Annotated in this window: 54 protein-coding genes and 1 pseudogene (1 of these 55 only partly in view); 29 read left to right on the plus strand and 26 right to left on the minus strand. The window is 72.4% G+C overall.

The features are described from left to right. Positions 1–124 precede the first annotated feature (124 nt). The 5 genes from G3I77_RS18015 to G3I77_RS18035 all read right to left on the minus strand — a co-directional run bounded on the left by G3I77_RS18015 (position 125) and on the right by G3I77_RS18035 (position 8421). Positions 125–1993 carry an SWIM zinc finger family protein gene (locus G3I77_RS18015; protein WP_374385817.1) on the minus strand — a complete coding sequence of 623 codons (1869 nt, stop codon included), beginning with the start codon at positions 1991–1993 and terminating at the stop codon, positions 125–127. 935 nt (positions 1994–2928) lie between these two features. Continuing rightward, positions 2929–5760, minus strand: coding sequence for a DEAD/DEAH box helicase (locus G3I77_RS18020; protein WP_248504989.1), 2832 nt, complete (start codon positions 5758–5760; stop codon positions 2929–2931). A gap of 88 nt (positions 5761–5848) precedes the next feature. Then, a complete protein-coding gene (locus G3I77_RS18025) occupies positions 5849–6430 on the minus strand; it encodes a sugar kinase (RefSeq protein WP_248504992.1) in 582 nt (193 codons plus the stop codon). Further along, positions 6427–7575: an ROK family glucokinase gene (locus G3I77_RS18030; protein WP_248504994.1), complete on the minus strand. Its 1149-nt coding sequence runs from the start codon at positions 7573–7575 to the stop codon at positions 6427–6429. The genes G3I77_RS18025 and G3I77_RS18030 overlap by 4 nt, the downstream gene beginning before the upstream one ends. Before the next feature lie 108 nt (positions 7576–7683). After that, positions 7684–8421: a GntR family transcriptional regulator gene (locus G3I77_RS18035; RefSeq protein ID WP_248505579.1), complete on the minus strand. Its 738-nt coding sequence runs from the start codon at positions 8419–8421 to the stop codon at positions 7684–7686. Between the two features lie 128 nt (positions 8422–8549). Between G3I77_RS18035 and G3I77_RS18040 the strand changes: the two genes are divergently transcribed. Next, positions 8550–9572 (plus strand): Gfo/Idh/MocA family oxidoreductase, encoded by a 1023-nt coding sequence (locus tag G3I77_RS18040; RefSeq protein WP_248504996.1) that lies wholly within the window; start codon positions 8550–8552, stop codon positions 9570–9572. 16 nt (positions 9573–9588) lie between these two features. Here the strand turns inward: G3I77_RS18040 and G3I77_RS18045 are convergent, their stop codons facing one another. Together G3I77_RS18045 and G3I77_RS18050 are read right to left on the minus strand one after the other, a co-directional pair. Continuing rightward, the gene (locus G3I77_RS18045; protein ID WP_248504998.1) at positions 9589–10266 is read right to left on the minus strand and encodes a response regulator transcription factor; all 678 of its coding nucleotides are present in this window, start codon (positions 10264–10266) and stop codon (positions 9589–9591) included. 103 nt (positions 10267–10369) lie between these two features. After that, the gene (locus G3I77_RS18050) at positions 10370–11644 is read right to left on the minus strand and encodes a sensor histidine kinase (protein WP_374385585.1); all 1275 of its coding nucleotides are present in this window, start codon (positions 11642–11644) and stop codon (positions 10370–10372) included. A 177-nt stretch (positions 11645–11821) separates the two neighbouring features. Here G3I77_RS18050 and G3I77_RS18055 point away from each other — a divergent pair, with 177 nt between their 5' ends. Next, positions 11822–12022, plus strand: a complete 201-nt coding sequence (locus G3I77_RS18055; protein ID WP_248505000.1) for a hypothetical protein — start codon at positions 11822–11824, stop codon at positions 12020–12022. A 33-nt stretch (positions 12023–12055) separates the two neighbouring features. On the opposite strand, the gene G3I77_RS18060 is transcribed toward G3I77_RS18055, so the two are convergent. Together G3I77_RS18060 and G3I77_RS18065 are read right to left on the minus strand one after the other, a co-directional pair. Further along, positions 12056–12451 carry a ribonuclease gene (locus tag G3I77_RS18060; RefSeq protein WP_248505003.1) on the minus strand — a complete coding sequence of 132 codons (396 nt, stop codon included), beginning with the start codon at positions 12449–12451 and terminating at the stop codon, positions 12056–12058. Positions 12452–12558: 107 nt separating this feature from the next. Further along, a complete protein-coding gene (locus G3I77_RS18065) occupies positions 12559–13185 on the minus strand; it encodes a dihydrofolate reductase family protein (protein ID WP_248505005.1) in 627 nt (208 codons plus the stop codon). Positions 13186–13387: 202 nt separating this feature from the next. Here G3I77_RS18065 and G3I77_RS18070 point away from each other — a divergent pair, with 202 nt between their 5' ends. After that, positions 13388–14131, plus strand: coding sequence for a 3-oxoacyl-ACP reductase family protein (locus G3I77_RS18070; RefSeq protein ID WP_248505007.1), 744 nt, complete (start codon positions 13388–13390; stop codon positions 14129–14131). 52 nt (positions 14132–14183) lie between these two features. Here G3I77_RS18070 and alc read toward each other — a convergent pair whose 3' ends face one another. Together alc and allB are read right to left on the minus strand one after the other, a co-directional pair. Beyond that, on the minus strand, positions 14184–15299 hold the full coding sequence (gene alc, locus G3I77_RS18075; protein WP_248505009.1) for an allantoicase: 1116 nt from the start codon (positions 15297–15299) through the stop codon (positions 14184–14186). Positions 15300–15336: 37 nt separating this feature from the next. Next, entirely contained in the window at positions 15337–16677 is a 1341-nt protein-coding gene (gene allB, locus G3I77_RS18080; protein ID WP_248505010.1) for an allantoinase AllB, read from the minus strand. A gap of 237 nt (positions 16678–16914) precedes the next feature. Here allB and G3I77_RS18085 point away from each other — a divergent pair, with 237 nt between their 5' ends. Further along, a complete protein-coding gene (locus G3I77_RS18085) occupies positions 16915–17712 on the plus strand; it encodes an IclR family transcriptional regulator (protein ID WP_248505012.1) in 798 nt (265 codons plus the stop codon). Between the two features lie 82 nt (positions 17713–17794). On the opposite strand, the gene G3I77_RS18090 is transcribed toward G3I77_RS18085, so the two are convergent. Next, positions 17795–18121 carry a DUF5955 family protein gene (locus G3I77_RS18090; protein ID WP_248505014.1) on the minus strand — a complete coding sequence of 109 codons (327 nt, stop codon included), beginning with the start codon at positions 18119–18121 and terminating at the stop codon, positions 17795–17797. 243 nt (positions 18122–18364) lie between these two features. Here G3I77_RS18090 and G3I77_RS18095 point away from each other — a divergent pair, with 243 nt between their 5' ends. Together G3I77_RS18095 and aceB are read left to right on the plus strand one after the other, a co-directional pair. Beyond that, a complete protein-coding gene (locus G3I77_RS18095; protein WP_248505016.1) occupies positions 18365–18979 on the plus strand; it encodes an NTP transferase domain-containing protein in 615 nt (204 codons plus the stop codon). 220 nt (positions 18980–19199) lie between these two features. Further along, on the plus strand, positions 19200–20825 hold the full coding sequence (gene aceB, locus G3I77_RS18100) for a malate synthase A (RefSeq protein WP_248505018.1): 1626 nt from the start codon (positions 19200–19202) through the stop codon (positions 20823–20825). A gap of 16 nt (positions 20826–20841) precedes the next feature. On the opposite strand, the gene G3I77_RS18105 is transcribed toward aceB, so the two are convergent. Together G3I77_RS18105 and G3I77_RS18110 are read right to left on the minus strand one after the other, a co-directional pair. Then, on the minus strand, positions 20842–21111 hold the full coding sequence (locus G3I77_RS18105; protein WP_190197490.1) for a SelT/SelW/SelH family protein: 270 nt from the start codon (positions 21109–21111) through the stop codon (positions 20842–20844). Further along, positions 21108–22022: a HipA family kinase gene (locus tag G3I77_RS18110; RefSeq protein WP_248505020.1), complete on the minus strand. Its 915-nt coding sequence runs from the start codon at positions 22020–22022 to the stop codon at positions 21108–21110. The genes G3I77_RS18105 and G3I77_RS18110 overlap by 4 nt, the downstream gene beginning before the upstream one ends. A gap of 301 nt (positions 22023–22323) precedes the next feature. Between G3I77_RS18110 and G3I77_RS18115 the strand changes: the two are divergent. The 3 genes and pseudogenes from G3I77_RS18115 to G3I77_RS18125 all read left to right on the plus strand — a co-directional run. Next, positions 22324–22482, plus strand: a pseudogene (locus tag G3I77_RS18115) (iron chelate uptake ABC transporter family permease subunit); the annotation flags it as partial. Positions 22483–22562: 80 nt separating this feature from the next. Beyond that, positions 22563–24062, plus strand: coding sequence for an APC family permease (locus tag G3I77_RS18120; protein WP_248505022.1), 1500 nt, complete (start codon positions 22563–22565; stop codon positions 24060–24062). A 2-nt stretch (positions 24063–24064) separates the two neighbouring features. Beyond that, positions 24065–24481 (plus strand): universal stress protein, encoded by a 417-nt coding sequence (locus tag G3I77_RS18125; protein WP_248505024.1) that lies wholly within the window; start codon positions 24065–24067, stop codon positions 24479–24481. On the opposite strand, the gene G3I77_RS18130 is transcribed toward G3I77_RS18125, so the two are convergent. Both G3I77_RS18130 and G3I77_RS18135 read right to left on the minus strand, forming a co-directional pair. Next, positions 24476–24847 carry a (2Fe-2S) ferredoxin domain-containing protein gene (locus G3I77_RS18130; RefSeq protein WP_248505026.1) on the minus strand — a complete coding sequence of 124 codons (372 nt, stop codon included), beginning with the start codon at positions 24845–24847 and terminating at the stop codon, positions 24476–24478. The genes G3I77_RS18125 and G3I77_RS18130 overlap by 6 nt on opposite strands. Positions 24848–24910: 63 nt before the next feature. Next, the gene (locus G3I77_RS18135) at positions 24911–26446 is read right to left on the minus strand and encodes an IucA/IucC family protein (RefSeq protein ID WP_248505028.1); all 1536 of its coding nucleotides are present in this window, start codon (positions 26444–26446) and stop codon (positions 24911–24913) included. Positions 26447–26547: 101 nt separating this feature from the next. On the opposite strand from G3I77_RS18135, the gene G3I77_RS18140 reads away from it, so the two are divergent. Genes G3I77_RS18140 through G3I77_RS18150 form a run of 3 tightly spaced genes read left to right on the plus strand, consistent with a single transcriptional unit; the run spans position 26548 to position 30152 of the window. After that, complete coding sequence (locus tag G3I77_RS18140; protein WP_248505030.1) at positions 26548–28041, plus strand: IucA/IucC family siderophore biosynthesis protein; 1494 nt, start codon at positions 26548–26550, stop codon at positions 28039–28041. Positions 28042–28086: 45 nt separating this feature from the next. Further along, positions 28087–29361, plus strand: a complete 1275-nt coding sequence (locus tag G3I77_RS18145; RefSeq protein ID WP_248505031.1) for a VWA domain-containing protein — start codon at positions 28087–28089, stop codon at positions 29359–29361. After that, a complete protein-coding gene (locus tag G3I77_RS18150; RefSeq protein WP_248505033.1) occupies positions 29361–30152 on the plus strand; it encodes a hypothetical protein in 792 nt (263 codons plus the stop codon). The genes G3I77_RS18145 and G3I77_RS18150 overlap by 1 nt, the downstream gene beginning before the upstream one ends. 57 nt (positions 30153–30209) lie before the next feature. Here the strand turns inward: G3I77_RS18150 and G3I77_RS18155 are convergent, their stop codons facing one another. Continuing rightward, on the minus strand, positions 30210–30866 hold the full coding sequence (locus G3I77_RS18155) for a helix-turn-helix domain-containing protein (RefSeq protein WP_248505035.1): 657 nt from the start codon (positions 30864–30866) through the stop codon (positions 30210–30212). 86 nt (positions 30867–30952) lie between these two features. On the opposite strand from G3I77_RS18155, the gene G3I77_RS18160 reads away from it, so the two are divergent. Continuing rightward, positions 30953–32161: a pyridoxal phosphate-dependent aminotransferase gene (locus G3I77_RS18160; RefSeq protein ID WP_248505037.1), complete on the plus strand. Its 1209-nt coding sequence runs from the start codon at positions 30953–30955 to the stop codon at positions 32159–32161. Between the two features lie 75 nt (positions 32162–32236). On the opposite strand, the gene G3I77_RS18165 is transcribed toward G3I77_RS18160, so the two are convergent. Further along, the gene (locus G3I77_RS18165; RefSeq protein WP_248505039.1) at positions 32237–32713 is read right to left on the minus strand and encodes an ATP-binding protein; all 477 of its coding nucleotides are present in this window, start codon (positions 32711–32713) and stop codon (positions 32237–32239) included. 196 nt (positions 32714–32909) lie between these two features. On the opposite strand from G3I77_RS18165, the gene G3I77_RS18170 reads away from it, so the two are divergent. Both G3I77_RS18170 and G3I77_RS18175 read left to right on the plus strand, forming a co-directional pair. Further along, complete coding sequence (locus G3I77_RS18170; protein WP_248505583.1) at positions 32910–33734, plus strand: helix-turn-helix transcriptional regulator; 825 nt, start codon at positions 32910–32912, stop codon at positions 33732–33734. Beyond that, complete coding sequence (locus G3I77_RS18175; RefSeq protein WP_374385603.1) at positions 33731–33937, plus strand: DUF397 domain-containing protein; 207 nt, start codon at positions 33731–33733, stop codon at positions 33935–33937. The genes G3I77_RS18170 and G3I77_RS18175 overlap by 4 nt, the downstream gene beginning before the upstream one ends. A 248-nt stretch (positions 33938–34185) precedes the next feature. On the opposite strand, the gene G3I77_RS18180 is transcribed toward G3I77_RS18175, so the two are convergent. Next, entirely contained in the window at positions 34186–35070 is an 885-nt protein-coding gene (locus tag G3I77_RS18180) for a winged helix-turn-helix transcriptional regulator (RefSeq protein WP_248505041.1), read from the minus strand. Between the two features lie 130 nt (positions 35071–35200). On the opposite strand from G3I77_RS18180, the gene G3I77_RS18185 reads away from it, so the two are divergent. The 3 genes from G3I77_RS18185 to G3I77_RS18195 all read left to right on the plus strand — a co-directional run bounded on the left by G3I77_RS18185 (position 35201) and on the right by G3I77_RS18195 (position 37798). Next, a complete protein-coding gene (locus G3I77_RS18185; protein WP_248505043.1) occupies positions 35201–36457 on the plus strand; it encodes an MFS transporter in 1257 nt (418 codons plus the stop codon). 230 nt (positions 36458–36687) lie between these two features. Next, complete coding sequence (locus G3I77_RS18190) at positions 36688–37317, plus strand: hypothetical protein (RefSeq protein WP_248505045.1); 630 nt, start codon at positions 36688–36690, stop codon at positions 37315–37317. 58 nt (positions 37318–37375) lie between these two features. Further along, the gene (locus G3I77_RS18195; RefSeq protein ID WP_248505046.1) at positions 37376–37798 is read left to right on the plus strand and encodes an acyl-CoA thioesterase; all 423 of its coding nucleotides are present in this window, start codon (positions 37376–37378) and stop codon (positions 37796–37798) included. A 154-nt stretch (positions 37799–37952) separates the two neighbouring features. On the opposite strand, the gene G3I77_RS18200 is transcribed toward G3I77_RS18195, so the two are convergent. The 7 genes from G3I77_RS18200 to G3I77_RS18230 all read right to left on the minus strand — a co-directional run bounded on the left by G3I77_RS18200 (position 37953) and on the right by G3I77_RS18230 (position 43671). After that, complete coding sequence (locus G3I77_RS18200) at positions 37953–39341, minus strand: nucleobase:cation symporter-2 family protein (protein ID WP_248505048.1); 1389 nt, start codon at positions 39339–39341, stop codon at positions 37953–37955. Positions 39342–39560: 219 nt separating this feature from the next. Beyond that, the gene (locus G3I77_RS18205) at positions 39561–40940 is read right to left on the minus strand and encodes an 8-oxoguanine deaminase (RefSeq protein ID WP_248505050.1); all 1380 of its coding nucleotides are present in this window, start codon (positions 40938–40940) and stop codon (positions 39561–39563) included. Positions 40941–41059: 119 nt separating this feature from the next. After that, a complete protein-coding gene (pucL, locus tag G3I77_RS18210) occupies positions 41060–41992 on the minus strand; it encodes a factor-independent urate hydroxylase (protein WP_248505052.1) in 933 nt (310 codons plus the stop codon). Positions 41993–41998: 6 nt separating this feature from the next. Then, a complete protein-coding gene (gene uraH, locus G3I77_RS18215; protein ID WP_248505054.1) occupies positions 41999–42403 on the minus strand; it encodes a hydroxyisourate hydrolase in 405 nt (134 codons plus the stop codon). Positions 42404–42410: 7 nt separating this feature from the next. Continuing rightward, entirely contained in the window at positions 42411–42920 is a 510-nt protein-coding gene (uraD, locus tag G3I77_RS18220) for a 2-oxo-4-hydroxy-4-carboxy-5-ureidoimidazoline decarboxylase (protein ID WP_248505056.1), read from the minus strand. 134 nt (positions 42921–43054) lie between these two features. After that, positions 43055–43423 carry a helix-turn-helix domain-containing protein gene (locus G3I77_RS18225; protein ID WP_248505058.1) on the minus strand — a complete coding sequence of 123 codons (369 nt, stop codon included), beginning with the start codon at positions 43421–43423 and terminating at the stop codon, positions 43055–43057. Further along, the gene (locus tag G3I77_RS18230) at positions 43420–43671 is read right to left on the minus strand and encodes a thiamine-binding protein (RefSeq protein WP_248505061.1); all 252 of its coding nucleotides are present in this window, start codon (positions 43669–43671) and stop codon (positions 43420–43422) included. The genes G3I77_RS18225 and G3I77_RS18230 overlap by 4 nt, the downstream gene beginning before the upstream one ends. A 261-nt stretch (positions 43672–43932) precedes the next feature. Here G3I77_RS18230 and G3I77_RS18235 point away from each other — a divergent pair, with 261 nt between their 5' ends. From G3I77_RS18235 to G3I77_RS18285, 11 genes are all read left to right on the plus strand, one after another. Next, entirely contained in the window at positions 43933–44946 is a 1014-nt protein-coding gene (locus G3I77_RS18235) for a lytic transglycosylase domain-containing protein (RefSeq protein WP_248505587.1), read from the plus strand. 67 nt (positions 44947–45013) lie between these two features. After that, positions 45014–46123 (plus strand): sigma-70 family RNA polymerase sigma factor, encoded by a 1110-nt coding sequence (locus G3I77_RS18240; RefSeq protein ID WP_248505063.1) that lies wholly within the window; start codon positions 45014–45016, stop codon positions 46121–46123. Between the two features lie 147 nt (positions 46124–46270). Continuing rightward, entirely contained in the window at positions 46271–47218 is a 948-nt protein-coding gene (locus G3I77_RS18245) for an ABC transporter ATP-binding protein (protein ID WP_248505065.1), read from the plus strand. Then, a complete protein-coding gene (locus G3I77_RS18250; RefSeq protein WP_031134180.1) occupies positions 47215–47985 on the plus strand; it encodes an ABC transporter permease in 771 nt (256 codons plus the stop codon). Before G3I77_RS18245 ends, G3I77_RS18250 begins: the two co-directional genes overlap by 4 nt. 3 nt (positions 47986–47988) lie before the next feature. Next, entirely contained in the window at positions 47989–48804 is an 816-nt protein-coding gene (locus G3I77_RS18255; protein ID WP_031107739.1) for an ABC transporter permease, read from the plus strand. A gap of 14 nt (positions 48805–48818) precedes the next feature. Further along, entirely contained in the window at positions 48819–50069 is a 1251-nt protein-coding gene (locus G3I77_RS18260) for an MCE family protein (RefSeq protein WP_248505589.1), read from the plus strand. Beyond that, positions 50066–51103, plus strand: a complete 1038-nt coding sequence (locus tag G3I77_RS18265) for an MCE family protein (protein WP_248505067.1) — start codon at positions 50066–50068, stop codon at positions 51101–51103. The genes G3I77_RS18260 and G3I77_RS18265 overlap by 4 nt, the downstream gene beginning before the upstream one ends. Next, positions 51100–52194, plus strand: coding sequence for an MCE family protein (locus tag G3I77_RS18270; protein WP_248505069.1), 1095 nt, complete (start codon positions 51100–51102; stop codon positions 52192–52194). The genes G3I77_RS18265 and G3I77_RS18270 overlap by 4 nt, the downstream gene beginning before the upstream one ends. Continuing rightward, positions 52191–53321, plus strand: a complete 1131-nt coding sequence (locus tag G3I77_RS18275) for an MCE family protein (RefSeq protein ID WP_248505072.1) — start codon at positions 52191–52193, stop codon at positions 53319–53321. The genes G3I77_RS18270 and G3I77_RS18275 overlap by 4 nt, the downstream gene beginning before the upstream one ends. Continuing rightward, positions 53318–54613 carry an MCE family protein gene (locus tag G3I77_RS18280; protein ID WP_248505074.1) on the plus strand — a complete coding sequence of 432 codons (1296 nt, stop codon included), beginning with the start codon at positions 53318–53320 and terminating at the stop codon, positions 54611–54613. The genes G3I77_RS18275 and G3I77_RS18280 overlap by 4 nt, the downstream gene beginning before the upstream one ends. Next, positions 54610–55683, plus strand: the 5' portion of a protein-coding gene (locus tag G3I77_RS18285; RefSeq protein ID WP_248505076.1) for an MlaD family protein. The gene runs 204 nt beyond the window's last position; 1074 of the gene's 1278 nt are visible here — the first part of the coding sequence; its start codon is at positions 54610–54612; its stop codon lies off the right edge, out of view. The genes G3I77_RS18280 and G3I77_RS18285 overlap by 4 nt, the downstream gene beginning before the upstream one ends.

The raw sequence follows: 55683 nt of genomic DNA on the forward strand, positions 1-55683 counted from the left end.
AGGACCGGGACGGCCTGCCGGCTCGAAGAACAAGCACAGGGCCAGGCACCACGACGTTGGCAAGACAGCCAAACGCGCTGAATCGATCAAGGAGCACCGAGCTCAGCGAGGATAAACGCCAAGCTCAGAGGTCGATCGGCAGGCCTAGGCCGGTGAGGGCGCCGACCGGGTCCAGGTCGGGGGTGCCTCTCGGCCACCAGTCGTCGTGGCCCGGCTCGGACTCGTAGGCGTACCAGAGGCCGTCGCGGCCGAGGCGGAGCTGGATGTGGCCCTGCGGGTGGGTGAGGTGGTTGCGCCAGGGGCGGAAGGCCGGCAGGTCGGCGGCGAGCAGGAGGGGGCGGGCCCGGTCGAACCGCCCGGCAGGCGGGTCCCACGGCTCCTCCAGTACGGCGAGGCCCTCCAGCCCGCCCTGACGCCAGGCGGCGACCGCTCGGGCCAGCTCGGACGGAGTGCGGCCCGCCGCGGAGGCGAGCGACGAATAGAGCGCCCGGGTGCCGGCGGTGAGTCCCACCCCGGGGCGGGCGGCGGCCAGGCGGACCGCGTCCTGCCAGAAGGTCAGCCGGCCGACCGGGTCACGGCCAGTGCTGAGCAGGGCGTGGGCGCGAGTGGCGGCGTCGGTGGCCAGCTGGTCCAACGCGAAAGGGTCCGGGCCCCCGGGGGCCGCCGGGTAGGCCGGGGGCTGCTCGGGGTGCACGGGCGGAGGCAGGGGCGCGGGGAGGGGCGGGAGGGCGGCGCGGGCTGCGAGCACCTCCGTGGCCCGCACTCCGGGCAGGGGGGCCGGGCCTCTGTCCTGCGCGGCGCGCGCCGCGCGGGTGGCACTCAGCCGGGACAGCGCGTCGAGCAGTTCCCGCTCGCCCCGGCCGCGCAGGAGGAGCAGGACGAAGGGATCGGCGTCGAGCAGCCGGGCGGTCTGGTAGCAGAGGGCGGCCGCGTGCTTGCAGGGGTGACCGCGGTCGGGGCAGCTGCACCGGGGCTCCAGGTCACCGGGGCCGGGCAGCAGCGGCACACCGCACTCCGCGAGAGACTGGGGCATCTCCTTGTCGAGCAGCGCCGCGATGTGCCCGGGGCGGTCGGCGGCCGCGTCCAGGAACCGGTCCCAGTCGGTGTCGTCGAGCGTGCGCAGGCGTACCTGGACGCGGTACGGGCGGGGGCGGCTGCCCTGGACGTAGGCCAGCACCAGTCCGGGTGTCACGGTGATGGCGTCGACATGACCCTGCCCCGCGTATCCCCGCCCGCGCTCCAGCCGCTGCACATCCAGCGCGCCCTGCTCCAGCGCGCCGACCCACGCGTTTCCCCACCAGCTCCCGGCGAAGCGGTCGCCGTCCCGGGGCGGGAAGGGCGGGAAGGTGCGGCGGAGTTCGTGGTCGCGGGCGGGGGCGGCCATGGAGCGGGGGGACCGTGGCGTGGGGGACGCAGAGGGCGTGGACGTGGGCGGGGTGGGGGTCGGGGTCGGGGGCCGCGCGGGGTCGTTGGCCGCGGAGCTCGGCGGTGCGGGGTGGCGGGGCCGGGCGTAGGCGGGAGCCGGGGTCGGGGCGGGCGTCGCCGGGGCGTCGGTGTGCGGGGCGGGGTCCGGGTCCCGGGGGGCCTGGTCGTCGGTGTGTGCGGCAGGGGCCGGGGACCGAGGTGCCAGGTCGTCGGTGTGTGCGGCAGGGGCCGGGGACCGAGGTGCCAGGTCGTCGGTGTGTGCGGCAGGGGCCGGGGACCGAGGTGCCAGGTCGTCGGTGTGTGCGGCAGGGGCCGGGGACCGGCGGGCCGGGGCGCTGGTCCCGGTCGGGTCGCCCGAGGACTCGGACCGGGTTCCCGGGCTTCCCGCGCCTCCCTCCGGCGTCTCCGGGCCCGGGCTCGGGCTCGGGCCCGGTGCGGCCGGGCCGTGCCCGCTGTCCGGCGTCTGCGGGCGTCGGTCGGCGGGACCGTGCAGCAGGTCGGTCATGCGAGCGGACCGGCCCCCCTGCCCGGTCGTTCGCTCAGGGCCGTCCGAGGTCGTGTCCGGCATTTCCGGCATCCGGAAAGCGTCGGACAGCAACTGCCGTACGTCACTCACGCCCCTGCCGGGAGCGTCTGCGCTCGCCCGTCGCGCGGCCGCCGCTCTGTCGTCCACGGCCCTCTGCCGAGCCCTGCGCCTGCGGCGGGCGCCTTCCCGCTCGGTCTCCTCCCGGGCCCGCCGCGCGTCGTCCCGAGCCGCGCGCAGTGCCTCGCGCGCGACGTCCGCCGCGCGCGGCTCGGTACCCGCCTGGGCGGTGGACCGGGCGGAGGCCGCACCGGCCGGGGTGGCCCCCGCCGGGCTCGTCTGCGGGTACGGGTCGCCGGATGCCTGCGGTTCCGGCGTCGCAACCGCCGGAGCGTTATCAGTGGTGCCGGCGTCGTGGTGCGCACGAGCGGCCTCGGGGGCACCCATGTCCTCCTGCCCACCGGCGAGGTCGCGAGCGCCGGCGAGCTCCGGCGATCGGGCAATCTCCGGCGCACCGGCGACCCCGGGACCATCAGCAGCCTCCGGCGCGCCAGCGCCCTCGGCGGCATCAGCGCCCTCCCGCCCACCAGCGGCCCCGGAGGCGTCGGCCTCCCCCCGCCCGGCAGCGCCCTCGGCGGCACTGGCAACCTCCGGCCCACCGGCGACCTCGGAGGCCCTGGCGCCCTCCGGCGCACCGGCGACCTCGGCGTCACCCTCGGCCTCCGGCCCACCAGCACCCCCGCCCCCTTCAACCTCGCCCACCGGGCCCCCGGCCCCCCTGCCGCTCCCCCGCTGCTCGGACACCGCCCTCCGCAGTGCCTCGCGGGCCGCGTCGGCCGGCCTGGGTGCCTCCTGGTCGGCCGCTCCCTCAGTCGGGGACGGCTCCGGCCGGGCGCTCGAGGGCGGGGCGGGGTGGTCCTGGGCCGCCCGCTCCCGGGCCTCCCGGAGGGCCCGGCGGGCCTCGTCGGCCGGGCTGGGTGTCATGACGACCTCCTCAGGGACACCAGGTCGGACAGCTCCCGGTCCGTCAGTTCCGTGAGGGAGGACTCGCCGGAGCCGAGGATCGCGTCGGCCAGGGCGCGCTTGGCCTGGAGCATCTCGGCGATGCGGTCCTCGATGGTGCCCTCGGTGATGAGGCGGTGGACCTGCACCGGCTGGGTCTGGCCGATGCGGTAGGCGCGGTCGGTGGCCTGCTCCTCGACGGCCGGGTTCCACCAGCGGTCGAAGTGCACGACGTGCCCCGCCCGGGTGAGGTTCAGGCCGGTGCCGGCCGCCTTGAGCGACAGCACCAGCACCGGCGTCGAACCGGCCTGGAAGCGGTCCACCATGCGCTCCCGCTCGGGGACCGGCGTGCCACCGTGCAGGAGGTCGACCGGGACCGCTCGGGTGGCCAGGTGGGAGGTGATCAGGCGGGCCATCCCGACGTACTGGGTGAACACGAGGGCGGACCCGTCCTCGGCCAGCAGGGTGTCCAGCAGCTCGTCCAGCAGGGCGAGTTTGCCGGAACGGGCGGCGAGCCGGTCGCCCGCGGCCCGGGCGCGCTCCTCCTTGAGGAACAGCGCGGGGTGGTTGCAGATCTGCTTCAGCGAGGTGAGGAGCTTCAGTACCAGGCCCCGGCGGGGCATGCCCTCGGCCGTCTCGATGGCGAGCATCGACTCGCGGACCACCGCCTCGTACAGCGCGGCCTGTTCGCGGGTGAGCGGGACGGGGTGGTCGGTCTCCGTCTTGGGCGGCAGCTCGGGCACGATGCCCGGGTCGGACTTCTTGCGGCGCAGCAGGAAGGGCCGGACCAGGCGGGCCAGGCGCTCCACCGCCTCCTCGTCCTCGCCGTTCTCCACGGCTCGCGCGTGCCGGGCGCGGAAGGACTTCAGCGGGCCGAGGAGGCCCGGGGTGGTCCAGTCGAGCAGGGCCCACAGCTCCGAGAGGTTGTTCTCGACGGGTGTGCCGGTGAGGGCCACGCGCGCGGGGGCCGGGATGGTGCGCAGCGCCTTGGCGGTGGCCGAGTAGGGGTTCTTGACGTGCTGCGCCTCGTCGGCGACGACCATGCCCCAGGTGCGCTCGGCCAGGGTGGGGGCCGCCGAGCGCATGGTGCCGTACGTGGTGAGGACGAATCCGCCGTCCAGGCCGTCGAGGGTGCGGTCCGGGCCGTGGAAGCGGCGGACGGGGACGCCGGGGGCGAAGCGGGTGATCTCCCGCTGCCAGTTGCCCAGCAGGGAGGCCGGGCAGACGACCAGGGTCGGTTCGCGGCGGGCCCGCTTCAGGTGCAGGGCGATGAGGGTGACGGTCTTGCCGAGGCCCATGTCGTCGGCGAGGCAGCCGCCGAGGCCGAGGGTGGTCATCAGGTCGAGCCAGGCCAGGCCGCGGAGCTGGTAGTCCCGGAGGGTGGCCTGAAGGTCCGGGGGCGGTTCGGCCGGGCGGATCCCCGCGGTCAGGCGGTCGCGCAGGGCGGCGAGCGCGCCGACGGGAACGGCCTCGACCGTCTCGCCGTCCACGTCGGCCGTGCCGGTGAGGGCGACGGACAGCGCGTCGACCGGGTCGAGCAGGCCCAGGTCCCGTTTGCGGGCCTTGCGGACGAGCGCCGGGTCGACCAGCACCCACTGGTCGCGCAGCCGGACGACGGGGCGGTGGGCCTCGGCGAGGGCGTCCATCTCGGTGTCGGTGAGCGGGTCGCCGCCGAGCGCCAGCTGCCAGCGGAACTGGAGGAGGTCCTCGCTCTCGAAGAAGCCGGTGCCGTCGGTCGCCGAGCCGGGGGCCGGACGGACCACCGCCGCGGCGGACAGGTCCTGCGCGAGGTCCCGCGGCCAGTGGACGGCGACCCCGGCCGCGGCGAGCCGGGTCGCCGCGACCCCGAGCAGGTCGCTCAGCTCGTCCTCGGTCAGGGCCAGCACGTCGGGCACGTCCTGGTCGGCGAGCCGGTCGAGCGGGGGCCAGACGCGGGCCGCGCGGCGGACGGCGAGGGCGGCGTCCACGCGCGCGCGGGGACCGAACGCGTCGTCGGCCCCGCCCGCCCACAGGGCCGCCGCGTCGGCCACGAGGGTGGGGTCGGCGAGGCTGTGCACCTGGACGATCGCGGCGCCGGCGCTGCGGGCACCGCCGTCGGAGGTGTCGTCGAAGAGGTCGTACGCCGACAGGTCGAGGCGGAGCGAGATCCGCACGCCGGCGTCCATGCCGGCGGCGACCTCGGCGGCCCAGTCGTGGGCGGTGGGCAGGTGCTGGGCCTCGCGGGCCGCGAAGGGACGGCCGGAGGTGTGGGGCGCGGCCGGGGTGCGGGGCAGGGTGTCGGCGACCGCGTCGAGGAAGGCGCGCAGCAGCGCCTCCGGTTCGGGCAGCCGGATGGGGCCGGGGCCGGGCAGCGGCACGGCGTGGCCCTCGTAGGGCAGGGCGGCGGCCACCGCGCGCAGGTGCGCGATGTCGTCCGGGTCGAGGGGGCCGGCCCGCCAGGCGTCGTGGCCCGTGGCGGTGAGGCCGGGCAGCAGCCGGCCGCGGGCGGCCAGCCGCAGGGCGTGCAGGGCGGCGGCGCCCCAGCAGGCGGTGGCGGGGTGGGCCGCGGGGTCGTGCCGGGCGCGCACGAGGAGCGGCAGGGCCGCGTCGAGCGGGAGGGTCAGCGCGGGGGTGGTGCGCCGCCGGGCTCCGGCGCCGTGCCGTCGTACGACGGTCAGCTCGGTGTCCTCGGCGGGCAGGGGCTCGCCCTCGGGGTCCCAGAAGGCGATGCGCCCCTCGCGCGGGAGGGGCGCGGGCAGGAAGAGGGCCGGGAGCCGGACCGGGACCGTCGCGTCCCCCGCCCGCTCGGCCACCGGAGCCGTCTCTCCCATACGTCCTGCCACCTCCCGCCCCGCGTGTCGGATCAGTTGTCTCCGACTCTACGGGCGGGGTCCGACAATCGGCCCCGGGGCGGGCCCCCTAGGGCACGGTCCGGGACACGACGTACACCCAGGGGTACGCCGGGTTGGACAGGTCGACGACCACGTCGTGCGTGGGGGCCGGCTTCTTCTGCCGGTGGACGAAGCCGTACCAGGCGTCGCCCTCGGGGAACTTCCAGCCGGTGACCTTGCGGGCACGGGCGCTGATGGTGATCTCGCCCTCGTTCAGGTCCTCGCGGGTCACGCCCAGGCCCGTCAGGTAGGCGTCCAGGCCGGCCGCGTTGGTTTCGAACTGCGTGTAGAGGCGGCTGGTCTTCCAGTTGTTGGTCTCGTAGTACGCGACGTGCCAGGCCGGGTGCGGGACGGGCACCTGGTAGATCCTGCGCTGGAGTTTGGAGGGCCAGCCCTCGGTCAGGCCGGTCGCCGAGTACTTCGCCTCCTTGTCCTTGCCGCTGTCGCGGCTCTGGTTCGCGGAGATCACGAGGTAGCCGGCCGGGATGCCGACCAGCAGCACGATGATCAGCAGGGTGAGGGCCCTGCGGCGGATCATGTGGCGGCGGTCCTCGACCGGGCGGTCCGGCTCGTCGGGCCAGGGTCCCTGGTGGGGCAGGGAGGTGGTCACGGCGTCTCCTGGGTACTGCGGAGCGACTGCGTGTACCGCTCGTAGCGCTCGTAGCGCTCCACGCGGCGGCGCTTGGCGCGGCGGAAGCGGCGGGCGACCAGCCGGGCGAGGTCGGCGGCGCCGACCATGCCGGCCTCGGGGCCGAGCTGGGCCCGGACGATGCGGGCCTCGGGGCGGTAGCCGCGGCCGGTGAGGTGCCGTTTGAAGGCGTCCCGGGCCGGGCCGATCAGCAGGTCGTCGGCGGCCGAGACGCCGCCGCCGATCACGAAGCAGGAGGGGTCGAGGGCGGCGGCGAGGTTGGCGATGCCGACGCCGAGCCACTGGCCGATGTCCTGGAGCAGCTCGATGCACATGGCGTCGCCGTCGCGGGCCAGCTCGGTGATCATCGGGCCGGTGATGTCGCCGATGTTGCCCTTGACGTGCTCGATGATCCCGTACGCGACGGGCGAGTCGGCGGCGGCCAGCTCGCGGGCCTCGCGGACCAGGGCGTTGCCGGAGCTGTACTGCTCCCAGCAGCCGCGGTTGCCGCACGGGCAGCGGTGGCCACCGGGCACGACCTGCATATGGCCGAACTCGCCGGCGACGCCGTACTTGCCGCGCTTGACCTGGCCGTCCTCCAGGATCGCGCCGCCGATGCCGGTGCCGAGGGTGATCATGACGAGGTGGTCCTCGCCGCGGCCGGCGCCGAAGCGCCACTCGGCCCAGGCGGCGGTGTTGGCGTCGTTGTCCACGAGGACGGGGACGGAGAGCCGGCCCGAGAGGCGGTCGCGGAGCGGTTCGTTGCGCCAGGACAGGTGGGGGGCGAACAGCACGCGGTTGCGGTCGGCGTCCACCCAGCCGGCCGCACCGATACCGACGGCGTGCACGTCGTGCCGGTCGGAGAGGTCGAGGACCAGCTCGGCGATGGTGTCCTCGACGACCTTGGGGCTCTTGGACTTGTCCGGGGTCTCCGTGCGGAGCATCTCCAGGATGTTGCCGTCGGCGTCGACGACACCCGCCATCACCTTCGTACCGCCGATGTCGATGCCGACCGTGGGCACGCGGGGGGCCGTCAGGTGTGAGCGGCGCTCCCGGGTGCCGACGGTGCGGAGCACGGTGGCACGGCGGGAGCCGATGGGGGCGGTGAAGTCGCGGTAGGTGCTCATCGCCGCCGATTCTGCCTCACGGGGAGGCAGGGTGCGGAGCAGCGGGGTGGTGCGGATCATCGTCGAGTGCGGGCCGGTGGGGGCTGGTCGCGCGGTTCCCCGCGCCCCTCAAGAACGCACCAGCAACTGGAATTCGAAGCTGTAGCGCGTCGGGCGGTAGGTGTGGGTGCCGAATTCCACTGCCCGGCCCGTGTCGTCGAACGTGACGCGTTGCATCGTCAGCAGTGGCGCGCCCGTCTCCTCCGCCAGCCGGTCCGCCTCCTCCTTCGTGGCGGCGCGGGCACCGATCGACTGGCGGGCGCTGTGCAACGTGATGCCGGCCGCTCGCATCAGGCGGTAGAGGCCGGTCGTCTCCAGCTGGTCCGTGTCGAGGTCGATGAGGCCGGGGGGCAGGAAGTTGCAGAGGTAGGCCATGGGCTCGCCGTGGGCGAGGCGCAGGCGTTCGACGCGGTGGACGTCGCTGTCCTCGGCGACGCCGAGTGCGGCGGCGACCTCGGCGGAGGCGGGGACGAGCTTGTTGACGAGGACCTTGGTGGCCGGGCGCTGGCCCGCCGACTCCAGGTCGTCGTAGAGGCTGCTGAGCTCCAGCGGGCGTTTGACCTGGCTGTGTACGACCTGGGTGCCCACGCCGCGGCGGCGTACGAGGAGGCCCTTGTCGACGAGCGACTGGATCGCCTGGCGGACGGTCGGCCGGGACAGGCCGAGCCGGGCGGCGAGCTCGATCTCGTTGCCCAGCAGGCTGCCGGGGGTCAGCGTGCCGTGCTCGATCGCGGCCTCCAGCTGCTGGGACAGCTGGAAGTACAACGGCACGGGAGAGCTGCGGTCCACACTCAGCTCGAGCTGCACGGTCGGGTCCACTTCTGGTTTCGGCACGGGCCGAGCGTAGCTCTGTGCGTTGTTGACGGGAAGTCGTGTAGTCAGATTGTCCGGACATACAGATTGACAGCGGCGGGCTGTGCACGCACTTTATTTCCATGCGCATCGGCGTCATCGGTACGGGCCGCATCGGCACCATCCACGCGAACACCCTCAGTCGGCATCGCGACGTCGGCTCCCTGATCCTCACGGACGCGGACGCCGCCAGGGCCCAGGAACTGGCGCACCGGCTGGGTGAGACGGCCGCGCCCGGCGTGGAGGAGATCTTCCGCTGGGGGGTCGACGCCGTGGTGATCACGACGGCGACGTCGGCTCACGCCGAACTGATCGGTCGGGCAGCACGCTCGGGTCTGCCGGTGTTCTGCGAGAAGCCCATCGCGCTGGATCTGCCGGGGACCCTGAGCGCGATCTCCGAGGTCGAGACGGCCGGGACGGTTCTCCAGATGGGCTTCCAGCGTCGCTTCGACGCGGGCTACACGGGTGCGCGCGAGGCCGTGCGGTCCGGCCGGCTGGGGCGGCTGCACACCGTGCGGGCGCTGACCAGCGACCAGGCGCCGCCGGACGCCGCGTGGCTGCCGCTGTCCGGCGGGCTGTACCGGGACACGCTGATCCACGACTTCGACGTGCTGCGCTGGGTCACCGACCGGGAGGTGGCGGACGTCTACGCCGCCGGGTCCGACGCCGGCCCCCGGATGTTCCGCGAGGCGGGCGACGTCGACACCGCCGCCGCGCTCCTCACCCTGGAGGACGGCACGCTCGCCACCCTGACCGCGACCCGGATGAACGGGGCCGGCTACGACGTGCGCATGGAACTCGCCGGGGAGCGCGACCAGATCGTGGTCGGCCTGGACGACCGTACGCCGATCGCGTCCACCGAGCCGACCGGACCGCCGGCCGCGGACAAGCCCTGGACGGGCTTCCTGGAGCGGTTCGGACCCGCCTACGAGGCGGAGCTGAACGCGTTCGTCGAGGTCGTCCGGGGCGAGCGGGCCAACCCCTGCGACGGGCGCGAGGCGCTGCAGGCGCTGCGGGTCGCCGAGGCGTGCGAGCTGTCGCGGCGGGAGCGCAGGCCGGTGCATCTCGCGGAGATCCCCGGTGGTGCCTCGCCCGCGTTCGCGTGACGGCGGGCCCCGGCGGTCAGTGCTCTTCCTGTTCCTCCTCCAGGAGCCCCGCGTCGTAGGCGAGCAGTGCGATCTGCACCCGGTTGTTGAGGTCGAGTTTGGCCAGGATGCGCGAGACGTGCGTCTTCACGGTGGCGACGCTCATGAAGAGGCCGGTGGCGATCTCGGCGTTGGCCAGTCCCCGGCCGACCGCGACGGCGACCTCGCGTTCGCGGTCGTTGAGGACGGCCATGCGGTCCCGAGCGCGGGTGCGGCGCGTGTCGGCGGGGGTGCCGGCGGCGTGCCGCATGAGCTGACGGGTGACCGTGGGAGACAGGACCGGGTCGCCGGCCGCGACCCGGCGCACCGCGGCGAGGATCTCGGCGGGCGGGGTGTCCTTGAGGACGAACCCGGCGGCGCCCACCCGCAGCGCGCGCAGCACCTGCTCGTCGGCGTGGAAGGTGGTGAGCACCACCACCTGCGGGGCGTCCTTGCGGGCGCGCAGCCGCTCCGTGGCCGTGAGGCCGTCCACCGTCGGCATCCGGATGTCCATGAGCACGACGTCCGGGCGGGTGCGGTCGACGAGGGTCTCCACCTCGGCGCCGTCGGCGGCCTCGCCGACGATCTCGATGTCGTCGGCGCCGCCCATCATGAGGGACAGCCCGGCCCGCACCAGCGGGTCGTCGTCGACGAGGAGCAGTCTGATCGCAGTCATGGGCCTTACGTAATCACGGCCGGGCCGGGCTGCGGGCCCGGACGGGCGACGGTGCGCCAACGCCCGTTCCCGGGCACGGGGTTGACGGCCGGACGGCAGGTGCTCACCCCCACGGCAGCCACGCCCGCACCTCGAACCCGCCCCCCGGGGTGTGCCCGTGCTCCAGCCGGCCGCCCGCGAGGGTCGCCCGCTCCGTCAGGCCGATCAGGCCCTGCCCGGAGCCGGGTACGTGCGGCACCTCGCCCTCGGGCGGCGGGTTGTGCACGCGGACGGTGAGGCCGGTGCCGGGTGCACCGGTGACGGTCACCGTGACCTCCGCGCCCGGGGCGTGCTTGCGCGCGTTGGTCAGGCCCTCCTGGGCGATCCGGTAGGCGGTGCGGCCGACGATGGACGGGACGGCGCCGGGATCCTCGACGCGCTGGTCGAGGGAGACCTTCATGCCGGCCTCGCGGGACTCGGTGACCAGCGTGTCCAGCGCCGGGAGCGTCGGCTGCGGCCGGCCCGTGTCGTCGGGCTCGCCCGCCCGCAGCACGCCGATGATCTCCCGCAGGTCCTGGAGCGCCTCGTGCGCGCTCTCCCGGATCACGCCCGCCGCCCTTCCCGTCTGAGCCGGGGGCGCGTCGGGCCGGAACTCCAGGGCGCCCGCGTGCACGCTCAGCAGCGTCAGCCGGTGGGCGAGCACGTCGTGCATCTCCCGTGCGATGGACTCCCGGGCGAGCCGCTGCGCCTGCTCGGCCCGCAGCCGCGCCTCGGTCTCGGCGCGCCGGGCGCGGTCCCTGAGGCTCACCATGAGCTGCCGCTTGGCCCGTACGAACATGCCCCAGCCGACGATCGCCCCGGTGAGCACCACGACGAAGAGGACGCTCACCAGGTAGGGGATCTCCGCGTCGGGGCGCACCCAGTAATACAGGGGCACCAGCGCCACGTTGATGCCGCCCACCCAGGCCACGTACCGGAAGGGCCGGTGCACGGCCAGGGTGAACAGGGCGATGAGGCCCGCGCCGCCCGCGGTGTCCGAGACGAAGGCGACGGCGGTCATCGCCACGGCCAGCCCCAGCGGCCAGCGACGGCGCAGCCAGACCGCCGCGCAGGCCAGCGCGCCGGTCACCTGGTCGACGACGGCAAGTGCGGGCGGCACATGGGGGTTGTCGACGAGCGCGTCGATGGCCAGGGCGCCCAACGTCACGGCCAGCAGGAAGCAGGAGAAGTCGACGACCCAGTCGCGGGCGGTGCGCCGGGGCCGCCGCCCCGCCCGTACGGCGTCGGGGTCGAGTTCGTGCAGGAGGGCGGACGGAAAGAACCATCTGCGCCCGGTGAACAGCGCGGGCGTCTCTCCCACCGCCACCCGGGCGGCCTGCCCCACGTCGTCACCAGTCACGAGCGCCAAATCTACGCAGCCGAGGGCCGTCCCACCCGCCCTCGGGCGGGATCGTCGACCAAAGTCGCCACGTCGCAGACTTTCGATGCGCCCGGGGCGCCGGAGCGGGGACTTCCGTCCCCGGGTGCCCGTCCCGCGGCCGATGTGCGTGGGGGGCCGCGGGACGAGGCTGCCGGCATGAAGCAGGTACTGGAGATTGTCGGCCTCCTCGCCCTGGTCCAGGGCGTGGCGGGCCTGGTGCACGAGTTCACCGACTGGAACTGGGGCCTGGTGCAGCGCCTGGGGTTCCTCGACGGCTACGAGATCTACGCGAGCGTCGCGCTGCTCGTGCTGGGCGTGGCCCTGTTCGCGGCGGCCGGGAGCCGGAAGTCCGTCTGAGCAACGGACTTCCGGCCCGCGGTGCCGGCAGGCTCAGCAGCCGTGGTCGACCAGGTCGAACGACTCGTAGTGGTCGGCCGTGTAGTAGTCCTCCTGGTTCTGCTCACCGGTGACGATGCGCCGGGCACCGCGGGTGGAGGAGCCCGGGGTGATGACCGTGTACTCGTGGTAGTAGCCGGACGACTTGCCGGGCAGGATGCCTTCCCGGTTCTGGAAGACGGTGCCGTCCTGGTCGTACGGGTAGGGGCCGCCCTGCTCGATCAGGTCGAGCGTGTCGTGGGCCTGGGACGGCAGGTCGCTGTAGCAGATGTCGCCGACGGCGGTGGGGGCCGCGTCGGCCGTGGTCGCGGAGACGGTTCCGCCGACGAGGAGGGCGGACAGAAGGGCGGCTGCTGCGCCGAGCCGCGAGGCGCGTGGGGGGAAATTCATGACGCTCATGATGACGCGCGTAGATACTGGCATGTCAATGACAAGCTCGGAGAATTTACTGTGAAGCCCCCTGAGTTCGCGGGAAGTCAACCCGCCCTCCGGCGCCCTTACGCGTCCTCGGGCAGTCCGAACTCGCCGTACTCCGGGCGGCCCTTCAGGTCGTACGTCTGGATGGAGACGCCCGCACCGGTGACGCTCCCGCCGGCGTGCTCGAACGCGGTCGGTACGGCGCCCTCCCGGAACAGCCGGAACCCGGAGCCGAGCACGACCGGGAAGGTCAGCAGATGCAGGGTGTCGACGAGGTCGAGCGCCAGCAGGGACCCGATGAGTGCACCGCTGCCGTGCACCTGGACCTCGCCGTCGGTGCGCTCCTTCACGGCGGTGACCTCCTCGGCGAGGTCGCCGGAGAGCACCGTGGTGCCCGCCCAGCCGGGGTCCGTGAGGGTCGAGGAAGGCACGTACTTCGGCAGGGAGTTGAGCCTGGAGGCGACCGGGTCGCCGGGGTCGGTCACCTTGGGCCAGTAGGTGGCGAAGATGTCGTACGTACGGCGGCCGAGCAGAAAGGCGCCCGGGCGGGTGAAGACCTCGCCGATGAACCGGCCGAAGTCCTCGTCGGCGTACGGGAAGCTCCAGCCGCCGTGGGTGAAGCCCCCGCGGGTGTCCTCCTGCGGCCCGCCGGGGGCCTGGTAGACGCCGTCGAGGGTGACGAAGAGGGTGGAGACGAGCTTGCCCATGGCGGGTGCCTGCTTCCTGGTGCGGGGTCTGATGCCATCACTTCAGACCCCGCCGGCCCCCGCAACTCATCGCGGGCCCGTACGGCGCCCCGGCCGGCCGTCATCCCGCGTAGGTCAGGCCGGGGAACCCCGCTCCGGCCGGAGGCACCTCGACGTCCGTTCGCCGCCAGCTTGGGCGCCGTGCGGCCGCTGGGATGGACCCATGACTTCTCAAGGAACTCTGGACGGCAAGGTGGCTCTCGTGACCGGCGGGAGCCGCGGCATCGGAGCGGCGACGGCGGTGCGGCTGGCGCGGGAGGGCGCGGACGTGGCGGTCGGCTATGTGAAGAGCAAGGAGGCAGCGGAGGACGTCGTGCGGGCCGTGGAGGCGTTGGGGCGCCGGACGGTGGCGCTGCGCGCGGACACGGGCGACGCCACGGAGGCGGCCGAGGTGGTGGACGCGACGGCGGAGGCGCTGGGCGGGCTCGACATCCTGGTCAACAACGCCGGCGTGGGGGTGCTCGGGCCGCTGGACACCCTGTCGCCGGCGGACGTGGACCGGGTGCTCGACGTCAACGTACGGGGTGTCTTCCTGGCCTCTCAGGCGGCCGCCGCGCGGATGCCCGAGGGCGGGCGGATCATCACGATCGGCAGCTGCATGGCCCAGCGGGTGCCGGGGCCCGGCGGCACGCTCTACGCGATGAGCAAGGCGGCCCTGGCCGGTCTGACGAAGGCGCTGGCCCGGGAGCTGGGCGGGCGCGGGATCACGGCGAACCTGGTGCTTCCCGGCCCGATCGACACGGACATGAACCCGGCGGACGGGCCGTACGCGGCCGGCCAGGCGGCGATGACGGCGCTGGGGCGGTTCGGCACGGCGGACGAGGTGGCGTCGATCGTCGCCTGTCTGGCGGGGGCGACGTACGTGACCGGGGCGGAGTTCTCGGTGGACGGCGGCCACGCGGCGTGAGGCCCGTGGGGCGCACCGGTGCTGTCCGGCCGGTGCGCCCCACGGGCCGGGTTCAGCCGCCCAGCTCCTGGTGGCGTGCGGCCAGCATGCTCGTGCCCTCCTGGGTCAGGGAGCCGAACAGGCGCAGGCGGGAGATGCCCCCGTCGGGGAAGATGTCCACGCGCGCGTGCGTGCCGACGGCCGGCGCCGGGAGGACGAAGCGGTGGTTGGTGTCGGGCTGGAGGCGGGTGCGGGGCAGGATCTCCTGCCAGTCGCCGTCCTCGCCGTCCTTGACCGAGACCGACGCCCAGCCGGCGCTGTTGCCCTTGAGGTAGGCGGTGTCGATCTCCAGGGCGCGGATCTGGGCCTGGGCGGCCAGCCGGTAGCGGATCCAGTCGTGGCCCCGGTCGCGGCGGCGGCGGGTCTCCCAGCCGTCGTCCATCTTGCGGGAGCGGCCCGGCTGGATGGTGTTGGAGGCGGGCGAGTAGAAGAGGTTGGAGGCGTCCTCGGCCCGGCCGCCGTTCTCCAGGGCGACGACGTCGAAGGTGCCCAGCGCCTCCAGCCACGCGGGGTCGGGGACGACCTCGCCGTGGACGCGCAGGCGGGCGATGCCGCCGTCGGGGTGCTGGTTGACCCGCAGGTGCGTGAAGCACTGCTCGACGGCGACGGCGAAGCCGTTAGCCGCGTGGCCGCCGACCGCGGTGCGCGGCACGAGGGTCGTCCACTTCACGTCGTCCCCGAGGAGCTCCTCCGGCGACGGGGAGCCCGGTACGCGGGTCCCCTCGACGGACACGGCCTGCGGGTAGTTGCCGCGGAAGTGGGCGGTGTCGACGACGATCCCGCGGATCACGCCCGGGGCGCCGAGGCGGACCAGCGCCCAGTCGTGGTCCTCCGCGGTCGGCCAGGGGTGGTCGGCGGAGGCGCCCCGGCGGCGGCGCGTCTCCCAGCCGTCCATGATCTTGCCCTTGTGGCCGAAGTGCTCGGGGTCGAACTCGGCGGGCTCGGGCACCAGCAGGTTCTCGCGCTGGGCGAAGAACTCGTCGTTGGCGGCGATGACACCGGCCCCGAGACGCCGGTCGGCGAGGTTGGCGTACTGGGTGAAGGGGAGGTCGGCGGTGCGGTAGTCCGCGTACGGGTCACCGCCTCCGTAGGGGTTCGCGTCGCCGGTGAAACTGGGAATCGCCGTCACGGTGATCAGGTCTGCCTTTCGAGGTCCGGGATGGTTGTCAGTGGGTCCGGGTGAGGAGCCGCCCCTTCGGTTCGGTGAACTCGCCGTCCGCGACGATGCGCTGCCCGCGCAGCCAGGTGGACTTCACGACGCCGTGCAGGGTCTTGCCCGCGTACGCCGTGACGCGGTTGCGGTGCTGGAGAGCCACCGGGTCGACGGTGAAGGTCTCGTCGGGTGCGAGGACCGCGAAGTCGGCGTCGCGGCCCACCGCGATGGCGCCCTTGCGGTCGTCGAGCCCGACCAGTTCGGAGGTGCGCGCGGACATCCAGCGGACCACGTCCTCCAGGCCGTGCCCGCGCCCCCGCGCCTCCGTCCACACCGCGGCCAGGCTGAGCTGGAGGCCGGAGATGCCGCCCCAGGCCGTGGCGAAGTCGTCGGTCTTCAGGTCGGCCGTGGACGGGGAGTGGTCGGTGACGATGCAGTCGATGGTGCCGTCGGCGAGCGCCTGCCAGAGCAGGTCCTGGTTGGCGGCCTCGCGGATGGGCGGGCAGCACTTGAACTCGCTGGCGCCGTCGGGGACTTCCTCGGCGGTGAGGGTCAGGTAGTGGGGGCAGGTCTCCACGGTGATGCGGACACCCTCCGCCCGCGCCCGGGCGATCATCGGCAGGGCGTCGCTGGAGGAGAGGTGCAGGACGTGCACGCGCGCGTGGAGGGCCTTCGCCTCGCGGATGAGCTGGGCGATGGCGGTGTCCTCGGCGTCCCGGGGGCGGGAGGCGAGGAAGTCGGCGTACTTCGGGCCCGCCTGCTGCGGGGCGGAGGCGAGGCGGTGGGGGTCCTCGGCGTGCACGATGAGCAGTCCGTCGAAGGCGGCGATCTCGGCCATGGTGCGGGCGAGGGGGACCCGCTCCAGGTGCGGGAACTCGTCCACGCCGGACGGCGACAGGAACGCCTTGAAGCCGAACACCCCGGCCTCGTGCAGCGGGCGGAGTTCCTTGGTGTTGTCGGGCAGGGCGCCACCCCAGAACCCGACGTCGATGTGCGCCTTGTCGGCGGCGACCTGCTGCTTGGTGCGCAGGTGGGGGACGGTCGTGGTCGGCGGGAGGGAGTTGAGGGGCATGTCGACGAGGGTCGTGATGCCACCGGCCGCCGCGGCGCGGGTGGCGGTCCAGAAGCCCTCCCACTCGGTGCGGCCGGGGTCGTTGACGTGCACGTGCGTGTCGACCAGGCCGGGCAGCAGGACGTGGTCGCCCAGGTCCTCGAGGCGGGCGCTCTCCGGTACGGGCGCGTCGTGCGGGAGGACGGCCGTGATCGTGCCGTCGGTCACCGCGACGGATGCGGCACGCGTTCCCTCGGGAGTGATGACACGCGTCGAGCGCAGCACCAGTTCAGCGTCGGACACCCGAACCCCTTACTTCCGCGTAACGGAATTCAACTTTCTGTTGAAGGAGTCTTCACTCCCTCTTCCGTGCCGTCAAGGGCACACTGGGCTGCGGCGCCCCTTCAGGCGAACCTCTGGACGTTTCCGCAAAGCGGAATTAAACTTCCAGCAAGCAGAACGTAGCTACGTACAAGCGGGGAGTCAACCGGCTGCCGGGTAGGCTTCTGCCCTTCCCGCCCGCCCCGAAAGGAACGCGCCGTGCCGACGTCCAGCGCCAGCACCACCGACTCCGCCCGGTCCTCCGCCAACGGCGGCGTCCAGTCCCTGGAGCGCGCCTTCGACCTGCTCGAACGGATGGCGGACGCGGGCGGCGAGGTCGGCCTGAGCGAGCTGTCAGCGAGCAGCGGGCTGCCCCTGCCGACCATCCACCGCCTGATGCGCACGCTGGTGGCCTGCGGGTACGTACGCCAGCAGCCCAACCGGCGGTACGCACTCGGCCCGCGTCTGATCCGCCTCGGCGAGTCGGCCTCCCGGCTGCTGGGCACCTGGGCGCGGCCGTACCTCGCGCGGCTGGTCGAGGAGACCGGCGAGACGGCGAACATGGCCCTGCTGGACGGGGACGAGATCGTCTACGTGGCGCAGGTGCCCTCCAAGCACTCGATGCGCATGTTCACGGAGGTCGGCCGGCGGGTGCTGCCGCACTCCACGGGCGTGGGCAAGGCCCTGCTCGCCGGTTTCCCGCCGGAGGAGGTGCGGGCGCTGCTCGCCCGGACGGGCATGCCCGCCGCGACGGAGAAGACGATCACGACGGCCGACGGGTTCCTCGCAGCCCTGGAGGACGTGCGCCGGCAGGGCTACGCCATCGACGACAACGAGCAGGAGATCGGGGTCCGTTGCCTCGCGGTCCCGGTGCCCGACTCCCCCACCGCCGCGGCCATCTCCATCTCCGGCCCGGCCGGCCGGGTCACGGAGGCGGCGACGAACAAGATCGTGCCGGTGCTCCAGCAGGTCGCCGGGGAGCTGTCCGAGGCGCTGGCGAGCCAGAGCCCGGCGTGACGGGCACAGGGCGGCGCACGGCGGGGAACCCCTCGTCGCCGTACGGGCCCTGACGCGCCCTCACCCGACAGGCCCCGGCCCCCTACCCCTGACCTCGCACCGGCTCCCCGAAGAGATCCACCGCCCGCCGGACCTCCGCCAGCTCCACGGACAGCGCGCTCACCGAGCCGATCGCGCCCGCGAGCAGCAGGAGGGAGCGGCGCAGGCGGGAGATCTCGGGGACGCCGTCGGCGGCTATGGCGGCCACGGCGGCCAGTTCCTCCTCGGCGATGGTCCGGTCGGCGAACTCGCCGGGATGGGCGGCCAGTCGGCGGCGCAACCGGGACACGGCGGAGCGCAGCTCCGCCACGCGCGGGTCGTCGCCCCCGGTCACGGGCCCCTGCCGCTTCTGCTCCACGCTCCGCAACACAGTCCTCCCCCTCGCACCTCGCCGTGCGCATGCCCTTCCGACGCGAAGTCCCCCACACCGGGCAGCGATCGGGCGCCCGGCCGGTCGGTGCGGGCGACAGTAAACGACGCGGGCCGCCGGGCGCCAGTCCATTGCGTCATCGACTTGTTTCGCTGAGTGACTTTCTGGCCCGGGGCGCACGCCTGTCCGACGCGCGACCCGCGCCGTCGTACCCCCGTACGGGGCGTGCGGTATGCAGGAGCCATGACGACACGGGAGACGACGGGCGGGGCACAAGCGGTTGCGGGGCTGCTGCTCGCCGCCGGTGGCGGGCGGCGGCTCGGCGGACGGCCCAAGGCACTGCTCCCCCATCGGGGACGGCCCCTTGTGGAGCACGCGGTGCGGGTGTTGCGGGAGGGCGGCTGCGCGAGGGTCCACGTGGTTCTGGGCGCACAGGCCGACGAGGTGCGCGCACGCGCCTCGCTGCCGGGCTGCGTCCTGGTCGACAACCCGGACTGGGAGCAGGGCATGGGGACCTCCCTGCGCGCCGGGCTCGATTCGCTCGCCGGCACGGGCGCCCGGGCCGCCCTGGTGTCACTCGTCGACCAGCCCGGCATCGGACCCGAGGCGGTGGCCCGGGTCCTCGCGGCGCACGAGGGCGAGGAGTCGCTCGTCTCGGCCGCGTACGACGGTGTGCGCGGCCATCCGGTGCTGTTCGGTGCCGCCCACTGGGCGGGCATCGCCGCGACTGCGGAAGGGGACCGGGGGGCACGTGCCTATCTGACGGAGCACCGGCCGGCGATCACCCTCGTCGAGTGCGGCGACGTGGCCCGGCCCTTCGACATCGACACCGAAGCCGATCTGACCCACCTGGAGTGAGCGGGGTGGCACGGAGCGCCACCCTTCCTCGATCCGGAGAATCTCGACATCAACAGATGATTGAACTTCCACCATGAGGAAACTAGTATCCACTGTCCAGAAGCGCCCGGCCTCCCTCAGCTCCATCCCGGGCGCCGATCGCCGTATCCGGGAAGACTGGCACCCGGTGCCACACCGCCGCCGGTTCGTCTTCACAGCTCGCTGAAGGAAGTGACCGTTCATGTCCGCTCCAGCGCCGTCCCCGCTGGCCATCGTCGACGCCGAGCCCCTGCCCCGGCAGGAGGAGGTCCTCACCGAAGCGGCGCTCGCCTTCGTGGCCGAGCTGCACCGGCGGTTCACGCCCCGGCGTGACGAACTCCTCGCCCGCCGCGCCGAGCGCCGCGCCGAGATCGCCCGCACCTCCGCCCTCGACTTCCTCCCGGAGACGGCCGCGATCCGCGCCGACGACTCCTGGAAGGTCGCCCCGGCCCCGGACGCCCTGAACGACCGCCGGGTCGAGATCACCGGCCCCACCGACCGCAAGATGACCGTCAACGCTCTCAACTCGGGCGCCAGGGTGTGGCTCGCGGACTTCGAGGACGCCTCCGCGCCCACCTGGGAGAACGTGGTCCTCGGCCAGGTCAACCTGAGCGACGCCTACACCCGGAAGATCGACTTCACCGACCCGAAGTCCGGCAAGTCCTACGCCCTGAAGGCGGACGAGGAACTCGCCACGGTCGTCATGCGCCCGCGCGGCTGGCACCTGAACGAGCGTCACCTCGTGGACGCCGACGGCACCCCGGTGCCCGGCGCCCTCGTCGACTTCGGCCTGTACTTCTTCCACAACGCCCAGCGCCTGCTGGACCTCGGCAAGGGGCCGTACTTCTACCTCCCCAAGACGGAGTCCCACCTGGAGGCCCGCCTCTGGAACGAGGTGTTCGTCTTCGCGCAGGAGTACTGCGGCATCCCGCAGGGCACCATCCGGGCGACCGTCCTCATCGAGACGATCACCGCCGCGTACGAGATGGAGGAGATCCTCTACGAGCTGCGCGACCACGCCTCCGGGCTGAACGCGGGCCGCTGGGACTACCTGTTCTCCATCGTCAAGAACTTCCGTGACGGCGGCGCGAAGTTCGTCCTGCCGGACCGCAACGCGGTGACGATGACGGCCCCGTTCATGCGGGCCTACACCGAACTCCTCGTCCGCACCTGCCACAAGCGCGGCGCGCACGCCATCGGCGGCATGGCGGCCTTCATCCCCTCGCGCCGGGACGCCGAGGTCAACAAGGTCGCCTTCGAGAAGGTCCGCGCCGACAAGGACCGCGAGGCGAACGACGGTTTCGACGGCTCCTGGGTCGCCCACCCCGACCTGGTCCCGATCGCCATGGAGTCCTTCGACAACGTCCTGGGCGACAAGCCCCACCAGAAGGACCGGTTGCGCGAGGACGTCGACGTCCAGGCGGCCGACCTGATCGCGATCGACTCGCTCGACGCCAAGCCGACGTACGCGGGCCTGGTCAACGCCGTGCAGGTCGGCATTCGTTACATCGAGGCCTGGCTGCGCGGCATGGGCGCGGTCGCCATCTTCAACCTGATGGAGGACGCGGCCACCGCCGAGATCTCCCGCTCCCAGATCTGGCAGTGGATCAACGCGGAGGTCGTCCTCGACAACGGCGAGCAGGTCACCGCCGAACTCGCCCGCAAGGTCGCCGCCGAGGAACTCACCGCCATCCGCGCCGAGATCGGCGATGAGGCCTTCGCGGCCGGCAACTGGCAGCAGGCGCACGACCTGCTGCTGACGGTCTCCCTCGACGAGGATTACGCCGACTTCCTGACGCTGCCGGCGTACGAGCAGCTCAAGGGCTGACGCGCGAGCCGGACCTCTAGCGCTCCGAGTGGCCCAGGGTCTTCCCCGGGGCCACTCGGTCGCGTACGGCCTTCTTCACGGCCGTCGGCTCCGGGAACCCCTGCTCGCGCCGGTCCCAGACGACCTCGTCGCCGACCCGGACGACGAACACCCCGCCCGTGCCGGGCTTCAGGGCCAGTTCCGTCAGTTCGGCCTCGAAGGTCGTGAGCAGTTCCTGCGCCAGCCAGGCAGCGCGGGGCAGCCAGCGGCACCGGGTGCAGTACTCGATCTCGACACGGCCACTCATCCGAGGTGCACCGACCAATCCTGCTGGGCCGCGGGCTTGCCGTGCAGGTCGGGCACCTGCCTGAGCCACGCGGGGCGTCCTTGCTGGTTCTTCGCCGCCCGGAGGGCCTCCTCGGCGGCGAGCTCCTCCCGGGTGGGGAAGTCGGTGGGCAGCCACGCTCCGGAGGCGCGCACGCGCGCGTGCAGGTACGTCACGTACGCCTCGCGCACCTGCTCCGCGGTGGCGAAGCCCGGCTCGTCGGCGAGCCAGGCGTCGGGGACCTCGGCGAGGATCCGCCGCAGCAGTTCCTCGGTGACCTTCGGCGCCAGCTCGGCGTCGGCGGCCCGGACGTCGGGCCCGTAGTGGCCGAGGGCGTGGTGCCGGAAGTCGTAGGCCTTGCGGGGGTCGGTGGCGTCCCAGCGGTGGTGGAAGACGAGGGCGGCGCCGTGGTCGATCAGCCACAGGCGCGGACGGGCGACGCCGAGGGTGGGCCAGACCATCAGGTTGGAACTGTGGACCGTACGGTCGACGTTCACGGTCAGGGCGTCGAGCCAGACGATCTTCCCGGCCTCCAGCGGATCGACGGGGAAGACCCGGGCGATGTCCGGGGTGAAGTCCCGGGCGCCCGGCAGATGGTCCATGCCGAGGTTGACGCCCGCGCTGGCCGCGTGCAGGCCCCGCACCTCCTGGTGCGGCTCGTGGTCCGCGATCGCCGGGTCGAAGTGCACCAGGACCAGCTCGGGGAAGCGCAGCCCGAGGGCGCGGGCCAGTTCCCCCACGATCACCTCGGCGACGAGCGCCTTGCGGCCCTGCGCGGAGCCGGTGAACTTCACGACGTACGTGCCGAGGTCGTCCGCCTCGACGACTCCGGGGACGGAGCCGCCGGACCGCAGGGGTTCGACGTAGCGGGTCGCGGTGACCTCTCTCAGCATGATCCACGACCCCACGAACCGTCAGCCTGGTCTTTCACGGGCAACTCCCTCGCATACCGCCCGAGCATACAAAGCGGGGCGCCCGGGCGCGGCGGCGATCACGCGGACCGGCGGGCTGCCGAGCTCGCCGTAGCCGGATGCGTGCGCGCCGCGGTCAGGGTACGCAGGTCGTCGAGCACCCGGGCGTCCGTGCCGTCCGGGGCGCTCAGCGCGCTGCGCCCCTCGACCCGCCCGGGCGTCGGCGCCCCGGCCGAGTTCCGTCAGCAGCCAGGTCCTCAAGGCCCTGACCGGGCAGGCCGATCCGGTCGCCGTCCTGCTCGGCGCCGCGCTGGTCTGCACGGCCGACCTGCTCGGCCGCACCGTCATCGCCCCCGCCCGGCTGGGCGCCGGCCTGATGACCGCGGTGATCGGCACGCCGTACTTCCTGCACCTGCTGGTCCGCGGCCGCAGAACGACATGACGCCCCAATAGGTCATCAATAGTCAAAGTGTCCCGGAAGTCCCTGTTGTATGGATGCACACACAACAGGAGCGAGGGAGCATGGCCAAGGACATCACGGATTCGGGCCCGCCCCAGGAGGCGAGCCTGAAGCCCGACGCGATCGGGTTCGTCGACGCGCTGGTCATCGGACTCAACGCGACCTCACCCGCGTACTCCGTGGCGGCGGTCATCGGCCCGATCGTGGCGCTGGTGGGCATCTACGCCCCCGGGGTAATGCTCGCGTCGTTCGTGCCCATGCTGCTGATCGCGTCGGCGTTCTACTACCTCAACAAGGTCGACCAGGACTGCGGCACGACGTTCTCCTGGGTCACCCGGGCCATGGGGCCGTGGGCGGGCTGGCTCGGCGGCTGGGCCATCGCCATGACCGGTGTCCTGGTGGTCGGGTCGCTGGCGGACGTCGCGGTGACCTTCTTCCTGCTCGCCGTCGGCCTGGACGGCTGGGCCGACAACGACGCCGTGCGCCAGTTGCTGACGGTCCTGCTGATCCTGGTGATGACGGCCGTCTGCGTGATCGGCACCGAAGTGTCGGCCAAGGTGCAGAACGTCCTCATCCTGGCTCAGGTCGCCTGCCTGCTCGTCTTCGCCGTGGTCGCGCTCTACCGCGTCTACGCCGACACCGGCACCCTCGACGCCATCGATCCGAGGTTCAGCTGGCTCGACCCGTTCGGAGCCGGCGGAGCGCCCCTCACCGCCGCCCTGCTGCTCGGCGTGTTCATCTACTGGGGGTGGGAATCGGCGGTCAACCTCACCGAGGAGGTGGAGAACTCGGCCACCGCCCCGGGCAAGGCGGCCGTCTGGTCGACGGTGCTGCTGCTGGTGACCTACGTCGCGGTCGCCTTCGCGGTGGTGGCCTACGCCGGAACGGACTACCTCGCCGAGAACGCGGCGGAGGAGGAGTTCATCTTCGCCCTGCTCGCCGAGGAGGCGATGGGCGGCTGGGACTGGGTCGTGCTGCTGGCGGTCTCGACGTCGGCGCTCGCCTCCACGCAGACGACGATCATCCCGGCGTCGCGCACGGGCCTGTCCATGGCACGCCGGCACGCGCTGCCCGCGCACTTCGGCCGCATCCACCCGCGGTTCCGCACCCCCGACGTGAGCACCTGGTGGGTCGCCGGCATCGCCATCGTCTGGTACCTCGTCCTCTACCAGCTCAGCGAGAACGCCCTCTTCGACTCCCTCACCGCCCTGTCCCTGCTGATCGCCTTCTACTACGCGCTCACCGGTCTCGCCTGCGCCGTCTACTACCGCCGCCAACTGACCCGCAGCGTCCGCAACTTCTTCCTGATCGGCCTCGGTCCGCTGGTCGGTGCGGGGCTGCTGGCGTGGCTGCTGGTGGAATCCGTGACGGACATGGCCGACCCCGACAACTCCTACAGCGGCGTCTCCTGGTTCGGGCTCGGTCCCCCGCTCGTCATCGGCATCGGCATCGTCGTCGCGGGCGTGGTCCTCATGGTCGTGTGGCGGCTGATGGCGCCCGCCTTCTGGTCGGAACACCCGAGCGTGGTCGACCCGGCCCTCCTCGACGGCAAGGAGTCCTGAAGATGTCGGTGGTCCTCGGCTACGACGAGTCCCCGGGCGCCCTCCAGGCGCTGCGCGTCGCCATCGAGGTGGCGACCGCGTACGACGAACCCCTGGTGATCGTCTACGGCGCCGCCGCCCCCGGTGTCACGGGCGAGGAGTACGGCGCTCATCACGAGGCCGTCCGCGAGGCCGGCAACACCGCACTCGCTCACGCGGTCCGGGTGGCCGACGAGGCCGGGGTGCGGACGTCGGTGGAGCTCATCGACGAGCGGCCCGCGCAGGCGCTGATCGAGGCGGCGGCCCGCCACGGCGCCAGGGTCATCGTGGTGGGCACGTGGGGCGAGAGCCCGGTGCGCGGGGCGCTGCTGGGCTCGACCCCGCACAAGCTGCTGCACCTGTCGAGCGTGCCGGTGCTCTGCGTGCCGGCCGGGTCATGAGCCGTCGGAGCGGCGTCGCGCGAGCGGTGTGAAGACGTACAGGCCGAGGATGTCCGGCAGGGGCGCGACGCCGGGACCACCCTCCCGTACCCAGGAGACGACGTCCTCGGTGGCGGCCGGGTCGTTGACCAGTCCGAGCCACACCGGCCGGGCTCCGGCGGCCCGGCCCGCCGCTGACGGCTGGACGACGATGACGTTGGCCTGGTCGCAGACGTCGAGGCAGTCGGAGACGCGCACCGGTGCCGCCTCGCGCAGGCGCTCGGTCTGGGCGGCGTGATCGACGCCTCTGATCTTGCGGCTGCCGCAGCAGCAGTCCCGGCAGACGACGATGCGGCAGGGGACCCCTGCGTCCTGCCTCGCGGACATGCCGCACCCTCCCTAACTGCCTGTTGTGATCATCATTTCATGCGGGCACCCGGGCCCGGCGGGTCAGGTCCCTGCTCTCAGCGGGTTGGGCAGCGGACGGTAGCGGGCGTCCGCGCCGTCCGCGCCCGTCCAGCGCAGCAGCAGGTTGGTCTTGGCGGGGAGGGCCGGTGAGGTGAGCAGGGCGGGGATCTCGGGGAGGTCGTGGCGGGCGAGTTCGCGGCGGGCGGCGGGCCAGGGGTCGAACCCGGGGTGCCGTTCGGTGAGGGCGCCCGCGATCTCGATGAGGTGGTTGACGACCAGGCAGTACACGAGCCGCTCCCAGCCGGCCTGCCGCGACACGTCCGGCAGCAGCTTCACGCCCTCGGCATCCCGGTACAGCGCCTGCACGGGCAGGCCCTCGGCGTCCACGGCGACCAGGGTGTTCTGCAGGTGTGCCTCGATGACGACGCCGTGCTCGGCGAACGCCGTCAGCGCCGGGGGCACCACCTGGGCCAGGTACGCCCCCCACCAGGCCCCGGGGTCGACGGGGCGGTCGAGCGGGCTGCCGTCGAAGCCCTCGACGAGACCGGCGGCGAGCAGCGGGGTCGCGCCGGGCAGGAGGCGGTCGCCGAAGCCGTCGCGGACGAGGACGGCCAGGGCCTCGAAAGCGAAGTCGGCGGTGCGGTACCCGCGGTCGCCGAGCCAGGCCGGGGGCCCGTCGAACGTCGCGAAGGCGGCACACACGGCCGCGTCCGTCCTGCGCAGGGCGAGCAGGTCGTGGCGCCACAGCCGGCGGATGTCGTTGGTGATGCGCACGTCCAGGCTGAACTTGAGAAAGAGGTCGCACTCGGGCGTGTAGAGCGTGCGGATCGCGGCCGTGGGCCAGGTGTCGACGGCGGTCGTGCCGAGCCTGATCAGCCTGCCGTCCGCGAAGGCGGCCGCGAGCTCCTGCCCGGCCAGGTCGAGCTGCCAGGGGTGGGCCGGGAGCAGGCGGTAGCCGGGCGGGGCGGTACCGAGGGCGTCGAGGGCGGAGGTGTCGCCCTCCTCGACGACGGTGTCCTCGCGCAGTCCGAGCAGGGCCATCGGGAAGCGGGCGTACGCCTCGGGCGCGTACGGCAGCCAGCCGGCGGCGGGGCCGCCCCCGCGCGCCTTGGGGGCCGGGTGGTGGGTGTGGCCGGTGAGGAGGGACTGCTCGGAGCGCAGGTAGAGGTCGTCGGGCGGGGTGGCCCGGGCGCGGGCGGCGAGCAGGGCGGCCAGGGTGTCCCGGCTGTCGAGCATCTCGGCGGGCAGTTCGTGGTTGGACACCGCGGTGTGCCGGCGCAGTTCCTCGGCGACCAGCTTGACCAGCTCGGCGTGGCCGACGCGGTGCCAGGTGCCCGCGACCTCGATCTCCGGTTCGGTGGGCCGCCGCGCTCCGCGCACCCGCAGCAGCCGGCCCCCGCCGGGCAGCCGGTAGACATGGTGTCCGCCCTCCCGGCGCACCGGCCGGGCCACCTCCCGCAGCAGGCAGTTCAGCAGGGGCACGGCGGCATATGCGTCGGCGAGGGCGCCGATGGCCGGGTTGTCGCCGTGGGCCGAGTCGTCGTCGGCGGGCGGGGGCATGAGGTCCACGCGTTCCACTCGTCCCTACGGTCCTTCCAGCGTTCCGGGCGGAGATGATCAGTATGTCGGTCGTCGCCATTCCGCTGTGACGCCCCTATTCGTACCCGAGGAGCCCGCCCGTGCACCGTCCCCCCACCGCCGAGACCGAGGTCGCCGACGAACTGTCCGTCGTACGGCCCGGCCTCCTGCCGCGGTACGAGGCCGAACTGCCCGGCGCCCGGGCGGCCGTGCTGTCCCGGCTGTGGCGCGGTCTCGCCCATGATCCGCTGCCCTGGGTCACCCGCGGCGAGCAGGGCCGGGAGGGGCTGACGCTGTCCCTGTCGGACGGCCGCCGCCTGCACGGCCCGCGGCCGGATCCGTATGCGACCGGCGCGTACGTCACCGTCGTACGGCTCGACGAGAAGGAGTACGAGGATCCGGCGCGGCTGATGACGGACCTCGCCGTACCGCACTCCGCTTCCCTCGCCGCCGAACTCGGGCACGGCGTCGCCTCGTTGGCGCTGTCGAGAGCGGGGCAGGAGGGGGATAGGGACGGCTGGCCGGAGAGCGACTGGGAGTGGGAGCAGCGGATCGTCGACGGGCATCCGTTCCATCCGACGTGCCGGTCCCGGCCCGGCTTCTCGGTGGCCGAACAGCTCGCCTACGGGCCCGAGCACCGGCCGGTCGTGGAGCTGGGGCTGGTGCCGGTGCGGGCGCAGGAGTGCCTGGTGACGGGCGAATGGCCGCGGGAGCTGCGGGACGGGGCGCGGGTGGTGCTGCCGGTGCATCCGTGGCAGGCGGCGCATGTGCTGAAGCGGGCGTGCGAGGAGCGGCTCCCCGCGCATCCGCTGATGTCCCTGCGGACGCTGGCCCTGCCCGGCGGGCCGCATGTGAAGACCTCGCTGAGTGCCCGGCTGACGTCCTCGGTGCGGGACATCTCCCTGCCCTCGGTCGCCGCGTCGGCGATGCTGTCGGACTTCGCCGTGGCGCCCGCGGCGCGCACGGACGGCCTGCTGCACGTCACCCGCACCCTGGGCGCCGCGGCGGCCGGTTCCCCCGACTTCGCGGCCGTCCTGCGGGAGTCGCCGCAGGCGTACGCGGGCAGCGGCGAACGGGTCCTTCCGGTGGCGGCGCTCGCCACCACCGAACTCCCCCGCTCCCCCGCCTGGCTGGCCGGTTTCGCGCGGCTCGCCCTCACCGTCGGGCTGCGGCTGCTGGAACTGGGCGTGGCCCTGGAGGCGCACGGCCAGAACCTCCTGGTGGTCCTCTCGGCGGCGGGCGATCCGCTGCGCCTGGTCTACCGCGATCTGGCCGACATCCGCGTCAGCCCGGCCCGCCTCGCCCGGCACGGCATCACGGTGCCCGATCTGCCCGCCCGCATGGTCACGGACGACGAACGCGCGCTGCGCCGCAAGCTGTTCGGCTCGCTCGTGGCGGGCGCGCTGGCCGGCACGGCCGGATCGGGTCCGGCGCTCGCCGCGGCGCTGGAGAGGGCCGTACGGGACCTGCCGCACACCCCGGACCTCGCGGCGCTGTGCGCGGATCCGCTGCCCACGAAGGCGCTGACGCTGATGCGGCTCTCGCCGCAGACGCCCGGGGACCAGTGGGCGCGACTGCCCAATCCGCTGGTGTGAACCGGCGTTTTGGAGCCGGAGCCGGGTGATCAATAGGATCCGGCGATGATCACAAGAACACGGCTGGCGACAGGGGTCTGTGCCCTGCTCGCCGCGCTGACGGCCGGGCTCGCCTTCCCGGCCGGGGCGGCCGCCGGTGAACCCACGGGCCAGGACGCCCCCAAGGTCGACCTCGTCCTCGATGTGAGCGGCTCGATGCGGGCCCGGGACATCGACGGCCAGTCGCGGATGGCCGCCGCGAAGCAGGCGTTCAACGAGGTGCTCGACGCGACGCCCGAGGAGGTCGAACTCGGCATCCGTACCCTGGGCGCCGACTACCCCGGGGACGACCGGAAGACGGGCTGCAAGGACACCGCGCAGCTCTACCCGGTCGGCCCGCTCGACCGCACCGAGGCCAAGGCGGCCGTCGCCACCCTCACCCCGACGGGCTGGACGCCGATCGGCCCGGCCCTGCTGAAGGCGGCCGACGACCTGGAGGGCGGTAACGGCTCCAAGCGGATCGTGCTGATCAGCGACGGTGAGGACACCTGCGCCCCGCTCGACCCGTGCGAGGTCGCCCGCGAGATAGCGGCCAAGGGCATCGGCCTGACCATCGACACGCTGGGCCTGGTGCCGACCGCCAAGCTGAGCAGGCAGCTGAGCTGCATCGCCGAGGCCACCGGCGGCACCTACACCTCGGTCGAGCACCAGGACGAACTCACCGACCGGGTCAACCAGTTGGTGGACCGAGCGGCCGATCCGGTGGTGACGCCGGTGCCGGCGGAGGGCGCCGACCGGTGCACGGCGGCGCCGACGCTGAAGTCGGGCCTGTACACCGACCGGGAGGAGTTCGGGCAGCAGCGCTGGTACCGGGTGGAGGTCCTGCCGGGGCAGGAGCTGCGCGCCTCGGTGAGCGTCGCGGCCGACCGGGCCGTGAACCCCGACTACGGCGTCCTGCTGCGGGCCGTCACGTCCAAGGGCCGCGAGATCGTGCGCGGCGAGGCGGCGGGCAACGGCCGCACGGACGTGATCTCGACCGGGCTGAGGTACCCCGAGCCCGAGCGTGACGACGCCGACGGCGACAAGCCGGCCGCGGAGACCGTGTGCCTGGCCGTCACCCACTCCTTCTCGGCGGCCTCCGGCGTGAAGGCCACGCCCGGTCTGCCGCTGGAGCTGACCGTCGACGTCGTGGACGGCCCGAGCCAGGCGGGCGACGTGGCCGCCTTCGGCCTCGGCCGCGGCTGGTGGCTGCTCGGCGTGCTGATCCTCACCGGCTTCCTCGCCGGTCTCGTCTGGGGCTGGCTGTCGCGCTGGCGAGTCGCGGTCTGGAGGACCAACTGATGACAGTGGTACGAGCGTTGAGCGCGGCATTGCTGACCCTCGGCCTGGCGGCCGCCCCGGCCGCGGCCGACGCCTCACCGAGTCCGTCGCAGGACGACAGGTCGGCCCCCACGCGGGCCGGTACGTCGTTCCGTACGGCGACGGAGATCGAGCAGGGGCAGTCGGCCACGGCGAGCGGCTCCACCGGCGACTACCTGTACTGGTCGTTCCCCGCCGACACCGGGCAGCGCCCCACGGTCGAGGCGACGGTGAAGCTGCCGGAGACCCACGCCCCGCAGACCTGGCAGATCGACGTCTACGACGGCCTGCGCCGTCGCCAGGCCTGCCAGTACGGGACGCAGACGCGCACCGCCGCGGCGGACGCCTCCTCCGTCGAGCTGGCCTGCGTACTGCGCACGGTCCGCGCCTGGTCGGAGCCGTGGGCCGACGACCCGCTGCCGGGCACCTACTACATCCGGCTGACGACCACCGGCGTCGCCACCGCCGACCTCGGCCTCCCGGTCGGCAGCGAAGTGCGGGTGGACTCCAAGGACATCGGCGGGTCCGCGGCGGTGGACGGCTCGCTCGCCCAGCCTCTGGTGCCGGGGGTCGCCACCAAGCCCGAGAAGGAGCAGGAGGACGCGGCGGTGCTGGCCGGTCTCGAACCCGAGGACGGCTGGACGTCCGGCTGGTGGTCGGACCGGTGGGTGTGGACCGCGGCCGGCGGGATCCTGGCCGCGCTGGCGGGAGTCGGCGGGTACACGCTGACGCGCGGGACGGGACGGCCGTCACGGGTGCCGCCGAGCGCGTGACCGTGCGCGGAAGGCCCGTTCGCGGCGACCGAGCGTCAGCCTCCCTCTGACGTCACCTCAGAAGGCCCGCCCCGTGCGGGCCTTCTCTCCTGCCTCGCGCAGCGCCTTGGCCGGCGTGCCCTCGCCGGTCACCTCGACCCGGCCCTCTCCCACGGCCCGGCCCAGACTCAGTTCCCCCCGGCTGAGAGCCGTGCACGTGGCGGTGTCCAGGACCAGCCGGGCGTCCGGCTCTCCGGGGGCGGGCCCGTCGCCGTACACGGGACCCTCCTCGGCACCGGCGTACAGGTGGAACAGGCCTTCCTCCAGGCGGACTTCGACGAGCCCCTCCCCGTCCAGCAGGCGCAGCAGGGGCAGGGCGAACCAGTGCGCCCGCACCGCGTCCGTCGGCCGCCGCTCCCCGAGCTCGGCTTGCCCCCACTCCCCCAGCGCCTGCAACACCGGAAGCACCTGCCTTCCCCGTGCCGTGAGTTCGTACACGAAGGCCGCGCCGGGCGGCGGCAGCCGCCGCCGGGTCGCGAGGCCGTCGCGCTCCATGTCCTTGAGCCGCGAGGCGAGTACGTCGGTGCTGACCCCGGGCAGGTCCGCGTGCAGGTCGGTATAGCGGCGGGGACCGGCGAGGAGCTCCCGGACGATCAGCAGGGTCCAGCGGTCACCGACCAGGTCGAGCGCGCGGGCGGCGGAGCAGTACTGGTCGTAGCGTCGGCGAGGTGGCATGCGACGCAGTCTAGACAAGTTGTTGGACTTTCCAAGCGCCTACTTGGTAAAACCAAGCAACACAGTCGGCAGAGGGGAAGCGGCGCATGGAGTTCCGGCAGTCCAGCAAGCTCAGCGAGGTCTGTTACGAGATCCGCGGCCCGGTCATCGAGCACGCCAACGCGCTGGAGGAGGCGGGCCACAGCGTGCTGCGCCTGAACACGGGCAATCCCGCGCTCTTCGGGTTCGAGGCGCCGGAGGAGATCATCCAGGACATGATCCGGATGCTGCCGCAGGCGCACGGCTACACCGACTCGCGCGGCATCCTCTCCGCCCGCCGTGCGGTCGCCCAGCGCTACCAGACCCTCGGCCTGGAGGTCGGCGTCGACGACGTCTTCCTCGGCAACGGCGTCTCGGAACTGGTGTCGATGGCCGTGCAGGCGCTCATCGAGGACGGCGACGAAATCCTCATCCCCGCCCCGGACTTCCCCCTCTGGACCGCGGTGACGACCCTCGCGGGCGGCAAGGCGGTCCACTACCTGTGCGACGAGCAGGCCGACTGGTACCCCGACCTCGACGACATGGCGTCGAAGATCACCGACCGCACCAAGGCGGTGGTGATCATCAACCCGAACAACCCCACCGGCGCGGTCTACCCCAAGGAGATCGTCGAGGGCATCCTCGACCTCGCCCGGCGGCACGGCCTCATGGTCTTCGCCGACGAGATCTACGACCAGATCCTCTACGACGACGCCGTGCACCACTCGGCCGCAGCCCTCGCCCCCGACCTGGTGGTCCTCACCTTCTGCGGCCTGTCCAAGACGTACCGCGTGGCGGGCTTCCGCTCCGGCTGGCTGGTGGTCACGGGACCGCGGCAGCACGCGAAGGACTACCTGGAGGGCCTCACCATGCTTGCCTCCATGCGGCTGTGCGCCAACGCGCCCGCGCAGTACGCCATCCAGGCCGCGCTCGGCGGCCGGCAGTCCATCGGCGACCTCACCAGGCCCGGCGGGCGGCTGCTGGAACAGCGGGACGTGGCCTGGCGGATGCTCAACGAGATCCCGGGCGTGACGTGCGTGAAGCCGAAGGGCGCGCTGTACGCCTTCCCGCGCATCGACCCCAAGGTGCACAAGATCCACGACGACGAGCGGTTCGTCCTGGACCTGCTGCTGCGGGAGAAGATCCAGGTGGTCCAGGGAACGGGCTTCAACTGGCCGGCCCCGGATCACTTCCGCATCCTGACCCTGCCGCACGCGGACGACCTGGAGGCGGCGATCGGCCGGATCGGGCGGTTCCTCGGTGGGTACCGCCAGTAGGGGTCAGCGGCGTCGGCGAGGGCTGCGGTCAGGCGCCCGGCCAATACGCGGAACGCAGAAGGACGCCACCAACAGTCACCCCAGGGCGACTTCGCACCAGACGGTCTTGGTGTAGGGGTCGCCGCAGGTCGTTCCCCAGTGGGTGCCCAGGGCTTCGACGAGGAGGAGGCCCCGGCCGGAGTCCAGGTCGGGGGATGGCGCGGGGAGGGTGCCGGGCGGGGGTGGGCGGCGGTCGGGGCGAGGGTCCGTGACTTCGATACGGAGGGTGGGGTCCGTCGAGTAGAGGGTCAGGCGAAGGCGGAAGTCACGGCCACGCACCCGGCCGTGCCGGACCGCGTTCGCGGCGAGTTCGGCCACGAGGAGTGAGCTCGTGCGGTTGGGCTCGCTGTCGTACGGCCGGCCCCAGCGGTGGAGTTGCTCGGCTGCGAGGCGACGGGCGAGACGGGCACCTCTGGGGGTGGCCGATAGACGGATCGTGAAGTGGTGAGTGAGAGCGGCGGGTTGGGCGGTACCAAGGCCGGGTTCCGTCGAATGGGCAACATCGGCGTTCATGTCACTCAGCGTGGCCGGATGTCTCTACGCTGACCAGCAACGACGGCGGTACGCAGCGTCACTGTCCGGTCGCTGTCCGGCTCTGTCCGGGCGGCGTGGCGTTACACGGTGCGGTGGTGCGGAGTTGGGTTCGGGCGGCAGGTGGAGGTGTCCGGGTGTGGGCGTGACGGTGCAGGGGTCGCAGAACGGGGACGGGATGGAGCCGTACGGTGCCGACGACGAGGAGTCGGCAGGGGTACTGCGGACGGTCGGACGGGTCATCAAGACCTGCCGCGAGCGGAAGGGGCTCCGACAGGCCGAGTTGGGGACGGCCATCGGGTACAGCGAGGAGCAGGTGTCCTCGGTGGAACGGGGGCGGCGGGCGCCGAGCCCGACGTTTCTGGAGGCGGCCGACCAGGTGTTGGACGCAGGAGGGCTGATCGTCGGGCTGCGGAAGGACGTGGAGGAGGCCCGGTATCCGAAGAAGGTGCGGGATCTGGCGAAGTTGGAGGCGGAGGCGGTCGAGCTGTGCGCCTACGCCAACTCCGTCGTCCATGGCCTGCTCCAGACACCGGAGTATGCGGGAGCGTTGTACGGGATGCGGCGTCCGCCTTTCGCTGAGGACGAGGTCGAACGCCTCGTCGCCGCACGCTTGGCACGGCAGGAGATCTTCGACCGGCAGCCCAGCCCCGTCTTCAGTTTCGTCCTGGAAGAGGTGACGCTGCGCCGTCCGCTCGGGGGCAGAATGGTGATGCGGAAGCAGCTCGAACAACTGTTGGAGGTAGGTCGGCGGCGAAACGTGGAGATCCAGGTGATGCCCACGGATCGCGAGGACCACGCCGGTCTTGCGGGGTCACTTCAGCTGCTCCGGCTCAAGGAAGGGGACACCGTGGGGCACAACGAGGTACAGCTCACCAGTCGGCTGATCTCCCATCCCAACGAGGTCCAGATCCACGAGATCCGCTATGGCATCATCCGGGCGCAAGCCCTCACGCCCCGTGAGTCGCTGGCCTTCATCGAAAAAGTGCTGGGAGAGACATGATGACCAATCCCTCGACGGGGAACGGTTCCGCGCTGGAGTGGTTCAAGAGCAGTTACAGCACCAATGACGGCCCGGAGTGCGTGGAGGTCGCCTTCGCGCCCCAGAGCATTCACATACGGGACTCGAAGCGCGTGCAGGGCCCGCGACTTGCTTTCGGGGCTCGGCAGTGGGCCGCCTTCGTCTCGTACGCCGCAGATCACTGATGTACGACCCACTGACGCCCCGCGTCCGGTTTCGTACCGGGCCCGGGGCGTCGACACGTTCCCGAAGGGATCTTCGAGGTCGGGTGGTGCGTGGATCCCCAGTTCACGTTGAACTGTGCACCTAGGCCAACTCCGTCATCCATGGCCTGCTTCAGACGCCGGAGCACTCGGGGGCGTTGTACAGGATGCGTCGTCCCCCTTATGACGGGGGCGGCGGGCATGCGAGGGCCGCCGCCGCGCCGCGCCCTTCAGTTCCCCGCCGCCACCGCCCGTACCACCACAAGCGCCTCGCGCACTGCCCCCGGGATATCCGTCACCGGGAAGTGCGCCTGGCGCACCACGCGTTCGCGGTCCACCACCAGCACCGCCCGCTTCACCCGCAGCGCCTGCCCGGCACGGAACACCGGAAGCCGCAGAGCGGCGGCGAGACGCAGGTCGACGTCTGAGAGCAAGGTGAAGGGAATGTCCTCCTCGGTCGCGAACACCCGCTGCTCGTCCGGGCGTTGCGTACTCACGCCGCGGACTTCGGCGCCCGCCGCGCGGAAGTCGTCGTACGCGTCCCGGAACAACCGGTTCTCCAGCGTGCAGCCGATGGCGCCCGGAATGTCTGCCCACCCATCCGGCAACGAACCCGGGCGACCGGTCGCGGGGTAGCAGAACAGCACGGTGGCAGCGGCCTCGGCCACCGGGTCCAGCGGCTCACCGTCCCGGTGCCCTGGCAGTTCGAGGATCGGCAGCCGCTCGCCCACCAGGCCCGCCACCCGCAACGCCTCCGCACTGTCCGCGTCAGCCGTTCCGCTCAGTGAGCCGTCGCCGAGCAGCCAGCGGTCCGCCCAGTCCTGCATCGAGAGCAGCACGGGCAGCAGCCCCCGCCCGCTCTCCGTAAGCCGGTACTCGTACCGCACCGGGCCACTCTGATACGGAACCCTCTCCAGGACCTCCGCCTCCACCAGGTGCGCAAGGCGCTCGGTCAGCACCTTCCGGGAGATCCCCAACTCCCCCTGAAGCACGTCGAACCGGTGGTGCCCCCGTGCGGTCTCCCTGACCAGGAGCAGGCTCCACCAGTCCCCGACCACCGCCGCCGCCTGCGCGATCGCACAGGCGGCGTCCCGCTGGGGCACTGACCTGACCATGAGCCTCCTGTCTTGCGGATCCAACGTCCGGTCTTCGAAACCATCTTGCGCCATGTGGTCAGTTCCGGATAGGAACTGAATCGAGGCCAGGTAGGTTCCCAAAAGAGACTCACTGAAGGGTGGGCATCGCATGAGCGAGACGCCGACGGTCCCGGAGCGCGATCTCCGCGCCACTCACCACGCGACCACGCCTCCGGCCGTCTTCTGGCGCTACTGGGCCGCTGCCACCGTCAGCAACGCGGGCACAGCCGTTACCGCCCTCGCTCTACCCCTGGTCGCCCTCACAGTCCTCGACGCCACGGCGTTACAGGCTGCCCTGCTCGCCGCCGCCGGACAGATCTCCTGGCTACTGCTCAGCCTCCCGGCCGGAGTGATCACCCAGCGCGTCCCGCTCCGCCGCCTCCAGGTCACCCTCGATCTCGTACGGTTCGCCGCCGTCGGATCCCTCCCGCTCGCCTGGTGGCTCGACCGGCTCACCTACCAGCACCTGTTGCTCGCCGCTCTGGTCACCGGAGCCGCGACCGTCCTCTTCGACATCGGCAACTCGACCTTTCTGCCCGCCATCGTCCCGGACCGGCAGCTCGCCGCCCGCAACAGCCTGATGTCCGGCACACACGCCGTCACCGAGACCGGAGGGCCTTCCGGGGGCGGACTCCTCGTGCACGCCGCGGGGCCGGTCGGCGCACTGATCGTGGACTCGGCCAGCTACCTGCTCTCCGCCGTGCTGCTGCGCACCCTCCCTGAGCGCCGTCCCGCTCCCCCCTCCGGCGACGGCGCCCTCCGACTGATCCGCGAGGGCTGGACGTATGTGACGCGGCACCCGGTGATGCTGCCCTGCATGCTCTGGGCCACCGCCACGAACTTCGTCTGCGCCGCACTGGTTGCCCTCACTCCCCTGTACCTGGTCCGGGAGGCCGGACTGACGCCCGGAGAACTCGGCTTGGTGCTCGCCATGGACGGAGTCGGCGCGCTCGCGGGATCCGCCGTGGCGGTTCGGCTCACCCGGCGATTCGGCACGGCCCGGGGCCTCGTCGGTACGGCGCTGGCCGGCGGCGGTGCCGCCCTGCTGGCCCCGCTCACCACATCCGCCGCCGACGCGCACTGGTTCGCCCTGGGCAATGCCGGCTTCGCCTTCGGCGTCGCCATCGGGTCGATCACCACCCGCACCCACCGCCAGACCGAGTCTCCGCCCGCGCTTCTCTCCCGTGTCATGGCCACCGTCCGCTTCGTCTCCTGGGGCGCTCAGCCCCTCGGCGCCCTCACCGCCGGTCTGCTCGCAACGTACGCGGGGACGCACGCGACCCTGTGGACGGTGTGCGCAGCCGCGCTCCTGCCGCCGCTGTATCTGCTCGCGGTGCCTGTGGGCCGCCGCCGGGACTTGGTCTGACACAGACGCCCCGGGCTGGGAGCGCGGAGATCCTCTACTGAGGCGGGACCTGGCCGAGCTGCTGTCGGCCGTCGCTCTGGTCGCCACGTGGCGTCTCGGTCCCCCGGCGCGGCGGGCCGTGCCGCGGGCGAGGCGTGGTCCCGGCGGGGAATGTCAGTGGCGAGTCGTAGCCTACGAGCAGGTGGGGCGAGCAGCCCCGGGGCCTGTCCGAGACCGGAGAGGAGCACGCCGTGACCCGACCGCCGACCGCCGCGCAGCGGCGTGTCATCGACGCCGCCGATCCCGTCACCGGGCGGCTCCGGGGTACGGAGTCGCAGCTCGCGACACTGGTGAAGCGGGGTCTTGCCTTCCGCCACCCCCGGCCGCCGCACGATCACTTTCTGACGCCGGAGGGGCACCGGGTGCGGCAGGGCATCACACAGGCGCCCGAGCCCGCCGGGGAGGCGCCCGCGTCGACGGGCGTGTTCGCGGCGCGCGTCGGCGGCGAGGAGGCCGCCGCAGAGGCCGGTCCCGTCCGGCGCCGCGAGGTGCACAGCGCCTGGCAGGGGCTGCTGGAGCTGCGCCGGATGACCAACCCGGGCGGGGCCACGGACCGGCCGTGCGGCTGGGAGCGTACGCACCTGGTGCAGGCCGCCGCGCTGGCACTGGAGGCGGCGGGGCACGGTCCGGCGGGGCAGGAGGGCGGGGGTTACCGCGTGCGGGAGACTCCGCAGCCGGAGGCCGTCGCCGTGCACGAGCCGGACGGCGAGGCGCTGCGGGCCTGCGCGGCCACCCTGGAAGGGACAGGCTGGCAGGTGAGTGAGCACCGCGAGCCGCGCGGCGGGACCCGGTATCTGCTGGCTTCGCCGCGCCGGGCGTGATGAGCATGCCAAGATCGGTGGATCGTTGTGCAGTGCACGAGACTCCGAAGGGGAAGCAGTGAGCGAGCCGTTTTCCGTCCCTGTGACGGTCCGTGGGTACGAGACCGATGTGCAGGGACACCTCAACCAGGCGGTCTACCTCAACTACGCGGAGCACGCCCGCTGGTCGTTGCTCCAGGCCGCCGGGATCAGCCAGTCCGCCCTCATAGGCAGTGGCGTGGGCCCGGTCGCCCTGGAGACGACGATCCGCTACAAACGCGAGCTGCTCGCGGGCGACGAGGCCGAGGTGACCTGTGCCTTCGAGTGGGGCGACGGCAAGACGTTCCGGATCGAGCAGAGCGTCCTGAAGGCCGACGGCACGGTGGCCGCGGAGATCACCGCGGTCGGCGGGATCCTGGACCTGGAGAAGCGCAGGCTGGTCGCCGATCCCGCGGAGGTCTTCAGGAGGCTGGCGTCGGATCCGGGGCTGTTCGGGCTCTAGGCGGCGTCTCGCCAGATCGTCATGTCCACCGTGAGGGAGGCGACGTCTGCCCCTGTCAGAGAGGGGCTGGGCACATGCGGGCTGCTGATGAGGCGCCGCCACACAACCACGGTTGTGGACGACGCCGTCGAGCGGACCAAGTCCGTCGCCAACCTCAGGGCGCGGCCGGAGCCTTGGGTGTGCCCGTGAGCTCCTCGCCCGCCTCCATCGGGTGGGTGACGTCATGGGCGTCGCGGGCGCCCCGGCCCAGGTGGTTGAAAACGAGGTTGAGCAGCACCGCCGCCACACAGCCCGTCGAGATGCCCGAGTCCAGGACGATCCGGGCCGTCTCCGGGAACGCGTGGTAGAACTCCGGCGCCGTGATGGGGATGATGCCGACGGCCAGGGAGACGGCCACGATCAGGACGTTGTTGTCCCTGTCCAGGCCGGCCCGGACCAGGGTCTGGATGCCGCTGGCGGCGACCGAGCCGAACAGGACCACGCCCGCCCCGCCGAGCACCGGGCGCGGTACGACGGCGATCAGCGAGGCCGCCATCGGGCACAGGCCCATCAGCACCAGGAAGCCGCCGCCCGCGGCCACGACGTACCGGCTGCGGATCTTCGTCATGGCGACCAGGCCGATGTTCTGCGCGAAGGCGCTGCACATGAAGCCGTTGAAGAGGGGGCTGACCGCGGAGCCGAGGGTGTCGGCGCGCAGGCCGGCCGCGATGGTCCGCTCGTCGGCCGGGCGGTCGACGATCTCGCCCAACGCCAGCATGTCGGCGGTCGATTCGGTCATCGACACCACCATCACCACGCACATCGAGATGATCGCGGCGAGCTGGAACTGCGGGGCGCCGAAGTGGAACGGGGTGGGGAAGCCGATGACGGCCGCGTCCGCGACGGGAGCGAAGTCCGTGGCGCCGAACGGGATCGCGATCAGCGTGCCGATCACCAGGCCGAGCAGCACGGCGATCTGCTTGACGAAGCCCGTGGTGAAACGGCGCAGCAGCAGCACGATCAACAGGGTGACGGCGGCCAGCCCCAGGTTCGTCGCCGAACCGTAGTCGTGTGCCGCCGGGTCGGATCCCTGTGCCCAGCCGAAGGCGACCGGGAGCAGCGATATGCCGATCAGGGTGATGACCGTGCCGGTCACCACCGGCGGGAAGAAGCGGATGGCCTTGCAGAAGACGGGGGCCGCCAGGAAGCCCAGCAGTCCGGCGACGATGACCGCGCCGAAGATGATCGGCAGGGCGTCGGACTTGTCCTCGGTGGAGGCGACGATCGCGGTCATCGGGGCGACACCGGCGAAGGTGACGCCGTTGACGAACGGCAGCCGGGCGCCGATCTTCCAGATGCCGAGGGTCTGCAGGAAGGTGGCGAGGCCCGCGGTGAACAGGCAGGCGCCGGTGAGGAAGGTCAGGTCGGTGGCGGAGAGGCCGATGGCCGCGCCGACGATCAGGGGTGGGGCGACGACGCCCGCGTACATGGCGGCCACGTGCTGGAGGCCGGTCGTCGCCATCTTGAGCGCGGGGAGTTTTTCGTCAACGGGGTGGTCGGCCACGGCGGCTTCCCTCCGGTCGGTTACACGGCCGCGTCGATGGCGGCCGTGGGTGTCAGGGAGGTGGTACGGGTGGTCGTGCGGGACCGGATGTGCGGTGGACGGGGTGGCCGTTCCGGGGCGCGCGTCCACGCGCGCCCCGGAGACGACCGCCGCGGTCCCCGCTCGGGTCCACGGCCACCGGCCGGGAGCCGTCCCTCCCGGCCGGAGTCATCGGGGTGTTCAGGCCTGGGCGGCGATCCTCGCCAGCCGCTGGGCCTCGTCCCGCGTGGCGCGGGCGATGGCGTCCTCGTCGGCCGTGAGCAGCCGCCCGTCCTCGACGATCTGCCGGCCGTCCACGAAGGACGCGGTGACCGGGGCCGCCGCGCCGAAGACCAGGGCTGTCACCGGGTCGGCGATGGAGGCGTGGGCGAGCGTGTCCAGCTTCCACAGCACGAGGTCGGCGAGCTTGCCGGGCTCCAGGGAACCGGTCTCCGCGGCCCTGCCCAGGACCTGGGCGCCGCCGTACGTGCCGAGGCGCAGGGCCTGGCGGGCGTTCAGGGCGGCTTCCCGGTGGGCGCCGAGGCGGTTGATGAGGAGGGCGTTGCGCAGCTCGGTGTGGAGTTCGCCGGACTCGTTGGAGGCGGTGCCGTCGACGCCGAGGCCGACGGGGACGCCGGCCGCGAGCATGTCGGGGACGCGGGCGATACCGGCCGCGAGGCGGGCGTTGGAGGACGGGCAGTGCGCGACGCCGGTCCTGGACCGGGCGAAGGCGGCGATGTCGGAGTCGTTCATGTGGACGCAGTGCGCCATCCACACGTCCTCGCCGAGCCAGCCGGTGGACTCGAAGTAGTCGGTCGGGCCCATGCCGAACAGCTCGTGGCAGAACTTCTCCTCCTCCACGGTCTCCGAGCCGTGGGTGTGCAGCCGGACGCCGAGGCGGCGGGCCAACTGGGCCCCGTCGCGGAGCAGTTCGGTGGAGACGGAGAACGGCGAGCAGGGCGCGACGGCGACCTGCGTCATGGCGTCGAAGGAGGAGTCGTGGTGCCGGCGCACGGTCTCCTCGGTGGCCGCGAGCGCACCGTCGAGGGTCTCCACGGCGAAGTCCGGGGGCAGGCCGCCGTCCTTCTCGCTGCGGTCCATGGAGCCGCGGGCGAGGGTGAAGCGGACGCCCATGTCGCGGGCGGCGCCGATGATCGCGCCGGAGAGGTCGCCGGAGCCCTGCGGGAAGACGTAGTGGTGGTCCATGGCGGTGGTGACGCCGCCGCGGGCCATCATCGCCAGCGAGCCCTGGGCGGCCGCGCGGACCATCGGCTCGTCGATGCGCGCCCAGGTGGGGTACAGCGCGACGAGCCAGTTGAAGAGGTTGTGGTCCGTGGCCAGGCCCCGGGTGATCCACTGGTAGAAGTGGTGGTGGGTGTTGATCAAACCGGGGGTCACGAGGTGGCCGGAGGCGTCGATACGGCGTGCGATGTCGTCCAGGCCCTCGGGGGCCCTGCCCGCGCCGAGCGACTCGATGCGGTTGCCGGCGAGGACGACGTAACCGGAGGCGTACTCGGTGTCGTGCGCGTCGACGGTCGCGATCGCACAGTTCTCGATGACGATGCGCCGGTCTGCTGCCATGGTTCGTCCCTTTTCACGAAGTGTGCTGAATTGGAGAGGGCACGGCAGGACCCTGGGAGATTTGAGTGCCGTGGCCGGGAGGAGGGTTCCCCCGGCCACGGGTGCCGAAAGAGGGAACGTCAGAGGTTGGTGAGGTCCACGGGGATCTTCGCCTCGCAGCCGTCCCGCAGGACCGTCGCCTCGATCAGGCCGTAGGGGCGGTCGGCGGCGAAGTACACAGCACCGTCGGCGGTATCGTTCTTCAGCCCGAACGGCTCCAGGTCGACCAGGAAGTGGTGCTTGTTCGGCAGGGAGAAGCGGACCTCGTCGATCTCGCTGCGGTTGTTGATGATCCGCGAACCCATTTGGTACAGGGTCTGCTGGAGAGAGAGCGAGTACGTCTCGGCGAAGGCCTGGAGCATGTGCTTCTTCACCTGCTCGTAGGACTTCTCCCAGTGGGGCATGCGCTGCTCGTCGTCGGTCCAGTTGAACCGCCAGCGGCCGGAGACCTCGGTGGCCAGGATGCGGTCGTAGGCCTCCTTGAGCGTCGTGTACTTGTCCTTGACGTAGCCCCAGAACTCGGAGTTGGTCGAGTTCATCACGACGAGGTCCTTGAGGCCGGAGACGACCTCCCACTTCTCACCGTCGTAGGTGATCTGCGTGAGCCGCGTCTCCTGGCCCTTGCGGACGAAGGAGTGCTTGACCTCGTCGGCACCGATGAACCGCGAGTTGGCGTCGGACGCCTCGATCCGCTCCCAGGCGTACTCCTCGATGCGGATCCGGGCGGTCCTGATCGGCTCCTGCGAGGTCACGAAGTGCCGGGCGAGGTGGATGCCGAACTGCTCGGCCGACTCGATGCCGTGCTCCTTGGCGAACGCGTACACCGTGTTCTTGGTGGTGTCGGTCGGCAGGACGTGGGCGTTCGAGCCGGAGTAGTGGACCTCGTCCATGTCGCCGCTCAGCGCCACGGATACGTTGAGGTCCTTGATGTGGTGGGTGGCGCCGTCCCGCGTGATCTTGACGACTCGGTTCTCGGCCTTGCCGTACTGGTTCTGTCCCAGAATGGTGGGCATGAGTAGCTAGCTCCCTCGGTATACGGAGTAGCCGAACGGGTTGAGCAGCAGCGGTACGTGGTAGTGCTCGCCCGGTACGACGGCGAACGTGATCGCCACCTCCGGGAAGAACACACCGGCGCCGCTGTCCCGATTCGCGGGGGCGTCCTGCTGCGCATCGGCTTGCTTCTTCGCGGATTCTTCGAAGTACGGCTCCACCGCGAAGTCGAGCCGTACGTGGGTGGTCCCCTCCGGCAGCGCCGGGAGGTCCTTGCACCGGCCGTCCACGTCGGTCGCGGAGCCGCCGAGCGCCTGCCAGTCGGCCGCGCGCCCGGAGCGGGCGGAGAGCCGGACGGCGACGCCCTCGGCGGGGCGGCCGACGCTGGTGTCCAGGATGTGTGTGGACACGGATGCGGTGGCGGAGGTGCTCATGGTGCGGTCAGTCCTCTTCGACGAGTCGGGCCAGACGGATGCGGTTGATCTTCCCCAGTTCGGTGCGGACGATCTCCCGCTCCCGCTCCGGTGTGTTGCCGATCCGTTCCCTGACCGCGTCGCGCATCTGCTCGCCGGTCCGGCCGGTGGCGCAGATCAGGAAGACATGACCGAACCTCTCCTGGTAGGCGAGGTTCAGCTCCAGCATCTCCGCCTTGAGCGCGTCGGAGGCGCCGGCCATGCCGCGCTGCTCCCGGGCCGAGGTGGGGTCACCGGGCTCGGGGCGGCCGATGGGCGGGTGGCCGGCCATCGCCTCGTCGAGGTCGGCGGCCGTCAGCTCCGCCATGGCGGCGTCGCTCGCGGCGTACAGGTCCTCGCGGGTGGCGTAGGGGCGGGCGGCCAGCAGGCGCTTCGCCCACGCCGTGGAGGCGCACGCCTCGTGGAGTGCGGTGAAGGCCGCGCGCTCCTCGAGGGTGTTGAACCGGGCCAGACCCGGCGGCGTGGAAGTGGACGTCACGGGAGCCTCCGTGGCCGGATTCGGCCTTCGTGCTGAACGGGCGTGCCGATAGCTAACGCCCTCCCGCGACAACACGTCAACACTTTGTTGAAAATTCGGTGGCACGAAACCGGACCGATGCGGCGCCGGTCCGGTCAGGTCCCCTTCTCGCGGTTGAGGTAGTTGTAGACGGTGAAGCGGCTGACGCCGAGGGCGCTCGCCACGGTCTCCACCCCGTGCCGTACGGAGAAGGCGCCGCGCGCCTCGAGTATCCGGACGACCTCCTGCTTGGCCCTGCGGTCCAGATCGGCCAGCGGCATGCCCTTGCGGCGTTCCATGGCGGCCAGGATGTGATCGAGGGAGTCGGCGAGCTGCGGCAGCCGTACGGCGACGGCGTCGCGGCCCTCCCAGGCCAGGACGACGTCGTCGGGGCCGGCCTCGTCGGGCGGGATCAGCTCGCCGCCCATGGCGTCGACCAGGGGTTTCACGGCCGCGATGAACGGCTCGTCCCCCGCGCCGCTCACGCCTCGCCCTCCTCGACCACGTTGACCTGGAGCGAGACCCGGGTGGCCCCGGCCTCCAGGGCCTTGCGGAGCAGGGCGTCCACGGCGGGGAGCACCACGTCGGCACCACCCTCCGCGGTGTTGCCGAACGGGCCCACGTCCACGGCGTCCAGTTCGGCGGCCTCGATGACCTCCCGGGCCACCAGCGCGTGCGCGGGCGCCTCGTCGAGGTCGAAGGGCTCGGTCGTGAACTCCACTTTCAGTCGCACTGTGCCCCCATGCATCTGCTCCGACCCGCGCGTGCCGCCAGGTCCGCGATCGGGACCGGAACGCCCCGGCCGCTTGGGGAGACCTTAACGGACACGGTTGCGGACCTCGCCTGCTCAGCGGGCCCCGTTCCGTGCGACGGACGTGCCGCCCCGCCGCGTAGAGCAGAGGACGAATCCACACAGGGAGGGGAACGCGAGGTGCGCACATTCAGGAGAGCTGTTCTCAGGGGTGCCGGAGGTACGGCGATCGCGGCGGCGGCCATGGCCGCGCTGACCGCGTCCCAGGCGCCGGGGGCGCTCCTGGCCCGGGCGGCGGAGCCCGCGCGTCAGGCGACTCCCGCCGAGCGCGGGCCGAGCGTGTCCGGCGACACCCCCTACCGGACCGAGCTGCCGCCGCTGCGGGCGGGGAAGCGGAAGGGCACCGGGCCGGTGACGGGCGGTGGTGCGCTGCCGGCGAGCGTGTTCGCCGCGTACCGGCACGCCGAGCGGGAGCTGGCCCGCACCACGCCCGGCTGCGGACTGCGGTGGCAGCTGCCGGCCGCGATCGGGCAGGTGGAGTCCGGGCAGGCGCGCGGCGGCCGGGTGACCGCGGACGGCACGACCGTCACGCCGATCCTCGGCCCCCGGCTGAACGGCGGCCCCTTCGCCGTCATCCGCGACACCGACCACGGGGCGTACGACGGGGACACGGCCTACGACCGCGCGGTGGGCCCGATGCAGTTCATCCCGTCCACCTGGGCCCGCTGGGGCGCCGACGGCAACGGCGACGGCCGGGCCGACCCGAACAACGTCTTCGACGCCGCGCTCGCCGCCGGCCGCTATCTGTGTGCGGGCGGCCGGAACCTGTCCGACCCGGCCGACCTGGACCGGGCGATCCTCGGCTACAACCACTCGCGGGCGTATCTGCGCACGGTCAGGGCTTGGTACGCGCACTTCCTGGAAGGGCACCGGGTGGTGCCGGACAGCCGCGCCGAAGCCCCGGGCCGACCGGAGCCGCCGCGCCCGGGCACGCCGAAGCCCGCCGCGCCGGAACCCTCCGGCCGCCCGAGTGCGCCCCCCTCCCGTACGCCCGCCTCGCGGCCCGGCTCGCCCTCCCCCGCGCCGTCCCGTCCGGCAGGCGGAGCCGGGGAGTTGGACGAGCCGCTGCTCCCCGTGCCCGACCCGGAGGTGCGGCTGCCCGAGGACGGGGTGCTGCCCGGCGACGGTCCGCTGACCAGCAACGGTGAGGACACAATGGGAACCGACCCCTCCACAACCACGGCTACCGGGGGGTAATGTCGCGAGCCGCCGGACGGCACAGGAACCGGCGGGTGAGCGCGAAGGGGTCCTCATGGCGACGGACATGCCTGCTGAGACAGAGGCGGCCATGGCACCTCGGGCACAGGAGGCCCACGACCGTTGGCAGCGCATGTGGAGCCACCGCGAGCAGTTGCTCAAGGTGGCCCGGCGGCGGTCGATGAGCCTGGAGGACGCCGAGGACGCCGTGCACGAGGCGATGCTGCGCGCCGCGGAGCGCCCGGACCTCGACGACGAGCGCCTCGGCGCCTGGCTGACCACCGTGACCATGCGGCTGTGCGTGGACCGGTACCGCCAGGTCCACCGTGAGGCCGAGGTCCGCATCAGCCCCACGCTCGTCGCGCCGGGTCCCGTGCCCGTCGAGGAGGTCGTCTGCGACCGGGCCGAGGCCAGGTGGCTGGCGGTGCGCAGCGGGGACCTGCCCGCCCGCCAGGCGGAGGCGCTCCGGCTGAAGTCCGAGGACCTGGACGTCGGCCAGGTCGCCGTGCGGATGGGGCTGAGCTACCGGACCGTCGAGTCGCTGCTGGCCCGCGCCCGGCGCACGCTGCGCGCCTCGCTCGCCGGGACGCTGGGGGTCGTGCTGTTCCTGATCGGGCGGGGGCGGCCGCGCGGGGGCGGCAAGGCGCACGCGGTGGCCGTCGCCTCCACGGCCGCGACCCTGGCGGTGGCGGGGTTCGTCCTGCCGCACGCGCTCGACGGGGGCGGGGAAGGGGGCGGCCCCGCGTCCAAGCCCTCCGTGTCGGGGCCCCCGGAGGCGCTCCGGCCCGACGGTGAGGGCCGGGTGGGCACTCCCGGATCGCCCGGGGCGTCGTCCGCGCCGGCGGTGCCCGGTGGGCGGGCGGCGGAGTCTCCCGCCGACGGTCCGCTGCTGCCGCTGTCCGTGCCGTCCCTGCCAGCAGCGCCGATGCCCACGCTTCCGGCGCTGTCGGCCCCCGAGGTCCCGCGGGTCCCGGACGTGCCGAAGGTGCCGGAGCTGCCCGAGCTCTCCGGCGTGACCGAAACGCCGGGCCTCCCGGATGCGCCCGATGTTCCGGACGCGCCGGACGTTCCGGTCGAGTCCGCCGCCCCGTCGGTCGGGTCGACTCCGGAGACACCCTCGGTCTTGGACACGTCCGCCGTACCGGACGCCGTCCCCATGACGCCCTCGCTCCCGTAGAACCGCACGTCGGGCCGCTCGTGAAGCGGCTCGCCACCCGGCCCGCGAAACCCCCTCGAAAAAAAATCCGCCCCGGTCGCGACGGACGCCCCGCCCCTCCCCGTAGAGCAGGTGTCGGAGCTGCTCCACGGCTGAAGGGTGAACCGGATGGGTGTCGAGATCTGCGTGGAAGGGCTGACCAAGTCCTTCGGCCACCAGGTCATCTGGCAGGACGTCTCGCTGACGCTGCCCGCCGGGGAGGTCTCGGTCATGCTCGGCCCCTCGGGCACGGGCAAGTCGGTGTTCCTCAAGACGCTCGTCGGCCTGCTGAAGCCGGAGCGCGGCTCGATCACGATCCAGGGCCGGGACGTCACCAAGCTCCGCGAGCACGAGCTGTACGAGGTGCGGAAGCTGTTCGGGGTGCTGTTCCAGGACGGCGCGCTGTTCGGCTCGATGAACCTCTACGACAACATCGCCTTCCCACTGCGCGAGCACACCCGCAAGTCCGAGAGCGAGATCCGGCGGATCGTCCTCGAGAAGATGGACATGGTCGGTCTGATCGGCGCCGAGGAGAAGCTGCCCGGCGAGATCTCCGGCGGCATGCGCAAGCGGGCCGGTCTGGCCCGCGCCCTGGTGCTCGACCCGGAGGTCATCCTCTTCGACGAGCCGGACTCGGGGCTCGACCCGGTGCGCGTGGCCTATCTCAACCAGCTCATCGTCGACCTCAACGCGCAGATCGACGCGACCTTCCTGATCGTCACGCACGACATCGCCTCGGCCCGCCAGGTGCCCGACAACATCGGGCTGCTGTTCCGGCGCGAGCTGGTCATGTTCGGCCCCCGGGAGAAGCTGCTGACCAGCGACGAGCCGGTCGTACGGCAGTTCCTGAACGGCCGGATGCAGGGGCCGATCGGCATGGCCGAGGAGAAGGACGCCGCCCAGGTCGAGCAGGAGCTCGCACAGCTCGGCGCCGGCCCGCGCACGGAGACTCCCGGCGGGCTGGAACTGACTCCCCGCCTGCTGCCGGGGCCGGGCATCACCCGCCCGCCCCGCTGGGAGGCGATCGCCGGACGCGAGGCCGGCCCGCACCGCCGCAAGGAGGTGGCGGACGCATGAGCCTGTCGCCCACCGGGGCCCTGCGGCACTCGGGCAGCCTGTTCGCGATGGCGCTGGACGTCCTGCGCACGATGCCCCGTCGCCCTTTTCAGGTGCGGGAGTTCATCCAGCAGGCGTGGTTCATCGCGAGCGTCACGATCCTTCCCACCGCGCTCGTGTCGATCCCCTTCGGCGCGGTCATCGCGCTGCAGATCGGCAGCCTGACCCGGCAGCTCGGCGCCCAGTCCTTCGCCGGTGCCGCGTCGGTGCTCGCGGTCCTGCGGGAGGCCTCCCCGATCGTCACCGCGCTGCTGATCGCGGGCGCCGGCGGCACCGCCATCTGCGCGGACCTGGGGGCACGCAAGATCCGCGAGGAGATCGACGCGATGCAGGTGCTGGGCATCGACCCGATCCACCGCCTCGTCGTCCCTCGGGTGCTGGCGTCGATGGTGGTCGCCCTGCTGCTCAACGGCCTGGTGTCGGTGGTCGGTGTCGCGGGCGGCTACTTCTTCAACGTGGTCCTCCAGAACGGCACGCCCGGCGCGTACCTGGCGTCCTTCACCACCCTCGCGCAGCTCTCCGACCTGTGGGCGGCCGAGCTGAAGGCGCTGGTGTTCGGGGCGATCGCCGCGATCGTCGCCTCGTACAAGGGACTGACCGCCAAGGGCGGGCCGAAGGGCGTGGGAGACGCGGTGAACCAGTCGGTGGTGATCACCTTCATGTTGCTGTTCGTGACGAACTTCGTGATGACCGCGGTGTACTTCCAGGTCGTCCCGCAGAGGGGTTAGCCGATGAGACTCCTCGACCGCCCCCTGCGCTCCCTCGAAGAGCTGGGCACCCAACTCTCCTTCTACGGCCGCTCCCTGGCCTGGACCGGCCGTACCCTGCGCCGCTACAAGAAGGAGGTCCTGCGCCTGCTCGCCGAGGTGACCTTCGGCCGTGGCGCACTGGCCGTCGTCGGCGGCACGGTCGGCGTGATCGCCTTCCTGTCGTTCTTCACCGGCACCGAGGTCGGCCTCCAGGGCTACGCGGCCCTCAACCAGCTCGGCACCTCCAACTTCGTGGCGTTCCTGTCGGCGTACTTCAACACCCGGGAGATCGCCCCGCTGGTGGCCGGGCTCGCCCTGTCCGCCACGGTGGGCGCCGGCTTCACCGCGCAGCTCGGCGCGATGCGGATCAGCGAGGAGACCGACGCCCTGGAGGTCATGGGCGTCCCCTCGCTGCCGTTCCTCGTGACCACGCGGATGATCGCCGGGTTCGTCGCGGTGATCCCGCTGTACGTGGTCGGGCTGCTGTCCTCGTACCTGGCCGCCCGCACCATCACCACCGGCTACTACGGGCAGTCGGCCGGCACCTACGACCACTACTTCCAGCAGTACCTGCCGCCGGTCGACGTGCTCTGGTCCTTCGGGAAGGTGATCGTCTTCGCCGTCCTGATCATCCTGGTGCACTGCTACTACGGCTACTACGCGAGCGGCGGACCGGCGGGCGTCGGCGTCGCGGTGGGCCGCGCGGTGCGCACCTCGATCGTCGCCATCAACGTCCTGGACTTCTTCCTGAGCCTCGCCATCTGGGGCGCCAGCACGACCGTACGGATCGCGGGGTGAGCCACATGAACCGGATGAGAGTGATCGGACTGCGGTTGTACGGCATCGCCTTCCTCACCGTGCTCGCCCTGCTGCTGTCCCTCGCCGTGGCCGTCTACCAGCAGGCGTTCACCCCCGTCGTGCGCGTCACGCTGGAGGCCTCCAGCCTGGGCAACCAGCTCGATCCGCGGGCCGACGTCAAGTTGCGCGGGCTGCTGGTCGGCGAGGTGCGCTCGGTACGGGCGGACGGCGAGAAGGCCACGCTCGACCTCGCGCTCAAGCCGGAGCACGTCGCGTCCATCCCGTCGGACGTGCACGCGCGGCTGCTGCCCAAGACGTTGTTCGGCGAGAAATACGTCGACCTCGTGGCACCGCGCGGCTCCTCGGCCGCCCGGCCGATCCGCGCCGGGGACGTCATCACCCAGGACCGCACCAGGGTGGGCATGGAGGTGCAACAGCTGATGAACGACCTGCTGCCCCTGCTGCGAACCGTCGAGCCGGGTGAACTCAACGCGACGCTCTCGGCGTTCGCCACCGCGCTGGAGGGCCGCGGCGACCGGATCGGCGACAACCTGACCCGCGTCGAGGACTATCTGCGTCGCCTCAACCCGCATCTGCCAGCCCTGAAGGAGGACATCACGCGCTTCGCCGACGTCGCCGAGGTGTACGGAGATGCCGCGCCCGACCTGATGAGGATCCTGCGCAACACGGTCACCACCAGCCGCACCCTCGTCGAGAAGGAGGACCGGCTGGCCGCCGCCCTGCGCACGACCGCGTCCGTTGCGGGCACGACGGAGGACTTCCTGGACGAGAACGGCGACCGGCTGATCACGCTGGGCCGGGTCTCCCGCCCCACGCTGGCGCTCTTCGCCCGCTACTCGCCCGAGTACCCGTGCCTGCTGGACGGCCTGGTGCGGCAGGAGGAGGCCTCCGAGGAGGCGTTCCGGGGCGGCAGGATGCGGATCACCCTCGAGGTGGTGCGGGCCCAGCGCGCGTACGAGCCCGGCGAGGAGCCGCGCTACGGCGAGCGGTCGGGACCCAACTGCCGGGGGCTGCCCGGTCCGCCGGTGCCCGGCCCGAAACCCAAGCTCAACGACGGTACGTCGTCCGGCGGTTCGGACGGCGCCCTGCCCGGAGGTACGCACGTGTCCGCCACCGAGGCCGAGCAGCGGGCCGTCGGCTCGCTCGTGGCCCCCGTCCTGGGTGTGCCCGCCGACGAGGTGCCGCCCGTCACGACCCTGCTGTTCGGACCGCTGGCCCGCGGATCGGCGGTGAGCGTCGCATGAGGGCGACCGGAGCACGCGGCACCGCCGCGCCGCTGATCAAGTTCAGCCTGTTCGCGCTGGTCACGATCACGGCGACGGCCCTGCTCGCCGCGACCATCGTCAATGTCTCCCTCGCCGAGAAGCACACCTACCGCGCGGTGTTCAGCGATGTGACGGGCCTGGAGGAGGGAGACGACATCCGGGTGGCCGGGGTGCGGGTCGGTGAGGTCGAGGGCATCCGGATCAAGGACCGGACGCTGGCGGAGGTCAGCTTCACGGTGGCGGCGGAGCGCCCGCTGCTCATCAGCACGCAGGCGGTGGTCCGCTACCGGAACCTGGTCGGGCAGCGGTACATCGCGCTGACCGAGGGCGTCGGCACCGACACCCGGCTGCGGCCGGGCGGCACGATCCCGCTGTCGCGGACGCAGCCGGCGCTGGACCTGAACGCGCTGCTGAACGGCTTCAAGCCGCTGTTCGCCGCGCTCAGCCCGCAGGACGTCAACCAGCTCGCCACCGAGATCATCAAGACCCTCCAGGGCGAGGGCGGCACCGTCAACAGCCTGCTCGCGCACACCGCGTCGCTCACCACGACGCTCGCGGACCGCGACAAGCTGATCGGCTCCGTGATCGACAACCTCAACACCGTGCTGGCCACGCTCGACAAGCGCGGTGCCCGCTTCTCCGGGCTGCTGAAGCAGCTGCGGCGGGTGATCTCCGGGCTGTCCGCCGACCGCAAGCCCATCGGGACGTCGCTGGTGAGCATCGGCAACCTCACCGCGGCCACCTCGGGGCTGCTGGAGGACGCCCGCCCGGCCCTGAAGGACGACATCGCCGGGCTGACCGATCTCACCGGAACGCTGAACAGGAACGAGAAGACCGTGGAGGGCGTGCTGAAGCGGCTGCCGAACAAGCTGAACGAGCTGACGGGGACGGCGTCCTACGGCTCGTGGTTCAACTTCTACCTCTGCGACTTCGACGGCCGGATCGTGCTGCCGAGGACGAAGCAGGTGCTCACTCCCGAGATGCACGTGGCGCGGGCGAGGTGCGGCGGATGAGCCCGCGCGTCATACGGCGGCGGCGCCGTCGCCCCGAGCCGCTGGTGAAGGTGCGGATCCTGCCGCCGAAGCTGCCGCGGCTGCCGCGCGTCCGGCTGCGCCGCCCGCGCCCGAAGCCGTTCCGCGACCGCAACCCGGTGGTGATCGGCGCCGCCGGCCTGACCACCCTGGCCCTGCTGACGGCCGCCGCGTTCAACGCCGACAGCCTGCCGCTGATCGGCGGCGGCGAGACGTACACCGCGGCCTTCTCGGAGGCCGGCGGGCTGAAGCCGGGCGACGAGGTGCGGATCGCCGGGGTCAAGGTCGGCAAGGTCGAGGAGGTCGACCTGGCCGGCGGCCACGTCGAGGTGACCTTCAAGGTCAAGGACGATCCGGAGTTCGGCACCGGGACCGGCGCCTCGATCCGGGTGAAGACGATCCTCGGCGCGAAGTACCTCGCCCTGCACCCGAAGGGGCCCGGCCGGCTGGAGCCGGGCAGCGAGATCCCGCTGCGGCGGACGGTCTCGGCGTACGACGTCGTGCAGGCGTTCAGCGATCTGACGACCACGACCGAGGAGGTCGACACGCAACGGCTCGCGAAGGCGCTGGAAACCATCTCGACCACCTTCCAGGACTCGCCCGAGGAGGTACGCGCCTCCATCAAGGGGCTGTCGAGGATCTCCCGGACGGTGGCCTCGCGCGACAAGGCGCTGCGCGGGCTCCTCGACCACGCGAACGGGGTCACCGGCGTGCTGTCCGACCGCACCGAGGACTTCTCCGCGCTGGTCGGGGACGGCGACAAGCTGTTCAAGGAGATCAGCAAGCGGCGCACTGCGATCCACAAGCTGCTCAAGAGCTCCGCCGCGCTCGGCATCCAGCTCTCCGGCCTGGTCGAGGACAACCGCGCGGAGATCGGGCCCGCGCTGAAGGGACTGAACACCTTCGTCAGGATGCTCGAACGCAACCAGGCGAGTCTCGACCGCAGCGTCGCACTGCTCGCCCCGTACGTGCGGGTCTTCACCAACACCCTGGGCAACGGCCGCTGGTTCGACGCCTACGTCCAGAACCTGGTGGCCGCTCCGGTGGCCCCGCGGACGGGAGGCACGCCATGAACAAGCGCCTGAAGGCTCTCGCCCTGCTCACCGCGCTCGCGGTCGCCGGCGCGCTCACCGTCGCCCTGTGGCCTCGATCCGGGTCCGTCCGCGTCACGGCGTACTTCCCGCGCACCGTCGGCATCTACCCCGGCTCGGACGTCCGGGTGCTCGGCGTCCGGATCGGCGAGGTCAGGAAGATCACGCCGGAGGGCGGCCGGGTGCGGGTCGAGCTGGAGTACGACGAGGGCCGCGAGGTCCCCGCCGAAGCGCAGGCCGCGATCATCAACTCCTCGGTGGTCAGTGACCGTTACGTGCACCTGCTGCCGGTGTACCGCAAGGGCCCGGTGCTGCGGGACGGCGACGTCATCCCCGAGTCGCGGACCGCCGTACCGGTGGAACTGGACCGGGTCTTCGACAGCCTGCACACCACGTCCGAGGCGCTCGGCCCGAAGGGCGCGAACCAGGACGGCTCCCTGGCGCGCCTGCTGGGCGTGAGCGCGGACAACCTCGAAGGGCAGGGCAAGAACCTGAACCGGACGGTGGAGGACCTCTCCAAGGCGGTCACCACCCTGTCCGACGGCCGCGGCGACCTGTTCGGCACCGTGCGCAACCTCCAGGTCTTCACCGCCGCACTGGCGGCCGACGACAAGAGCGTGCGGTCGTTCAACGGCAGCCTCGCCAAGGTGGCCGGTCAGCTGGCCGGGGAGCGCAAGGACCTGGCGGCGGCGCTGAAGTACCTGGCGGCGGCGCTCGGTGACGTGGCCGACTTCGTGAAGAAGAACAAGAAGGCGCTGGCCTCGGACGTCAAGGGCCTCAGCAAGGTCACCAAGGTGCTGGTCACCCAACGGGCCGCGCTGGAGGAGCTGCTGGAGACGGCCCCCACCGGACTGTCCAACCTGCACAACGCCTACAACCCGTCCGCCGGCACCCTCGACACCCGCAACAACGCGCAAGCGTCGCAGGATCCGGCCGACCTGCTGTGCTCCCTGCTGAGGACGACCGGCGACGAGGGCGGCGAGAACCCCGACTGCGAGGAGCTGGACAAGCTCTTCGACTCCCTGCCCGAGGTGCCGAAGGCGCCGGCGGTGCCGAGCACGGGCTCGGTCGACCGGACACTCGGCGGACTCCTGGAGGCGGACGCATGAGCGGCGGGCGCACGAGAGCCGGGGCGGTCGCGTGGGCGACGGTCGGGACGCTGCTGCTGTCCGGCTGTGAGTTCAACGGCTGGTACGACGTCCCGCTCCCCGGGGGCGCCGCCGCGGACGGCCGTGCCTACCACGTCACGGTCGAGTTCAGGGACGTGCTCGACCTGGTGCCGCAGTCGGCGGTCAAGGTCGACAACGTCACCGTCGGCGCCGTCGAGAAGGTGGAACTCGACGGGTGGCACGCGCGCGCACGACTGCGGGTCGCCGACTCGGTGAAGCTGCCGGGCAACGCGGTCGCCGAGCTGCGGCAGACCAGCATGCTCGGCGAGAAGTACGTGGCCCTGTCCGCCCCGGCCGGCACCGCACCCGCCGGACGGCTGCGCGACGGCGATCTGATCCCGCTGTCCCGCAGCGGCCGCAACCCGGAGGTCGAGGAGGTGCTGTCCGCTCTGTCCGCGCTCCTGAACGGCGGCGGGGTCGCCCAGCTCAAGACGATCACCGTGGAGCTGAACAAGGCCCTCGAGGGCCGCGAGAACCGGGTGAAGTCCCTGCTCAAGGAGCTGAACACGTTCCTCGGCGGCCTGGACGGCCAGCGCGAGGAGATCGTCCGCGCGCTCAAGGGCATCGACCGGTTGGCCAAGCGTCTCGGGAAGGAGAAGAAGACGATCGCCACGGCCGTCGACACGATGCCGCCCGCGCTGAAGGTCCTCGCCGACCAGCGGCGCGACCTGACGAAGATGCTCACCGCCCTGTCGAAGCTGGGCAAGACCGGCACCAGGGTCGTCAACGCCTCGCGGGACGACACGGTCGCCAACCTCAAGGCCCTGCGGCCGATCCTGGAGCAGCTCAACAAGGCGGGCGACGACCTGCCGAACTCCCTCGAACTGCTCACCACCTACCCCTTCCCGCGCAACGCCGTGGACGCGATCAAGGGCGACTACGTCAACCTCCACGTGACCGCCGACCTGGACCTGGCGGGCGTCTACGGCAACCTCACCGACAAGCCCGGCGGCAAGGACGGCGACTCGGGCAGACCCGAGGCCCCGGACCTGCCCGACCTCCCGGATGTGCCCGACGTTCCCGATGTGCCCGGTCTGCCCTCCCCGACGGCCCTGCCGGACGCACCGGACGCGCCGGACACGCCCGTCGAACCCCCGGCGCCCCGGGACTCCGACCCGCTGTGCCCACCGGTGTGCACAGCGGCCCACGGACCCATGCCCGACTCGCGCCGCCTCCCGCCGGGGATCGACCTCGCGCTCGCGGAGCTCATGCTGAAGGGGATGCAGCCGTGATCACACGTACGGTCAAGGCCCAGCTGCTCGCCTTCGCCGCCGTCACCGCCGTGGGGGTGTCGTACGTCGGCGCCGAGTACACGGGCCTGGTGGACGGCCTCCTCGACCGCGGCTACACCGTGCGGGCCGACTTCGCCGACTCCGGCGGCATCTTCAGCGGCGCGGAGGTCACCTACCGCGGGGTGCCGGTGGGCCGGGTCGGCGCTCTGCGGCTGACCGGCTCCGAGGGTGTCTCGGTGGCCCTGGAGATCGAGGACGGCGCGCCGCGCATCCCGGCGGACACGCTGGCGGTGGTGGCGAACCGCTCGGCGGTGGGCGAGCAGTACGTCGACCTGCAGCCGCGCCGCTCGGGCGGCCCGTACCTGCTGGACGGCAGCGCGATCCCGCGCGAGGACACCCGGGTGCCGCTGCCCGTCACGGACATGGTCGTCAGCCTCGACCGGCTCGTCACCTCGGTCGGCAAGAAGGACCTGCGCATCACCGTCGACGAACTGGGCGAGGCCTTCTCCGGCACCGGGCCTCATCTGAGCCGGCTGGTGGACTCGGGCAACGCGCTCGTCGAGTCGGCCTCCGACTCGCTCCCGGAGACGGTCTCGCTGATCGAGGACTCGCGGAAGGTGCTCAAGACGCAGGCCGACCAGGGCTCGTCCATCAAGTCGTTCTCCCGCGATCTGGCGGCGCTCACCGCGGAGTTGAAGTCGAGCGACGGGGACCTGCGCCGGCTGATCGGCAATTCGGTGCCGGCCGGTCAGGAGGTCAACTCGCTGCTGCGGTCCACCCGGCCGCATCTGCCGGTCCTGCTGGCCAACCTCATCAGCGGCGGCCAGGTCACCGTGGCCCGGCTGCCCGGCGTGGAGCAGGCCCTGGTCACCTTCCCGGTGGTGGTCGCGGGCAGCCACACCGTCATCCCCGGTGACGGCACCACCCACTTCGGCCTCGTCCTCAACGCCGACGACCCGCCGCCGTGCACCCAGGGGTACGACACGCGGCGGCGCGACCCCGCCGACACCGGCACGCGCGCGGCGAACACCGACGCGCGCTGCACGGCGCCGCGCGGCGGCGGCACCTCG

The organism is Streptomyces sp. D2-8, from assembly GCF_023184515.1.
Lineage (GTDB): Bacteria > Actinomycetota > Actinomycetes > Streptomycetales > Streptomycetaceae > Streptomyces.

Excerpts from the sequence above, each read along its gene's own strand:
- G3I77_RS18055 (WP_248505000.1), top strand. The coding sequence starts at position 11,822 with ATGAAGCAGGTACTGGAGATTGTCGGCCTCCTCGCCCTGGTCCAGGGC.
- G3I77_RS18095 (WP_248505016.1), top strand. The coding sequence starts at position 18,365 with ATGACGACACGGGAGACGACGGGCGGGGCACAAGCGGTTGCGGGGCTG.
- G3I77_RS18180 (WP_248505041.1), bottom strand. The coding sequence starts at position 35,070 with ATGGTCAGGTCAGTGCCCCAGCGGGACGCCGCCTGTGCGATCGCGCAG.
- G3I77_RS18150 (WP_248505033.1), top strand. The coding sequence starts at position 29,361 with ATGACAGTGGTACGAGCGTTGAGCGCGGCATTGCTGACCCTCGGCCTG.
- G3I77_RS18045 (WP_248504998.1), bottom strand. The coding sequence starts at position 10,266 with ATGACTGCGATCAGACTGCTCCTCGTCGACGACGACCCGCTGGTGCGG.
- uraH (WP_248505054.1), bottom strand. The coding sequence starts at position 42,403 with ATGAGCACCTCCGCCACCGCATCCGTGTCCACACACATCCTGGACACC.
- G3I77_RS18065 (WP_248505005.1), bottom strand. The coding sequence starts at position 13,185 with ATGGGCAAGCTCGTCTCCACCCTCTTCGTCACCCTCGACGGCGTCTAC.
- G3I77_RS18110 (WP_248505020.1), bottom strand. The coding sequence starts at position 22,022 with ATGCTGAGAGAGGTCACCGCGACCCGCTACGTCGAACCCCTGCGGTCC.
- G3I77_RS18165 (WP_248505039.1), bottom strand. The coding sequence starts at position 32,713 with ATGAACGCCGATGTTGCCCATTCGACGGAACCCGGCCTTGGTACCGCC.
- G3I77_RS18255 (WP_031107739.1), top strand. The coding sequence starts at position 47,989 with ATGAGACTCCTCGACCGCCCCCTGCGCTCCCTCGAAGAGCTGGGCACC.
- G3I77_RS18020 (WP_248504989.1), bottom strand. The coding sequence starts at position 5,760 with ATGGGAGAGACGGCTCCGGTGGCCGAGCGGGCGGGGGACGCGACGGTC.
- G3I77_RS18185 (WP_248505043.1), top strand. The coding sequence starts at position 35,201 with ATGAGCGAGACGCCGACGGTCCCGGAGCGCGATCTCCGCGCCACTCAC.
- G3I77_RS18160 (WP_248505037.1), top strand. The coding sequence starts at position 30,953 with ATGGAGTTCCGGCAGTCCAGCAAGCTCAGCGAGGTCTGTTACGAGATC.
- G3I77_RS18040 (WP_248504996.1), top strand. The coding sequence starts at position 8,550 with ATGCGCATCGGCGTCATCGGTACGGGCCGCATCGGCACCATCCACGCG.
- G3I77_RS18280 (WP_248505074.1), top strand. The coding sequence starts at position 53,318 with ATGAGCGGCGGGCGCACGAGAGCCGGGGCGGTCGCGTGGGCGACGGTC.
- aceB (WP_248505018.1), top strand. The coding sequence starts at position 19,200 with ATGTCCGCTCCAGCGCCGTCCCCGCTGGCCATCGTCGACGCCGAGCCC.
- G3I77_RS18155 (WP_248505035.1), bottom strand. The coding sequence starts at position 30,866 with ATGCCACCTCGCCGACGCTACGACCAGTACTGCTCCGCCGCCCGCGCG.
- G3I77_RS18125 (WP_248505024.1), top strand. The coding sequence starts at position 24,065 with ATGTCGGTGGTCCTCGGCTACGACGAGTCCCCGGGCGCCCTCCAGGCG.
- G3I77_RS18205 (WP_248505050.1), bottom strand. The coding sequence starts at position 40,940 with ATGGCAGCAGACCGGCGCATCGTCATCGAGAACTGTGCGATCGCGACC.
- G3I77_RS18250 (WP_031134180.1), top strand. The coding sequence starts at position 47,215 with ATGAGCCTGTCGCCCACCGGGGCCCTGCGGCACTCGGGCAGCCTGTTC.
- G3I77_RS18030 (WP_248504994.1), bottom strand. The coding sequence starts at position 7,575 with ATGAGCACCTACCGCGACTTCACCGCCCCCATCGGCTCCCGCCGTGCC.
- G3I77_RS18105 (WP_190197490.1), bottom strand. The coding sequence starts at position 21,111 with ATGAGTGGCCGTGTCGAGATCGAGTACTGCACCCGGTGCCGCTGGCTG.
- G3I77_RS18270 (WP_248505069.1), top strand. The coding sequence starts at position 51,100 with ATGAGCCCGCGCGTCATACGGCGGCGGCGCCGTCGCCCCGAGCCGCTG.
- G3I77_RS18240 (WP_248505063.1), top strand. The coding sequence starts at position 45,014 with ATGCCTGCTGAGACAGAGGCGGCCATGGCACCTCGGGCACAGGAGGCC.
- G3I77_RS18175 (WP_374385603.1), top strand. The coding sequence starts at position 33,731 with ATGATGACCAATCCCTCGACGGGGAACGGTTCCGCGCTGGAGTGGTTC.
- G3I77_RS18275 (WP_248505072.1), top strand. The coding sequence starts at position 52,191 with ATGAACAAGCGCCTGAAGGCTCTCGCCCTGCTCACCGCGCTCGCGGTC.
- G3I77_RS18120 (WP_248505022.1), top strand. The coding sequence starts at position 22,563 with ATGGCCAAGGACATCACGGATTCGGGCCCGCCCCAGGAGGCGAGCCTG.
- G3I77_RS18170 (WP_248505583.1), top strand. The coding sequence starts at position 32,910 with ATGGAGCCGTACGGTGCCGACGACGAGGAGTCGGCAGGGGTACTGCGG.
- pucL (WP_248505052.1), bottom strand. The coding sequence starts at position 41,992 with ATGCCCACCATTCTGGGACAGAACCAGTACGGCAAGGCCGAGAACCGA.
- G3I77_RS18145 (WP_248505031.1), top strand. The coding sequence starts at position 28,087 with ATGATCACAAGAACACGGCTGGCGACAGGGGTCTGTGCCCTGCTCGCC.
- G3I77_RS18070 (WP_248505007.1), top strand. The coding sequence starts at position 13,388 with ATGACTTCTCAAGGAACTCTGGACGGCAAGGTGGCTCTCGTGACCGGC.
- G3I77_RS18235 (WP_248505587.1), top strand. The coding sequence starts at position 43,933 with ATGGCCGCGCTGACCGCGTCCCAGGCGCCGGGGGCGCTCCTGGCCCGG.
- G3I77_RS18015 (WP_374385817.1), bottom strand. The coding sequence starts at position 1,993 with ATGCCGGACACGACCTCGGACGGCCCTGAGCGAACGACCGGGCAGGGG.
- G3I77_RS18245 (WP_248505065.1), top strand. The coding sequence starts at position 46,271 with ATGGGTGTCGAGATCTGCGTGGAAGGGCTGACCAAGTCCTTCGGCCAC.
- G3I77_RS18130 (WP_248505026.1), bottom strand. The coding sequence starts at position 24,847 with ATGTCCGCGAGGCAGGACGCAGGGGTCCCCTGCCGCATCGTCGTCTGC.
- G3I77_RS18265 (WP_248505067.1), top strand. The coding sequence starts at position 50,066 with ATGAGGGCGACCGGAGCACGCGGCACCGCCGCGCCGCTGATCAAGTTC.
- G3I77_RS18060 (WP_248505003.1), bottom strand. The coding sequence starts at position 12,451 with ATGAATTTCCCCCCACGCGCCTCGCGGCTCGGCGCAGCAGCCGCCCTT.
- G3I77_RS18260 (WP_248505589.1), top strand. The coding sequence starts at position 48,819 with ATGAGAGTGATCGGACTGCGGTTGTACGGCATCGCCTTCCTCACCGTG.